This window comes from Nocardia sp. NPDC004860 (assembly GCF_040609015.1).
GTDB lineage: Bacteria > Actinomycetota > Actinomycetes > Mycobacteriales > Mycobacteriaceae > Nocardia.
Map to the genome: position 1 here is coordinate 284,588 of NZ_JBEXJI010000006.1, position 57,671 is coordinate 342,258.

At 70.4% G+C, this 57,671-nt stretch carries 22 protein-coding genes (2 of these 22 running past the window's edge); 5 read left to right on the forward strand and 17 right to left on the reverse strand.

Translation table 11 applies throughout. The features are described from left to right. The 3 genes from ABZV44_RS15700 to ABZV44_RS15710 all read right to left on the reverse strand — a co-directional run. Positions 1-1,547, reverse strand: the 5' portion of a protein-coding gene (locus ABZV44_RS15700) for an acyl-CoA dehydrogenase (RefSeq protein WP_354836446.1). Its footprint begins 223 nt before the window's first position; 1,547 of the gene's 1,770 nt are visible here — the first part of the coding sequence; its start codon is at positions 1,545-1,547; the stop codon falls past the left edge of the window. A gap of 445 nt (positions 1,548-1,992) precedes the next feature. After that, positions 1,993-3,246 carry a cytochrome P450 gene (locus ABZV44_RS15705; protein ID WP_354836448.1) on the reverse strand — a complete coding sequence of 418 codons (1,254 nt, stop codon included), beginning with the start codon at positions 3,244-3,246 and terminating at the stop codon, positions 1,993-1,995. Positions 3,247-3,569: 323 nt separating this feature from the next. Next, the gene (locus ABZV44_RS15710; RefSeq protein ID WP_354836450.1) at positions 3,570-4,238 is read right to left on the reverse strand and encodes a TetR/AcrR family transcriptional regulator C-terminal domain-containing protein; all 669 of its coding nucleotides are present in this window, start codon (positions 4,236-4,238) and stop codon (positions 3,570-3,572) included. A 102-nt stretch (positions 4,239-4,340) separates the two neighbouring features. Between ABZV44_RS15710 and ABZV44_RS15715 the strand changes: the two genes are divergently transcribed. After that, on the forward strand, positions 4,341-4,796 hold the full coding sequence (locus ABZV44_RS15715; protein ID WP_354836452.1) for an ester cyclase: 456 nt from the start codon (positions 4,341-4,343) through the stop codon (positions 4,794-4,796). 190 nt (positions 4,797-4,986) lie between these two features. On the opposite strand, the gene ABZV44_RS15720 is transcribed toward ABZV44_RS15715, so the two are convergent. The 7 genes from ABZV44_RS15720 to mftF form a co-directional block, all read right to left on the reverse strand. Then, positions 4,987-5,112 (reverse strand): hypothetical protein, encoded by a 126-nt coding sequence (locus ABZV44_RS15720; RefSeq protein ID WP_354836454.1) that lies wholly within the window; start codon positions 5,110-5,112, stop codon positions 4,987-4,989. A 63-nt stretch (positions 5,113-5,175) separates the two neighbouring features. Then, positions 5,176-5,322, reverse strand: a complete 147-nt coding sequence (locus ABZV44_RS15725) for a hypothetical protein (RefSeq protein WP_157184737.1) — start codon at positions 5,320-5,322, stop codon at positions 5,176-5,178. A 120-nt stretch (positions 5,323-5,442) separates the two neighbouring features. Then, complete coding sequence (locus tag ABZV44_RS15730; protein ID WP_354836456.1) at positions 5,443-5,661, reverse strand: MbtH family protein; 219 nt, start codon at positions 5,659-5,661, stop codon at positions 5,443-5,445. A gap of 13 nt (positions 5,662-5,674) precedes the next feature. Beyond that, complete coding sequence (locus ABZV44_RS15735) at positions 5,675-24,553, reverse strand: non-ribosomal peptide synthase/polyketide synthase (RefSeq protein WP_354836458.1); 18,879 nt, start codon at positions 24,551-24,553, stop codon at positions 5,675-5,677. Continuing rightward, positions 24,553-42,777 (reverse strand): non-ribosomal peptide synthase/polyketide synthase, encoded by an 18,225-nt coding sequence (locus ABZV44_RS15740; RefSeq protein WP_354836460.1) that lies wholly within the window; start codon positions 42,775-42,777, stop codon positions 24,553-24,555. Before ABZV44_RS15740 ends, ABZV44_RS15735 begins: the two co-directional genes overlap by 1 nt. A gap of 438 nt (positions 42,778-43,215) precedes the next feature. Then, positions 43,216-44,568, reverse strand: a complete 1,353-nt coding sequence (locus ABZV44_RS15745) for a GAF domain-containing protein (RefSeq protein WP_354836462.1) — start codon at positions 44,566-44,568, stop codon at positions 43,216-43,218. Between the two features lie 388 nt (positions 44,569-44,956). Beyond that, positions 44,957-46,354, reverse strand: a complete 1,398-nt coding sequence (mftF, locus tag ABZV44_RS15750) for a mycofactocin biosynthesis glycosyltransferase MftF (protein ID WP_354836464.1) — start codon at positions 46,352-46,354, stop codon at positions 44,957-44,959. Between the two features lie 389 nt (positions 46,355-46,743). On the opposite strand from mftF, the gene mftR2 reads away from it, so the two are divergent. Together mftR2 and ABZV44_RS15760 are read left to right on the forward strand one after the other, a co-directional pair. Continuing rightward, positions 46,744-47,364 (forward strand): mycofactocin system transcriptional regulator MftR2, encoded by a 621-nt coding sequence (mftR2, locus tag ABZV44_RS15755; RefSeq protein ID WP_354836466.1) that lies wholly within the window; start codon positions 46,744-46,746, stop codon positions 47,362-47,364. Between the two features lie 72 nt (positions 47,365-47,436). Then, complete coding sequence (locus ABZV44_RS15760) at positions 47,437-48,492, forward strand: ferredoxin--NADP reductase (RefSeq protein ID WP_354836468.1); 1,056 nt, start codon at positions 47,437-47,439, stop codon at positions 48,490-48,492. A gap of 111 nt (positions 48,493-48,603) precedes the next feature. On the opposite strand, the gene ABZV44_RS15765 is transcribed toward ABZV44_RS15760, so the two are convergent. The 5 genes from ABZV44_RS15765 to ABZV44_RS15785 form a co-directional block, all read right to left on the reverse strand. Next, positions 48,604-49,191, reverse strand: a complete 588-nt coding sequence (locus ABZV44_RS15765) for a transglycosylase SLT domain-containing protein (RefSeq protein ID WP_354836470.1) — start codon at positions 49,189-49,191, stop codon at positions 48,604-48,606. A gap of 328 nt (positions 49,192-49,519) precedes the next feature. After that, the gene (locus tag ABZV44_RS15770) at positions 49,520-50,299 is read right to left on the reverse strand and encodes a DNA alkylation repair protein (protein WP_354836472.1); all 780 of its coding nucleotides are present in this window, start codon (positions 50,297-50,299) and stop codon (positions 49,520-49,522) included. A gap of 56 nt (positions 50,300-50,355) precedes the next feature. Next, entirely contained in the window at positions 50,356-51,462 is a 1,107-nt protein-coding gene (locus ABZV44_RS15775; RefSeq protein ID WP_354836474.1) for a hypothetical protein, read from the reverse strand. A 174-nt stretch (positions 51,463-51,636) separates the two neighbouring features. Next, a complete protein-coding gene (locus ABZV44_RS15780; RefSeq protein WP_354836476.1) occupies positions 51,637-52,254 on the reverse strand; it encodes a helix-turn-helix domain-containing protein in 618 nt (205 codons plus the stop codon). A gap of 241 nt (positions 52,255-52,495) precedes the next feature. Continuing rightward, entirely contained in the window at positions 52,496-52,849 is a 354-nt protein-coding gene (locus ABZV44_RS15785) for an SPW repeat protein (RefSeq protein WP_354836478.1), read from the reverse strand. Positions 52,850-53,006: 157 nt separating this feature from the next. On the opposite strand from ABZV44_RS15785, the gene ABZV44_RS15790 reads away from it, so the two are divergent. Both ABZV44_RS15790 and ABZV44_RS15795 read left to right on the forward strand, forming a co-directional pair. Beyond that, positions 53,007-54,227 (forward strand): FAD/NAD(P)-binding oxidoreductase, encoded by a 1,221-nt coding sequence (locus ABZV44_RS15790; RefSeq protein ID WP_354836480.1) that lies wholly within the window; start codon positions 53,007-53,009, stop codon positions 54,225-54,227. Between the two features lie 185 nt (positions 54,228-54,412). Next, positions 54,413-55,192, forward strand: coding sequence for an aspartate/glutamate racemase family protein (locus ABZV44_RS15795; RefSeq protein ID WP_354836482.1), 780 nt, complete (start codon positions 54,413-54,415; stop codon positions 55,190-55,192). A 274-nt stretch (positions 55,193-55,466) separates the two neighbouring features. Here the strand turns inward: ABZV44_RS15795 and tuf are convergent, their stop codons facing one another. Together tuf and fusA are read right to left on the reverse strand one after the other, a co-directional pair. Then, positions 55,467-56,657: an elongation factor Tu gene (tuf, locus tag ABZV44_RS15800; protein WP_354836484.1), complete on the reverse strand. Its 1,191-nt coding sequence runs from the start codon at positions 56,655-56,657 to the stop codon at positions 55,467-55,469. A gap of 117 nt (positions 56,658-56,774) precedes the next feature. After that, on the reverse strand, positions 56,775-57,671 hold the final stretch of the coding sequence (gene fusA, locus ABZV44_RS15805) for an elongation factor G (protein WP_354836486.1). 1,206 nt of this gene lie beyond the right edge of the window; only the last 897 of its 2,103 coding nucleotides appear in the window; its start codon lies beyond the right edge, outside the window; the stop codon is at positions 56,775-56,777.

The window sequence follows — 57,671 nt, forward strand, 5'->3', positions numbered from 1 at the left end:
AGGTAGCTCAGTGCGAAAACGTCACGCACGGCGATGATCTCGGGATGATCGGAATACTGGTGGAGCAGCTGCAGCGCCTCTTCGGCGCTGTACGCCTCGGCCAGCTCCAGCGCCTCCGGAATGATCGCCAGCCGGGCGTCGAGCCCCGGCGTCGTCAGGTAGTGCTGCGCCTCCTCCACGATCGTCAGAGTGCGTGCGCTGAACAGGCTCATGCGGTCGCCGGGATCCGCGCCATCGTGCACGCGGACTTCGGGGACCGGCTTCCCGGCCAGGTGCTTGGCGAGGACGCGGCCGGCCACGGAGCCGAGCACGTGGCAGTCGCCCTCGCCGGTGATGGCCGCGTGGCAGACACCGAGATAGTCGGCGACCCGGTTGGCGCTGAACATGCCCTGGGCGGCCATCTTGAGGCGGCTGTTGGTCACGGACTGCAGGGCGTGCGGCTGGATGTAGTGCTTGGCCAGCATCACCGAGACGACGGTGTCGCGACTGGTGAGATCGCTGCCCGCGAGCGATGTCTTGATCGCGTTCCCGTAGATCGTGCGGGCGACGGTGCCGGCCAGATCGGTGAGCAGGGTGTCGCGCACGTGCGGGATATCGGCCATGAGCGGACTGTCGAACGGTGTCAGCGGCACCACCCGCTTGGAGGCGTAGCGCAGCGCGATGTAGAGCGCGGCGCGGGCGGAGGCGTTCAGGCAGGACGAGAGCGCCAAGCGTCCCACGGTGAGCTGACTGATCGCCGAGGCGAATGCCCGCTTCCGGCTGGTCTCGTCGTGCCAGGTCAGCACGCCGTCGTCGTCGATGGTGGCCAGGTCGTTGCTCAGCCAGGCACTCCGCTCGACCCGGAGGTTGTCGAAGCTGATCACCGAGTTGTCCATGATGACCAGCGGCTGGTGGTCGAGCTGGGTGATCGTCACGCCGGGCGCCGGTTCGCCGTCGGCGCCGCGCAGGCGCGCCGTGAACAGATGCACGCCCTGATCGACGCCCGCCGCGTCGATGTAGCGGGCGCCGACGACGCAGACCCGGGACACCGGGATACCGACGCTCGGCATGAATTTGCGCGCCCGCGGGTTCGGGGTGTTGATCACGAACCCGTCGCCGTCCCAGGTCGCGCGGGTCTGCATGAACTGGATGTTGGAGCCGCACCCGTACTCGGTCAGCAGCATGACGCCGATGGCGGAGGCGTCGTCCAGATCCTCCAGATACGGTGCGGCCGAATCGGAATCGGTCAGGGTGGCGAGGCTGCCCGAGGCCAGGTTGTAGTGGCCCGAGATCAGCGGAATCAGGTCCGTCGCCAGCACTGCCGCCCAGTCGAACACCGCGAACAGCTGCGGGAGGCGGGTAGCGACATCGCTGGTGCTACCGATCTCCTGGACCAGATATCGCAGCTGGTCGTAGGCGTTCTGCCGGCGCTCCGCCTGGCTCTGCTGCTCCGTGACGAAGTAGTCCGGGTTGCTGAGCACCTTCTGCAGCTGCTGGTCGAATGCCAGGTCACCGTGCCGAAGCAGCTCGGCCAGCGATTTCCCTTCCTTGCGCCCGTGCGTATCCATAACCGCCTCCTACTCATTCACGATCCCAGCGGCGATTCGTCCACCACCGGGCATGCGAGGCGATCGCTGCCGAACTTCGATGCACCGGGGGCCACCGTTGGCGCACGCTCACACGGACACCGCGGGGACCGGAAAAAGGGAGCCGGGCGATCACCTGTCAAAAGTTCGACGCACCACACACCTTCACGTGAAGTCCCCGCGGCGACGGTTGCCCGATCTGGTCCTGTCGCCGGGGTGGCAGGTGTGTTCGTACCGGTTGGGCAGCAGTGCATACCCGCTGATGAGCCGACATCGCGGCCGCGTCGAACTGCGGCAACACCGTTGCCGCAGAACTACCTTCGACCGACCGTGTCATGGATTGTATTGTTACACAAATCGTGTCGCGGCTCACGGTGAACAATCACAGCGCGAGGCCACGATGGGTCCGACGGGCCGGAAACTACACCTACACAGCGGGAAACGGCCTAGTAGGCGGGAACACCACGGGCAACTCGGTCAGCGCCCGGTGGAACGGGCCGGGCCGCCACACCAGATCGTCTGCGGCGACCGCCAATCGGATTTCCGGGAGGAAGTCCAGGAGCTGATCGATGACCTCCTGCGCGAGCAGACGCCCGTACGACTGGGCGTGCACAGGGCAGGCGTGATCGCCGGAGCTGAACGCCAGGTTCCATGCGTTGCCGAGGGATTCGCCCGGGTTCAACTCCGGATCGGTGTTGCAGGCGGCCATGCTGATGATGACCGGCTGATCGGCCGGCAGCCACACGTTCTCGATCAGGGTGGGCTGCCGCGGGTAGGTGATGCAGTAGTTCGCCATCGGCGGGTCGGTGGCGAGCCGCTCGCCGATCGCGGTGCTCGTCGGCAGCGGAATCCCTTGTACGGCACTGGTGAAGCGACTGTCGGTCATCATCAGCAGCAGGGTGTTGGCGATGAGATTCAGGGGCGGTTCGACACCTGCCGCGAACAGCAGGACCAGCTGATGCACCATCTCCTCGTCGGACAGCCCGGCGGGATGCTGGACCAGTCTGGTGGTGACGTCGTCGCCGGGCTGAGCCCGCTTCAGCGCCGTGAGGTCGAGCAATGCCTCGCCCATGCTCGCGTTCACGGTCTCTGTATCCACGCCGTCGAACATCGCGGCACTGGCGGCCGCGACGCGCTGACCGATGTCCGGTGGACAGCCGAGTGACTGACAGAAGACCGAGAAGACCAGCGGGAGGGCGTACTGGCTCAGCACGTCGGCCCGTCCGTCCGCGCAGAAGGTGTTGACCACGGGGATCGCGGTGCGCTCCACCATGGATCGCACCGAGTTCAGGTCGATCCCGGCCAGGGCGTCACTCAGCGCCTTGCGGTAGCGAGTGTGCACCGGGCCGCTGGTGCGAATCGCGTTGGGCCGGTATTCGATCATCGGCATGATCGGGATATCGGCGGGCACGGACCGCTGCCAGGCACTCGGATCGGCCGGAAAATGAGTGGAGTCGTTGAGAATACGCACGGCGGTCGCGTATTTGACGACCAGGGTCGCGGGTATGCCCGGCCAGATCTCGACCGGCACCAGCGCGCCATAGTCGCTGCGCATCCGACGGTAGTACCCGTGGGGATCGGCGGCGAATTCCTGGCTGTAGATCGGGATTCGCGGACCCATGTCCTCGACCGGCGACTTCGAGCTGGCGGTAGCACCCTGTTGCGTGTGCTGCGGATACACGTAGTCTCCTTGGAATCGGTTGCGGCAGAATAGTACCCAAGGCAGCGTCGGCCCCCAAGGGCCCGCAGGTTCGAAACTGCCGGTTAACGAGGTTTCGGGCGGGTTACACGAATCGGGCCGGAAGGCGTTGTGTCCATGAGAATTATGGCGAAAATCGCCGCTGTCGTCGCGGGGGCGGCAGTGCTGTCGATGGGAACGGCGCAGGCTGCACGCCCGGCTGGGTGACCGCGGTGTCGAACAGCGCGCGGTACGTCGGTGAGTCCGGCATCATCTGGTCCTGCAGCAACTGCAACGCTGACCGGCTGCGATTGCGGGTATCGCTCTCACACCCGGTGATTCGCCGGTAGTCCCGCGGCGGCGAAGCCGTGGACGAGGGCCGCTACGGCGAACTCGAAACGGGTGCGGTCGTCGGTGCCCGCGCCGGTGCGTGCCGCCTGCAGGATCAGCGGGAATTCCTCGGGCTCGAGGGTTTTCAGGTAGTCGACCGACCCGGGATCGCCCGCCTCGTTGACGGGAGCCGTACGGGCTTCGGAATTGGCGTGGGCCACCACGAACAGCGTGAGCGCGTTCAGGGCGTCGAGGGCGGGGCCGAGGTCGAAACCTGCCTCCACCAATAGTTTCAGGCCGCGTTCGGCGGTGTGCAGGGTCTTCGGGGTCACCGCGGGCCGGGTCGCGACCAGCGGCAGCGCGCCGGGATGCGCGAGCAGCGCGGTCCGCAGGGCGCGGGCGTAGTCGACGAGGACCGATTGCCAAGGGCCGTCGGTGAATCCGGCGTCGGCCTCGGACATGACGCGCTCGACCATGCCGTCGAGCAGGGCGTCCTTGTTCGGGACGTAGTGGTACAGGGTCATGGCTTCCACGCCGAGTTCGGCGCCGAGCTTGCGCATGGACAGCGCGGCCAGGCCGTCCCGATCGGCGAAGGCGAGCGCCGCGTCGAGCACCTGCTCGCGGGAAATGCCTGCTCGTTCGGCTCGGGTGCGCTTGGCGGCCATCGGTTTTCCTTCCGGTGTTGACAACTCTTACGTCGTAAGTGAATCATAGTCCACAGCAACGAACTCTTACGACGTAAGAGTTATCGGAAAGGGAGAAACCGCATGACCACCACCGTCGCCGACAACAAGACCGTCATCACCGCGTTCATCGACGCGCTCAACCACGGCCTCGAGGGTGGGTCCGAGTGGGTCCGTTACCTGTCCCCGCAGGTGATCGACCACAACAAGGTGATCTTCGGGGAGGAGGACGCACCGGGCGCCGCCATCGAGGGCTTCCGTCAGCAGCTCGCGGCCTTCAGTGCCGTCGACGAGCAACAGAGCGGAATCCTGGTGCAGGAGTTGATCGGTGAGGACGATCGGATCGTGGCGCGGCTGCGGGTGATCGGCCGCCACACCGGCGCGCATGCCCGGATGCCGGAGCCGACCGGACGCACCTGCGACGTCGAGCAGATCTGGATCTTCACCCTGACCGACTCGCGCATCAGCGAGATCCGCGCGGTCAGCGACCGGCTGGGCATGTTTCTTCAGCTGGGCTGGGACTGGCCGGCCGTCGACTGAGCGCCGACGGCCGCGAGTCATGGGCCCGGGGCCGCCAGGACCGGAATGTCCTGGCGGCCTTCACACCTGGCCGACCGCTACGCGGTAGTCGTGGTCTGCGGCGGGAAGGTGTACGAGGAGCCGGTGCCCAACGCCTTCGCCATCATCGCGAAGAGGTCGTTGATTGCACTGCCGCTGAACATCGCGCCTCCTAGACGACCGGCGGCGTGGTGGTGCCCGCGCCCGGCTGGGTGATCGACGTCGACGATCCAGAAGTCACGAGGTGAGCGAAGGCCAGCAGGAGGTCGGTGAAGCCACTGCCCGTGTAGATAGGCATGGGGTGAATCCTTTCGAGATTGTTTTCTTCAGTGCGAATCTCTTCGCGTAGCGGCGGTGCGAACTACTTCGCGTTGCGGCGCTTGGCCTTCGGGCCCTTGGGGTTGTAGCTCGCGGTGGAACCAGCGCCGAGGAACTGCAGCACCTGGGTCATCAGGGCGCCGATGTCGACGGTGGTTCCGCCACCGGTGGGGGGAGGAGTGGTGGTCATGGTGTTTCCCTTTCTTTCACGACGCGGACAGACCCCCTCGATGTGTGGTTTCTTCTCGGGACCGCCGCACGGGGCCGATGTGACCCCGGGTATTGGCTGCGGAACTGGTGTGCCGCAGGGCTATTCGGGATCGGCCGCCATCGCCTGGACCAGCGACGCCGGCCGCATATCGGTCCAGTGCGCTTCGACATAGTCCAGGCAGCTCTGCCGGCGGGCCGGACCGTGCGCGACGGTCCAGCCACCGGGGACGGCGGCGAACACCGGCCACAGCGAATGCTGGGCCTCCTCGTTGACAAGTACGTAGAACTGCGCGTTTTCGTCATCGAAGGGATTGCTCATTGGGGTTGCCTTCCTAAGTCCGGGGAGTGCGGGCGTTCAGCACGCGGGCGATGTGGGTGAGCGCGTCGGGCGAGGTCATCCGCCAGTGAGTTGCCGGAACGGCGTGGTTCTCCAGCACACCGTCGATGGCGTCGGTCCAGCTGGAGATGCCCCAGCTGCCGCTCGGATCGTCCAGGGCCGCGTGGAAATACACCAGGTCACCCTTGTAGCGGCGGGGCCGGTAGGCGCCGATGAGCGGGAAGGCCGCGAGCGCACTGTCCACGATCCTGGCGACCCGGTCCGCGCCGACCTCCGCTTCGGCATCGACCAGTCCCGGCACCTCACCGAGCAGTTCCGCCACCGGGACGGCGGACTCGGGATCGATGTCGCTCTCGAGCGAGCTGTCCAGCATGGCCAGGACCGCGACCTCCTGACCGTCGTCCTGGAGCTGCACCGCCATGGCGTGGGCGAGCACACCGCCGAGCGACCAGCCGAGCAGGTGGTACGGCCCTTCGGGCTGCACGGCGCGGATCTCGCGCACGTAGCGCGCCGCCCACTCCTCGATCGAATCCGGCAGCGGCACATCGGCGGCCAGGGTCGGCGACTGCAGACCATAGATCGGGCGATCCTCCGCCAGGTAGGGCGCCAGACCGGCGAACGACCAGGAGATGCCGCCGACCGGGTGGACGCAGAACAGCGGTGCACCCGTACCGGACGGTCGTAGCGGCAGCAGGACGGCGAACGCGGCCTCGGTGTCGACGCCGCCCGGAGCGCTCAGCGGCCCCGCGATCTCGGCGGGCGTCGGCGCGGCGAAGACCAGCACGACGGGAACCCGCTGGTCCAGCGCCTCACCGAGCCGCGTGGCCAGCCGGACCGCGAGCAGGGAATTGCCGCCCAGCTCGAAGAAGTTGTCGTCCAGGCCGACCCGGTCCACGCCCACGACCTCCGCGAACACCGCACACACAGCGGCCTCGACTTCGGTTGCGGGAGCGCGGTATTCACGCGGGACGAAGTCCGGCGCCGGCAGGGCGGCGCGATCGACCTTGCCATTGGCGTTGCGCGGCACGGCGTCCAGGCACACGAGCGCCTCGGGCACCATGTAGCTGGGCAGCAGTCCGGCCAGCCGTGACCGCAGCTGCGTGGGGTCGGCGTCGGCGTCGAGGCCGAAGTATCCGACCAGCCGCGCGGAATCGCCCGTGCCGTCGACCACGACGACCGCGTCGGTCACGCCGGGTTGCGCGCGCAGGGCGTGCTCGATCTCGGCCAGCTCGATGCGGTAGCCGCGCACCTTCACCTGGAAGTCGCGGCGCTCCACGAATTCCAGGACGCCGACATCGGCGGACCGCACCCAGCGCACCAGGTCGCCGGTGCGGTAGAGGCGCGAACCTGCCGGGCCGAACGGATCGGCCACGAACCGCTCCGCCGTCAGATCCGGACGGTCGTGGTAGCCGCGGGCCAGCTGCGCGCCGCCCAGGTACAGCTCGCCGGGGACGCCGACCGGCACCGGTCGCAGCCGGTCGTCGAGCACGTACACCCGGTTGCCCGCCTCCGGGGTGCCGATCGGCACCACGGCCTGGCGCAGGTCGGCGTCGGTGCGGAATCGGGTGACCGACACCGCCGCCTCGGTCGGGCCGTACAGGTTGTCGATCCGCGCGGCGGTCGCGGACCTGGCGCGCCGGAGCGTCTCGGCGGGCAGCGCCTCGCCGATGACCAGCACGCGGCGCAGCGACACCGGCAGACCGTCCGCGCCGGCTACATCGGCCAGCATGGCCAGCAGCGAGGGCACCAGGGTCAGGGTGGTGACGGACTCCCGGCGGATCCGATCGAGCAATCCTTCCGGGTCGTGCTGTGCGCCTTCGGGAGCCAGGACGATCCGTGATCCGGTGCGCAACGCCCACCAGAGTTCCCACACCGAGAGGTCGAAGGCCGCGGAGGTCATCCACAGCACCGAATCTCCCTCGGCGAGGCCGTATTCCGACTGCATCCAGTCCAGCTGGTGCGCGACCGCCGCGTGCGGCACGGCCACGCCCTTGGGCTTGCCGGTCGAACCCGACGTGAAGATCACGTAGGCGGGATCGGCGGGCGAGGACGGCGCGCGGCGCTCCTCGTCACGAATCGCGGTGCCCGGCAGGGTCGGATCGTCGGCGAGCGCGACGTCCAGCACAGTCGTGGAATCCGGCAGGTCGTCCGGCAGCGTCATGGTCCGGGTGGAGCTGGTGAGCACCACGGCCGGCGCGGCCGTCTCGAGGACCATCGCGGTGCGCTCGATCGGGTGCGCAGGATCCAGCGGGACATAGGCTCCGCCCGCCCGCACCACGGCGTACATGGCGATCAGCAGTTCGATACTGCGCGGAAGCGCCAGTGCCACCAGCGTTTCCGGGCCGACGCCCGCGCCGATGAGCACCCGGGCCAGCCGGTCGACCCGCTCGGCGAAGTCGCGGTAGCTCAGTGCCCGCCCGTCCTCGACGACCGCGAGGGCGAACGGGGTACGTCGCACCTGAGCGTCGAACTCGTCGAGCAGCCCGCGCGCGGGGAAGCCGCTGTCGGCCGCGTTCCAGGACCGCAGCAGGCGTTCGCTCTCCCTCTCGCCGAGGATGTCCATGTCGCCGATGGGACCGTGCGGATCGGCGATCACGCCCGCCAGCAGCCGCTCCAGGCGTTCCGCGAATCCGGCGACGGTGACCTCGTCGAACAGTGCGGTCGCGTAGGTCATGGTCGCGGTCATCCCGGCCGGGGCGCCGTCGGCGTCGTAGCGGTCCATGACCACCAGGTGCAGGTCGAACTGCGAGACGTCGGTATCGAATTCGATGGCGCCGCCCCGCAGCCCGTCCAGATCGAAGGCCGCCCGATCCTGGTTGTGGAAGGAGAAGCCGACCTGCACCAGCGGGTGACGCGCGGTCGAACGCTCCGGGTTGAGCACCTCCACCAGCCGCTCGAAGGGCACGTCCACGTGGTCGAAGGCCGCGACGTCGCGGGCCCGGACCCGCCGCAGCAGGTCGGTGAAGCCTTCGGCCGGGGCGACCTCGGTGCGCAGCACCAGGGTATTGACGAACATGCCGACCAGATCGTCCAGCGCCTCGTCTCCGCGCCCGGCGACCGGGGTGCCGACCGCGATATCGGTCGAGCCGGTCAGCCGGGACAGCAGGGCCGCGAAGGCCGCGTGCACGGTCATGAACAGGGTCGCACCGCTGGATCGGCCCAATTCGGCCAGGGCCGTGTGGGTTTCGGCGTCGATGGTGAAATCGACGCGGCGGCCGTCGGTGTCCAGCACCACCGGCCGGAGGCGGTCGGCGGGCAGGGTGAGCAGCGGGGGCAGTCCGGCCAGGGTCTCGGTCCAGAAGCCCAGCTGCCGGGAGACCAGCGAAGCGGGATCGTCCTCGGAGCCGAGCAGCTCGCGTTGCCAGACCGCGTAATCCGCGTACTGGACCGGCAGCGGCGTCCATGCCGGGGCAACGCCCGACTTGCGCGCCGCGTAGGCCGTCATGACATCGCGGGCCAGCGGCACCAGCGAGCTGCCGTCACCCGCGATGTGGTGCATGACGACCACGAAGACGTGGTCCTCGGGGGCCAGCCGGAACAGCGCCGCCCGCAGCGGCACGACCGCGGTGACGTCGAAGCCCTGGCCGATCACCTCGAGGACGGCCGCCACGACCGTCTCCTCGGTCACCGGAATCGGCTCCAGCGCAGGCAGATCCGTGGCAGCGGCGGCGGGCAGCACCACCTGCACCGGACCCGACTCGGTTTCCGGGTAGACGGTGCGCAGCACCTCGTGCCGGACCACCACGTCGGCGATCGCCGCGGTCAGCGCCGCCACGTCCAGCGGTCCGCTCAGGCGGATGGGGAGCGGGATGTTGTAGGCGGTGGAGTCCGGATCCAGGCGGTTCAGGAACCACATGCGCTGCTGTGCAAGGGAAACCGGGACCGGGCCGGTCACCGTCCGGGGCAGCAGCGGCGGGCGGGCCGGGGCGTCCGAGTCGATCGCGAGCACCGCGGCGGCCAGCGCCTCCACGGTCGAGTGCTCGAACACCGCCCGCACCGGCACCGGCACGCCGAACGCGGCGCTCAGGCGCGCGGCCAGCTGGGTCGCGGTGAGCGAGTTGCCGCCGAGCGCGAAGAAGTCGTCGGCGAGGCCGACCCGCTCCGCGTCCGCGGTGCCGAGCACGGCGGCGACCACCCCGGCGACCGTGCGCTCGGCATCGGTGCGCGGGGCCCGGAATTCGACGGTGCGGAAGACCGGCTCCGGCAGGGCTTTACGATCCAGCTTGCCGACCGGGGTGAGCGGGACGGCGTCGAGCACCATGATCGATGCGGGCACCATGTACGCGGCCAGCGAGCGGCCCGCGTGGGCCACCAGTTCGTCCACGTCGACGGTGTGACCCGGCGCGGCCACCACGTACGACACCAGCGCGACCGCGCCGGCGGCGTCGGTGTGGCCCAGGGTGACGGCGAATTCGACCGACTCGTGCGTGGCCAGCACCGCGTCGATCTCGCCGAGCTCGATGCGCAGACCGCGCACCTTCACCTGATGGTCGGCGCGGCCGACGTATTCGAGCCCGCGGCGGCCGTCCGCCCGGGCCGTCCAGCGCACCAGGTCGCCGGTGCGGTAGAGCCGCTCACCGGGCGCGCCGTACGGGTCGGCCACGAAGCGCTCGGCCGAGAGTCCCGGCCGCGCATGGTAACCGCGGGCCACGCCCGGACCGTTCAGGTACAGCTCACCGGTCACGCCGGCCGGGACCGGCCGCAGCCGGGCGTCCAGCACGACCGCCGTCATGCCCGCGGTCAGGGCGCCCAGGACCACCGGCTCGCCCGGCAGCATCGGGGCGCCGATATTGGAGGTGATGGTGGTCTCGGTCGGACCGTAGGCGTTGTGCACGGCGCGGGCGCCGGTGGACCAGCGGGCCACCAGTTCCGGGCCGAAGGACTCACCGCCGAGCGCCAATTCACGGAACTCCGGCAGCCGCTCGGGATCGAGCGTCTGCAGGACGGCCGGGGTGATGAAGGCGTGGGTGGCGCCCTCGGCGGCCATCAGGTCGGTGAGCTCCGCGCCGCCGAACACCTCGGCCGGGGTGATCACCAGGCGCGCGCCGACCGGCGTGGCCATCAGGATCTCCAGCTGGTAGGCGTCGAAACTCGGCGAGGACACCTGCAGGACGCGGGCGTCGGCGCCGAGGCGGTACCGCTCCCGCTGCGAGATCGCGACGCCCGCCACGCCGGCGTGGGTCGCGACGACGCCCTTGGGCAGACCCGTGGAGCCGGAGGTGTAGACCATCCAAGCCGGGTTGGACACCCGGACCGGACGGCGCAGCTCGCCGGGCGCGATCGGGGTCGCGTCGAATTCCCGCAGGGTGTCCAGGAATTCGGGCGCGTCGATGACCAGCCACTCGGCCGCACCGGGCAGCCGGTCCCGGCTCGCGGCGACGGTCAGGCCGAAGGTCGCGCCCGAGTCGGTCAGCATGTGCTCGATGCGGTCGGCCGGATAGTTCGGGTCGACCGGGACGAAGGCGGCGCCGGTCTTGGCGACCGCCCACACCGCGAGCAGGGTGGTGTCGGATCGCGGAATCGCCAGGGCGACATAGTCTTCCGCTCCGAGACCGCGCTCGATGAGCACGCGGGCCAGGCGCGAGGACTCGGCATCCAGCTCGCGGTAGGTGAGCTCCCGGTCCCGGTACCGCGCGGCGATATTGTCCGGGAAGCTCGCGGCGGCCTCGGCGAGGATCTCCCCGAGGGTGCGCAGCGTGACCGGCTCGGTGCCGGACCGATCCAGCAGTCCCGCGCGTTCCGACGGCGACATCAGGTCGATCTCGCCGATCGGGACGGTGGCGTCGACCGCGATCGCGCCGAGCACGCGGCCCAGGCGGCGCAGCAGACCGGCCGCGGTGGCCGCGTCGAAAAGGTCGGTGGCGTAGTTCAATTCGATGGCCAGGTGGCCGTCGACATCGGGTTCGTCGGAGACGGTGAACTGCAGATCGAAGCGGGCCACCCGGTGTTCGAAGTCGACCGGCTCCAGCACCAGGCCGGGCACCGCGTAGGTCTGCGCGCCCAGGTTCATGTAGCTCAGGACCACGGTGAACAGCGGGTTGCGGGCCTGCGTGCGGGGCACGCCGAGGGCCTCGACCACCTGGTCGAACGGCACCGTCGCGTGGTCGAAGGCGGCCAGATCGACCTCGCGGGTCTGCGCCAGCAGCGCGTCGAAGCCCAGGCCCGGTTCCGGGCGGGTGCGCAGCGCCAGGGTGTTGACGAACATGCCGACCAGGTCGTCGAGGGCGGCATTGCCGCGGCCCTCGAGCGGGGTGCCGATGGTGATGTCGGCCGATCCCGACATCCGGGACAGCAGTACCGCGAGCGCGGCGTGCCACACCATGAACGGGGTGACGTTGTGCGCCTCCGCGATTCGCTTGATCGCGGTGGCCAGACCACCGTCCAGCCGCGCCTGCACCCGGGCACCGCGCCCGGAGGCCACGGCCGGCCGGGGCCGGTCGGTCGGCAGCGGCAGCTCCTCGGGCAGATCGGCCAGCGCCTCCGTCCAGTACGCCAGCTCGCGCGGGCCGGACTGTTCCAGGACGGCCCGCTGCCAGAGCGCGTAATCGGCGTACTGCACCGGCAGTTCCGTCCACACCGGGGACTGGCCCGCGGCGCGGGACAGGTAGGCGGTGATGGTGTCGCGCAGCAGCGGATCCTCCGACTGGCCGTCGCCTGCGATGTGGTGCAGCACCACCACCAGCACGTGGCTGTGCTCGGATTCACGAATGAGCGCGGCGCGCACCGGCACCGTGGTGGTGACATCGAAGCCGCGCGCCACGAAGCTCTCGATCCAGGTGAGGTCGGCCGCGTCGGCGCCGGTCCGCATCTCCAGGGTCGGGAGCGCGCTGTCGGCGGGCAGGACCAGCTGGTAGCCGACCCCGTCCGCGTCGGCCGGGTAGATGGTGCGCAGCGTCTCGTGGCGGCCGATCACGTCGGCGAAGGCCGCGCTCAGCACGCCGGTGTCGATCTCGCCGGTGACGCGGACGGCCGCGGGCACGTTGTAGGCCGCGGATTCCGGGTCCAGGCGGTTGAGCAGCCACATCCGGGTCTGGGCCAGCGACAGCGGGATTCGCTCCGGTCGCGGCATGCGCCGCAGCGGCAGGCGCTGCCCGCCGCCGCGAATGCGGGCCGCCAGCTCGGCGACGGTCGGCGCCTCGAACAGCTGACGCACGCTCAGCTCCGCGCCCAGGGCGGCATTGGCGCGCGCCACCAGGCGCATGGCCAGCAGGGAGTTGCCGCCGCGCGCGAAGAAGTCGTCGTCGGCGCCGATGGTGACGCCGCCGAGCAAGTCCCCGATCAGGGCGGCCAGCGTGGCCTCGGTGCCCGGCGCGGGCGCGCGGTAGGCGACGGTGGCGGCGGTGAATTCGACCGGGGGCAGGGCATTCCGGTCCAGCTTGCCGACGCTGGTGAGCGGCATCTCCGCCAGCACCGCCAGGTGGGCGGGCAGCATGTAGGCGGGCAGCTGGGTGCGGGCGTGCTCGAGCACGGTCTCGGCGTCGAGCCCGGCGCCGGAGACGTAGCCGACCAGGCAGTCGGTCCCGGCGGTGTCGCGGGCCAGCAGCACCACCGCGTGCGCGACGCCGGGCGCGGACAGCAGGGCCGCCTCGATCTCGCCCAGTTCGATGCGCTGGCCGCGCAGCTTCACCTGGAAGTCGTTGCGGCCCACGTACACCAGATCACCCGTGCGGTTCCAGCGCACCAGATCGCCGGTGCGGTACATGCGCGCGCCGGGCACTCCGAACGGGTCGGCCACGAACCGGTCGGCGGTGAGCCCGCCCCGGCCCTGGTAGCCGCGGGCCAGCTGGGCACCGGCCAGGTAGAGCTCACCGATGACGCCGGTGGGCACCGGGCGCAGCCGGGCGTCGAGTACGTAGGCGCGGGTGTTCCAGTTCGGGCGGCCGATGGCGACTTCGAAATCCGGGTCGGCGTCGGAGAATTCGTGGTAGACGGTCGAGATCGCGGCCTCGGTCGGGCCGTAGGCATTGTGCACCGAGCCGCTCACCAGCTCGCGCAGCCGGCCGAGCAGTTCGACGGGCAGCGCCTCGCCGCCGGTGTGCAGGTGCCGGAACGAGCGCAGCGCGTCACCGTGGCCCTCGGCGACCAGGGCCGCCAGCACCGACGGCACGTGTTCGGCGATGGTGACGCCGAATTCGCGCATGAGCCCGGCCAGGTAGTCGAGGTCCTGGTGGCCGCCGGGACGCGGAATCACCAGGGGCGCACCGACCATCGCGGGCAGGAAGCACTCCCACACCGAGACGTCGAAGGCCAGCGGGGCGCGCTGCATGATGCGGTCGGCACGGGTGACGCCGTAACGGTCCTCGAGCCAGCGCAGCTGGTTCATGATGGCGCGGTGGCTGGTCGCGACGCCCTTGGGCAGGCCGGTGGAGCCGGAGGTGTAGAGGACGTAGGCGAGGTTGTCCGGGCGCAGCGCGCGGTGCCGGTCGGCATCGGTGATCGGCTGGTCCGAAAGACCGTCCAGGGCACCGGATTCCGTCAGCCCGGCGACGTCGAGCACGCGCACGCCGTCGAGTGCGGGCAGTTCCGCGCCGCCGACGGTGAGCACCAGGGTGGCGGCGGAGGTGCCGAGGACATGCGCGATGCGGTCGGCCGGATGCGACGGATCGACCGGCACGTAGGCGGCGCCGGCGGCCACGACGGCGTACAGCGCCACCACCATGTCGATCGAGCGCTGCGCGGTGACGCCGACGATGGCGTCCGGGCCGACCCCCGCCGAGATCAGCAGGCGGCCCAGGCGATTCACGCGCCGCGCCAGGTCGGCGTAGGCGACCCGGTCGCCCTCGAAGACGAGCGCGTCCGCATCGGGGTCCTGCGCGGCGCGGGCGTCGAGCAGCTCGGCCAGGGTCTCGGCGGGCAGCACCCGGGTGGTGGCATTGCGATCCACCAGCAGCACCCCGCGCTCGGCGCGCGCCATGATCTCCACGTCCCCGGCGGTGGTGCGCGGGTCGGCGAGCAGGGCGCGCAGCACGCGCTCGTAGGTGTCCTGGAACGCGCCGATGGTCGCCGCGTCGAACAGGTCGGTGGCGTAGGTGATGTAGACCTCGATGCCTGCGGGCCCGCCCTCGGCGTCGGTGGTCTCGGCCATGGTCCAGTCCAGGTCGAACTGGGCGGCGGTGGCGTCGACGGTGAGCGCCTCGATGGCCAGGCGGTTGAGGCGGATGCTGGGCCGGGTGTGGTTCTGCAGGGTCAGCGTGACCTGGCACAGCGGCGAATGTGCCTGGGACCGCACCGGATTCACCGCGTCGACCAGCATTTCGAAGGGCACCACGGCGTGTTCGAAGGCGGTCAGGTCGGTATCGCGGACCTGGGTGAGCAGCTCGGACAGCGACGCGTCCGGGCGCACCTCGGTGCGCAGCACCAGGGTGTTGACGAACATGCCGACCAGGTCGTCGAGGGCCTCGTCGCCGCGTCCCGCCACCGGGGTGCCGATGACGATGTCCCCGGTGCCGGAGAGCCGGGCCAGCGTGACCGCCAGCGCGGTGTGCAGCACCATGAACGGCGTCACCCGGCGGGTGGCCGCGAAATCCAGGACGGCCTTGTGCAATTCGGCGTCGAAGCGGCCGGCGAAGCCCGCGCCGCGGCCGCTGGCGACCGCCGGGCGGGGGCGGTCGGTGGGCAGGGCCAGCACGTCGGGCACGCCGTGCAGGCGCCGGGTCCAGTGCGCCAGCTGGCGCGCCAGCACCGAGCCGGCGTCGTCGGGGCTGCCCAGGGCGGCGCGCTGCCACAGCGCGAAATCGGCGTACTGCACCGGCAGCGGGGCGAGATTGGGGGTCTCCCCCGCACAGCGGGCCACGTAGGCGCTGGCGATGTCGCGGGTGAGCGGGCCGAAGGACCAGCCGTCGGCGGCGATGTGGTGTACCACCATGACCAGCAGGTAGGCGCCCGGCTCGTCGGTGAGCTCGAGCAGGCGGATGCGGAAGGGCACCTCGGCGGTCACGTCGAAGGCGGTGCGCGCCACCGCTTCCACCAGCCCGGGCAGCTCGGCGGCCGAGACCGGCTCGGGCATCAGATCGATCAGGCGGGTGCCGGCGGGCAGGACGAGCTGACTGGCCTCGCCGTCGTGCTCGGGGTAGATGGTGCGCAGCGTCTCGTGCCGGTCCACCACATCGGCCACCGCGGCCTGCAGGGCTTCGAGGTTCAGCGAGCCGGTGAGCCGCAGCGCGAACGGAATGGTGTAGCCGTCGCGGATGTCGAAGCGGTTGAGGAACCACATGCGCTGCTGTGCGATGGACAGCGGGATGCGGTCGCCGCGCTGCTGCACCGAGACCGGCGGCAGCTCGATTACGGTTTCGGCGTCGGCCGCCGAGATCCGGGCCGCCAGCCCGGCGACCGTGGCGTCCTCGAAGACCGCGCGCAGCGGAATCCGCACGCCCGCGGCCTTGCCCAGGCGCGCCACCAGCTGGGTGGCGATGAGCGAGTTGCCGCCCAGGGCGAAGAAGTCGTCGTCGGCGCCGGCCCGCTCGACCCCGAGCAGGGCGGCGAAGACTTCCGCGACGATCCGCTCCTCGGGGCCGGTGGGGGCGCGGAAGGCGGAGGCGGAGGCGGAGGCCGCCGGCACGGGCAGGGCGGCGCGGTCGAGCTTGCCGGAGGCATTGAGCGGGAGGGCGTCCAGCGGCACAAAAACAGCGGGCACCATGTAGGACGGAAGGCGCTGCGCGAGCGCTGATTTCAACTCGAAGGGCGAGATCTCCGCGCCGGGGGCGGGCACCAGGTAGGCGACCAGCTGCGGCTCCGCGCCGGCGCGGCCGGAACCGCGCACCACGACCGCCGCCTGGGCGATCGACGCCGATTCGGTCAGGGCGGACTCGATCTCGCCGAGTTCGATGCGCAGGCCGCGCAGCTTCACCTGGAAGTCGGTGCGGCCCAGGTATTCCAGTTCGCCGTTGCCGAGCCACTTCACCAGGTCACCGGTGCGGTACATGCGCTCGGAGACACCGAAGGGGTTGGCCACGAAACGATCCGAGGTGAGGTCCGGGCGTGCCACGTAACCGGTGGCGAGCTGATCGCCCGCGAGGTAGAGCTCACCGGCGATACCCGCCGGCACCGGCCGCAGTCGCGAATCCAGCACGTACACCTGGGTGTTGAACACCGGGCGGCCGATCGGCACGGTATCGACGTCCGCGTCCACGACCTGGTGATAGGTGACGTCGACGGCGGCCTCGGTCGGACCGTAGAGATTGTGCAGCTCGGCGCCGGTCAGCTCACGTAGTCGATGTGCGGACTTCGGCGGGAGAGCCTCGCCCGACGCGAACACCTGGCGCAGGCCGGTGCAGCGCGCGGCCGCCTCCTCCGCGACGAAAACCGCGAGCATGGACGGCACGAAGTGGGTGACCGTGACGCCTTCGCGGGCAATGAGTTCCGCGAGCTGGGCCGGGTCGCGGTGCGCCTCCGGCCGGGCCACCACCAGCGTGGCGCCGATCAGCAACGGCCAGAAGAACTCCCACACCGACACGTCGAAGGTGGCCGGAGTCTTCTGCAGCACCACGTCGTCGGCGGTCAGGCCGTACTCGGCCTGCATCCAGACCAGGCGGTTGACGATGGCCGAGTGCGGCACCGCCACACCCTTCGGGCGGCCGGTCGAACCGGAGGTGAAGATGACGTAGGCATTGTTCGAAGCCCGCAGCGGCGCAGCGCGATCCGCGTCGGTGATCGGCTCGTCGGAGAACCCGGTGAGGTCCAGCAGGTCGATCCGCACCTGGGCGACATCCATCGCCAGGTCCTCGCCCGAGGTCAGCACGGTGACCGGATCGGCGGTGTCGAGGATGTATTCGATGCGCTCGGCCGGGTGGTCCGGGTCCAGCGGCACATACGCGGCGCCGGCGGCGGCCACCGCGTACATGCCGACCAGCAGGTCGAGGGAGCGCCGCATGCCCAGCGCCACGCAGGAATCCGGGCCGACGCCCTCGCCGATCAGCCAGCGCGCCAGCTGCCGTACGCGCACGGCGAACTCGCTGTACGTCAGGCTCAACCCCTCGAAGGTGAGAGCGGACGCGTCGGGAGTCCGCGCCACCTGGGTCTCGAACAGCGACACCAGCGTCGCGGCGTCGCCCGCGGGCAGGTCGAGCGCGGCGGCGGTGTCGTTCCACTCGTGCAGGATCCGGGTCCGCTCGGCGGCGTCGAGCAGGTCGATGTCCCCGACCCGCACGGTCGCGTCGGCGGCCACGGCCGCCAGCACCCGGCCCAGGCGCTCGGCGAGCGCGGCAGCGGTGCCGGCCTCGAAGAGCTCGGTCGCGTAGCGCAGATTGCCGCTCAGGCCGGCCTGGTCGCCCAGCTCGCCGACCACCAGGTGCAGGTCGAATTTGACGGTCGGGTCGTCGATCTCGACCGGGGCCACGGTCAGCCCGGGCAGGGCGAAGGCCTGCGCGCCGTCCATGCGGGCCGCGTCGGTGAAGGTCAGCATCACCTGGGCCAGCGGCGGCGCCCCGGTGGTGCGGTCCACGGCCAGGGCGTCGACGATGCGCTCGAAGGGCAGTTCGGCGTGGGCGAAGGCGGCCAGGTCGGCGGTGCGCACCCGGCCCAGCAGGTCGGTGAAGGACAGGTCGGGCTCGACCTGGGTGCGCAGCACCAGGGTGTTGACGAACATGCCGATGAGGGCGTCGAGTTCGCGTTCGCCGCGGCCGCCGATCGGCGAGGCCACGGCCACGTCGGCGGTGCCGCTGCTGCGCGCCAGCAGGGCCGCGAAGGCGGCGTGCACGACCATGAACATGGTCACGCCGTGGGCCCGGGCCAGCTCGCGCAGGCCGGCGGCGACGGTCTCGTCCACCGAGAACGGCACGGACGCACCGCTATTGGCGGGCGTCGCGGGCCGGGGACGGTCGGTCGGCAGCGCCAGCTGCGGGGGCAGGCCCGCCAGGGTCGCGCGCCAGAACTCGAGCTGCTGGTGTGCCACCGAGCCCGGTTCCCGGTCGTCGCCGAGCAATTCGTGCTGCCAGAGGCTGTAGTCCGCGTACTGCACCGCCAGCGGTTCCCAGCCGGGCTCGGCGCCGGCGAGGCGGGCGGTGTAGGCACGCATGAGATCGGTGATCAGCGGCGCCAGCGAGAGGGCGTCGGCGGCGATGTGGTGCACGACGACGGCCAGCACGTATTCCGGGGACCGGTCCTCGGTCTCCTCGTCGAGTACGAAAAGCCCTATGCGCGAAGGCAGTTCGCCGGTCACATCGAATCCGGCCGAGGCGAAGGCGGCGAGCGCGCCGGTGATCTCCGCGGCGGCGACCGGCACCGGGCTCAGGCTCAGCCCGATGTCCTCCATATCCAGAATGTGCTGGTAGGGGCCGGATTCCGAGTCCGAATAGGTGGTGCGGAGGGACTCGTGGCGGGCCAGCACGTCCAGCGTGGCCTGTTCCAGCGCCGCGATGTTCAGCGCACCGCGCAGGCGCAGGACGATCGGCAGGTTGTAGACGCTGTGCTCGCCGTCCTCGGTCTCGATCCGGTTGAGGAACCACAGGCGCTGCTGGGCGGGCGAGAGCGGAATGCGGTCGGGGCGCGGCCGCGCGGCCAGCACCGGCCGGGCGGCGTCGGGGTTGGCGGCGACCAGCGCGGCCGCCAGGCCCTCGACGGTGGAGGCCTCGAAGAGCAGGCGCACCGGGACCCGGGCGCCGAGCTCGGCGCCGATGCGGGAGGTCACCCGGGCGGCGTCGAGCGAGCTGCCGCCGAGGGCGAAGAAGTCGTCGTCCAGGCCGACCCGCTCGGCGGTCAGCACCTCGGCGAACACGGTCGCGACCAGACGCTGGGCGGCGTCGACGGGGGCGCGGAAGCTCTTGGCGCGCAGCTCCGGAACGGGCAGCGCCTTGCGGTCCAGCTTGCCGCTGGAGTTGAGCGGCAGCTCGGGCAGCGCCATCAGGGCGGTCGGCACCATGTACGGCGGCAGCACCCGGGTCAGCCCGTCCCGCAGCGTCTCCGGGTCCAGGTCGACGCCGGGGGCCGCGACCACGTAGCCCGCCAGGTAGTCGCCGGAGTCGGCGGTGACGAGCCGCACCGCGGCCTGTGCCACCGCGGGCGCCAGCAGCAGGGCGCTCTCGATCTCGGCCAGTTCGATGCGCTGGCCGCGGAACTTGATCTGGAAGTCGAGACGCTCGAGGTAGACCAGCTCGCCGTCCTCGGTCCACTTCACCAGATCGCCGGTGCGGTACATGCGCTCGCCCGGCCGGCCGAAGGGGTTGGCCACGAAGCGATCCGAGGTCAGGTCGACCCGGTCGTGGTAGCCGCGGGCCAGCTGCACACCGGCCAGATAGAGTTCGCCCGGCACCCCGATGGCCACCGGGTGCAGGCGCGAATCCAGCACGAACACCTGGGAATTCCACTCCGGCTCACCGATCGGCACGGTGAGGGTGTCGGAGCTGTGCGCCTCGCGGAAGGTGATGGACACCGCGGCCTCGGTGGGGCCGTAGAGGTTGTGCATCCCGGCGTCGCTGACGGCCCAGAACGCGGTGACGGTCTCCGGCGGCAGCGCCTCGCCGATGACGAAGACCTCACGCAGCGAATCGAGTTCGCCCGCCTCGGCGTGCGCGGCGAACACCGCGAGCATGGAGGGCACGAAGTCGGTGAGCGTGACCCCGTGGCGGGCGATGGTTTCGGCGATGTATCGGGGATCGCGGTGGCCGTCTGGGGTGGCGACCACCAGGGTCGCGCCCGCGCGCAGCGGCAGGAAGTAACCCCACAGCGAGACGTCGAAGGTGGTGGCGGTCTTCTGCAGGTACACGTCCTGGCCGCGGACGCCGTACTCGGCCTGCATCCAGGCCAGCTGGTTGGCGATGGCGCGGTGGGTGACCGCGACGCCCTTGGGCTTGCCGGTGGAGCCGGAGGTGAACAGGACGTAGGCCGGGTGGTCCGGGTGCAGGACGGCGCGCCGCTCGCGGTCGCCGATCTTGGCCGCGGAGTACTCCGCCAGCTCCAGCTCGTCGAGGTGATGCAGTGGCACGTCGACGGTTTCGGGCAGGGTGAAGCCGTCGCGGCGGGTGGTGAGCACGGCGTGCGGGCCGGCGGTGGTGAGGATGTGGCCGATGCGCTCGGCCGGGTGGGACGGGTCCACCGGCACGTACGCGCCGCCGGCGCGCAGCACGGCGTACATGGCGACCACCAGCTCCACCGAGCGGGCCATGGCCAGCACCACCAGCGATTCCGGGCCGACCCCGGCGGCGATGAGATAGCGCGCCAGCCGGTTCGCGCGCTCGGAGAACTCCGCGTAGGTGAGTTCGGTGTCGCCGAAGACCAGGGCGCGCGCGTGCGGGGTGCGGGCCGCCTGCGCGTCGAAACCCTGGTGCAGGAACTGATCCGGGACGCGGGAGCCGGTGGCGTTCCAACTGGAGGTGACGTAGTCGCGCTCGCCGGCGTCGAGCAGTTCGATATCGCCCACCGGCACCGCGGCGTCGGCGGTGGCGGCGCTCAGCAGGCGGGTGAACTTGGCGCCGAACTCGCGCACCGTGTGATCGTCGAAAAGGTCGGTGGCGTAGGTGTACTGGACCCGGTAGCGGTCGCCGTCGGAGACGACGGTCAGCTGCAGGTCGAACTTGGCGATGCCCGGATCGAAGTCCAATTCCTCGGCGGTCAGTCCCGGCAGCGCGGCGGTGAGCTCGCCGAGGTTCTGCATGAACAGCGCGACCTGGAACAGCGGGTGGCGGTTGCGGGCGCGCGCCGGATTGAGCACCTCCACCAGGCGCTCGAAGGGCACGTCGCGATGGGCGAAAGCGCGCAGATCCCGGTCGCGCACATGGGCGATCAGGTCGGCGAAGGAGTCCCCGCCGCGCACCTCGGCGCGCAGCACCAGGGTGTTGACGAACATGCCGACCAGGTCGTCGAGGGCCTGGTCGCCGCGCCCGGCGACCGGGGTGCCGATGGCGATGTCGCCGGTGCCCGAGAGCCGGGCCAGCACCGCGGCCAGCGCGGCGTGCAGCACCATGAACGGGGTGGCGCGGTGGGCGGCGGCCACCCGGTCGACCGCGGCGCGCAGGTCGGCGTCCAGCACGGTCTCGAACGAGGTGCCGCGGAAGCTGGACACGGCCGGACGCGGGCGGTCCGCGGGCAGGTCGAGCTGGGCGGGCAGATCCGCGAGTTCGCTTGCCCAGAAAGCGATCTGGCGGGACGCGACCGAGTCCGGATCGGATTCGTCGCCCATCCAGGCCCGCTGCCACAGCGCGTAGTCGGCGTACTGCACGGCCAGCGGCTCGTAGGACGGCCGCTGACCCGCCTGCCGCGCCACGTACGCCAGCACCAGGTCGCGCACCAGCGGTCCGATGGAGGCGCCGTCGGCGGCGATGTGGTGGGCCACCACCACCAGCGTGTGGTCGCCGGGACCCGAGCGCAGCAGCCGGGCGCGCAGCGGCACCTCGGCGGTGACGTCGAATCCCTGTGCGGCCAGCGCCAATACCGTCGCGGCCAGCTGGTCCTCGGGCACCTCGCGCGGGGTCAGGTCCACCGCGGCGGCGGGCAGCACCACCTGGGCGGGGCCCTGGTCGGCGGCCGGGTAGTAGGTGCGCAACGACTCGTGGCGCTCGATGACGTCGGCGAAGGCGGCCGCCAGCGCCGCGGTGTCGAGCTCGCCGCGCAAGCGCAGCGCGAACGGCATGTTGTCCACCGCCGACGGATCGAAATCATCGGCGGCCGGGTCGTATTCGCTGCGCGCGAAGTGGTTCAGGAACCACATGCGCTGCTGGGCGGGCGAGAGCGGAATGTGGTCCGGGCGCGGCCCGGCGGTCAGCGGCGGCCGGGCCCCCGGGCCCGCGCCGTCGCCGAGCGCCGCCAGCGCGGACACGGTCGGGCGCTCGAAGAAGTCGCGCACGTCCACGGTGACGCCGAGCGACTCCCGGATCCGGGCGATGGCGCGGGTGGCGATGAGAGAGTTGCCGCCCAGGGTGAAGAAGTCGTCGTCCGCACCCACCACCGTGAGGTCGAGCAGGTCGGCGAAGATGGCCGCGACCGCCTCCTCGGCGGGAGTGGCCGGGGCGCGATAGGCGGTGGCGGTGTCGGCGAAGACCGGGTCGGGCAGAGCACGCCGGTCCAGCTTGCCGTTCACGTTCATCGGCATCTCGGGCAGGACGACCAGCAGCGACGGCACCATGTACTCGGGTACGTGCGCCCGCGCGGTGGAAAGCACCGCGGCACTGTCGATTTCGATACCGTCGGCCGCGACGACATAACCGACCAGTGCCTGCTCGCCGTTCGGGCGGGTGTGCATGAGCACGGCCGCCTGCGCGACCGCGGCGGTGCGGCGCAGCGCGGACTCCACCTCGCCGAGCTCGATGCGCAGGCCGCGCATCTTCACCTGGAAGTCGCTGCGGCCCATGTATTCCAGCTCGTCCGGGCCACCGTCCACACCGGAGACCCAGCGCACCAGATCACCGGTGCGGTACATGCGATCGCCGGACGGGCCCTCGGGGTTGGGCACGAACCGTTCGGCGGTCAGACCCGAGCGGCCCACATAGCCGCGGGCCAGCTGCGTGCCGGCGATGTACAGCTCGCCGACCACGCCGACCGGCACCGGGCGCAGATCCGCGTCGAGGACCAGCAGTTCGACATCGTCGCCGGGGCTGCCGATCGGAATGGTGTCGACATCGGCCGCGGTGACCTCGTGGGCGGTGGCCAGCACGGTGGACTCGGTGGGACCGTACACGTCGAACAGGGTCGCGCCGCTGACGCTGCGGAAGTCAGCGGCGGTTCCGACGGGGACGGTCTCGCCACCGGTGAGCAGATAGCGCAGGGAATCGGGCATGTCCTCGCCGCTGCGCATGACCTCACCCACCAGCGCGGCCAGCATCGACGGCACGAAAAAGGCCGTGGTGACCCGCGATTCGCGAATGACGCGCACCAGGTAGGCGGGGTCCAGGTGACCGTCCGGGGTGGTGATGACCAGTCGCGCCCCGGTCTGCAGGGGCCAGAAGATCTCCCACACCGACGCGTCGAAGGTGGTGCTGGTCTTGAACAGCACCGCGTCGTCCGCGGTGATCCGGAACTGCCGCTGCTGCCACCGCAGGAAGGCGACGACCGCACGGTGCGGGATGGCCACGCCCTTGGGGCGGCCGGTGGAGCCCGAGGTGAAGATGACGTAGGCCAGGTTGTCCGGGCCCGGCTGCGGCAGCTCGGGATCGTCGGCCGGGGACAGCAGCCGATCGCCGTCGACGCCGTATTCCCGTGCGTTGCGCTCGAATTCGTCGATGCGCAGCACCGGGGCCTCGACGGCGAAGGCGGGCTGGTCGGCGGTGGTGGTGAGCACCACCGCGGGCCGCGCCACCTCGAGCACGTAGGAGATGCGCTCGGCCGGGTGATCCGGATCGAGGGGCACGTACGCGCCCCCGGCTTCGAGGATGGCGAACATGCCGACCATCAGCTCGAAGGAGCGGCGCACCGACAGGCCCACCAGGACATCGGGGCCGACGCCCAGACCGCGCAAATGCCGCGCGAGAACCGTGACGCGGGTGGCGAATTCGGCGTAGGTGAGCGTCGCGCCCTCGAATTCCAACGCCACCGCGTCGGGGGTGCGCTGCACCTGGCCGCGGAACTGCGTGCTCAGGGTCTCGACCGGGGCCAGCTTGGGGTCGAGGACGTCGGAGGCGGCCAGCACGGCGTCGTCGACCAGCGCCTCCAACGCCGCGGTGAGGCCGCCGGCCTCGCCGTTCATCAGTCCGGGAAGCTGCCCGGACACCACCACCTGCATGAGCGCCTCGGGCTCCAGCGCGCCGCCCATGGCCTCGCCGAGCATGGCGATCTCGGTGGCCAGGGCGCCGTAGGCGACGGTGTCGCCGGCGTCCCGCAGGGCTATGCGGTCGGCGTCCAGCTCGGCCACGACAGCGATCAGACATGGTAGGTCGCCCACGCCGTAGGCTCGGCGCAAGGCCGTGACCCGTCCGTTCCGGCTGGTGGCGATCGACTCTGCGTAGTGCATCAGAGGCTTCCTTCCGACGTGCTCTCCGAGCGAAGAACCAGGGCCTGCGCGTCCGCGGTGAGCGTGCTCAGGGCCTGATGGAGTCCGGCCGCGCCGAGAGCGGCCAGAATGCCGGGTACCAGTCCGGCGAGTGCCACGTTCACCAGCGCCTCCGGCTTCGCGGCGGCGCCCATGGCGCGGGCGGTGACGGCGATCTTCCCGGCAAGATCCCGATAGGTGACGGTGTGCTCGCCGTGGGTGAGGGCGACCGCCTCGGGGGCGGCCGCCGCCGCGGCGGCGAGCAGGGCCGGCAGGTCGGCCGGCGGCTGCGACACCGCCGCTGTGTCCTTGTGCGACACCGCCGCTGCGGTCTTCACGGCGCCGCCGCCGGGGCGGCGGGTGCGTTCCGCCTCGGTGCGGATGTCGATGTCGCGCACCGGCGCTTCGGGATCGGACACCACGGTGTGCAGCACCAGCAGCAGCCGCTGCGCCAGCAGGCGCACGCTGTCCGCACCGAAAATGTCGGTGGCGTACCCGAATCGCATGTCCAGGCCCACCACCCGGCCGGCCTCGTCGTGCCGCTCGATGCCGGTGAGCTGGAGGTCGAACTTGGCCTCGGTGAGCTCGGGATCGAGCGCCTCGACGGTGAGTCCGGGCAGCGCCGCCGACACCGGCGACATGTTCTGGAAGGCGAAGGCCACCTGGAACAGCGGGCTCACCGACGCCGAACGGGCCCGGCCGGTGGCGGCCAGCACGGCCTCCACCACGCGCTCGAACGGCACGTCGGCCTGGGCGAACGCCGCCAGGTCGCGGTCGCGCACCTGCCGCAGCAGATCGGTGAAGGCGAGCTTGCCGTCCACCTCGGCGCGCAGCACCACGGTATTGACGAACATGCCGATCAGGTCGTCCAGCGCCCGCTCACCGCGCCCGGCGAGCGGGACGCCGATCGAGATGTCGCGCTGGCCGGACAGTTTGGCCAGCAGCACCGCGAAGGCGGCGTGCACGACCCCGAACAGGGTGGCGCCGTGCGCGTGGGCCAGGGCCGAGAGCCGCTCGACGGTCTCCGCGTCGACCGCGAAATCGACCGTCTCGCCGAGCATCTCGCGCCGCGCCGGCCGGGGGCGGTCGGTGGGCAGCGCCAGCTGCTCGGGCGCGGAGGACAGCTCGTCCACCCAGAAGCGCAGCTGCCGCGACAACAGGCTGTCCGGATCGGCGTCCGAACCGAGCACGCGGCGCTGCCAGGCGGCGAAGTCGCCGTACTGGATCTCCAGCGGCGCCCAGGCGGGCGCGTCCCCGGCCAGGCGGGAGGTGTAGGCCAGCACCAGATCCCGGGTCATGGGCAGCACCGAGTAGCCGTCGGCGCTGATGTGATGCAGCACCACCAGCAGGACGTGGTCGGCCGGGCCGAGTTCGAACAGCGTCACCCGCACCGGCGGCGCGACGGTGACATCGAAACCGGCCGTGGCCGTCTCGACCAGACGGGCCTGAATCTCGGTCTCGGACACCGGGACCGGGGTGAGCTCGCCCTGGAGTTCGCCCAGCTCCAGCACCACCTGCACGGGCTCGCCGTCCACCTCGGGATAGCGGGTGCGCAGAATCTCGTGGCGCTCCAGCACATCCCGCAGGGCCGCGGTGAGCGCGGCCTTGTCGAGCGCGCCGGTGAGCCGGACGGCGGCGGGCACGTTGTAGGCGCCCGAGTCCGGGTGCAGGCGGTTGAGCACCCACATGCGCTGCTGGGCCAGCGACAGCGGGGCCGGGCCAGCGTCGGTACGGCGGGTCAGGGCGGGCAGCAGCTCGGCCGGATCGGCGTTGGCGATCCAGCCCGCCAGCCCGCCCACGGTCGGGGCCTCGAACAGGGCCGAGACCGGCACCCGCACACCGAGATCCGAGCCGAGCCGGGCGGCCAGGCGGGTCGCCATGAGCGAATTGCCGCCCAGTGCGAAGAAGTCCGCGTCCAGGCCGATCGGGGTGGCCCCGGCCGCGCCGATGACCTCCGCGAAGCCCGCGGCGACGGCCTGCTCGAGCGCGGTCACCGGCTCGCGGTAGGCCGCCACGGCGAAGACCGGTTCGGGCAGCCGCGCCCGGTCCACCTTGCCGTTGGCGTTCAGCGGCAGGGCGTCCAGCACGACCAGCGCGGCCGGGACCATGTAGGTCGGCAGCTCCGCGGCGAGCGCGGCGCGCAGGGCGGCCGACACTTCGTCGCGGCGTTCCTCGGAGGTGCCGGGGACCGCGGCGTAGGCGACCAGCCGGGCGCCCGCGTCGGCGGTGGTGCGGGCCACGGCAACCGCGGCGCTCACACCGGGCTGCCGGTACAGCGCGGTCTCCACCTCACCGAGCTCGATGCGGAAACCACCGATCTTGACCTGGAAGTCGGCGCGATCGATGTACTCGAGCGCGCCGTCCGCGCGCCAGCGGACGATATCGCCGGTGCGGTACATGCGGCCGCCGGCGAAGGGGTCCGCCACGAAGCGGTCGGCGGTCAGGGCCGGGCGGCCGTGGTAGCCGCGCGCCAACTGCGCGCCGGACAGGTACAACTCGCCCGGCACACCGATCGGGACCGGGGACAGGCGGGCGTCGAGCACGTAGACCCGGCTGTTCCAGGCGGGCGAGCCGATCGGCACCGCCTGCCGGTGCCGCTCGCTCACCTCGTAGGAGGTGATCGAGACCGCCGCCTCGGTCGGGCCGTAGAGGTTGAACAGCCGTGCGCCCTCGGCATTCTCGCTGTCGGGGTGCTGGTCGAGGAACTCCGCGGCCGTCGCGGCCGGCAGCGCCTCGCCGATGGCCAGCACCGCGCGCACCGAGGCGGGCAGCGGGCCGCCCGCCAGCAGCATGCCCAGCAGCGAGGGCACCGGGTGCAGGATCGTGACGGCGTGCGTCTCGATCAGGGCGCGCAGGCGGTCGGGATCGCGTTCGTCGCCCGCGGCGGACACCACCAGGCTGCCCCCGGTGGTCAGCGCGGACCAGAACTCCCACACCGACAGGTCGAAGGTGGCGGGGGTCTTCAGCAGCGCGCGGTCGCCCGCGTCCAGCTCGAAGGTGGCGCGCAGCCAGCGCAACTGGTTGACGATGGCCGCGTGCGGCACCGTCACGCCCTTGGGCAGGCCGGTCGAACCCGAGGTGAAGATGACGTAGGCCGGGTGCTGCGGGCGCAGCGGGCGCACCCGCTCACCGTCGGTGATCGGCGCCGCGGACAGGCCGGACAGCTCCAGCCGGTCCACCTCGAGCACCGGGACCGCGGCCTCGAAGGGCACGCCCTCGGAGGACGTGGTGAGAACCACTGCCGGAGCGGCTGTTTCGACAATGTAGGCGATGCGATCGGCCGGGTGGTCCGGGTCGATCGGCACGTAGGCGCCGCCGGCCTTGACCACCGCGTACATGGCGACCACCAGGTCGATGCCACGGCGCATGGCGAGCACCACGCCGGTCTCCGGGCCGACGCCCGCGGCGATGAGCCGCCGGGCCAGGCGGTTGACCCGGGCGTCGAATTCCGCATAGGTGAGCGAGGTTCCGGCGCCCAGCAGGGCGACCGCGGCGGGGTTCGTCGCCACCTGGGCGTCGACCAGATCGGCCAGGGTGGCCGGCGCGAGCTGGTGCGCCGTGGCGTTCCAGTCGTGCAGGATGCGCTGGCGCATCCCCGCACCCAGCAGGTCGATATCGCCGATGACGGTGTCCGGCTGTGCCGCAACGGTTTCCAGCAGCCGCGCCAGCGCGGCGGTGAACCGCTGCGCGGTGCCCTCGGTGAACAGGTCGTGGGCGTAGCCGAGGGTCAGCTCCAGCCCGGCGGGCGCGCCGGTCTCGGTGTAGTGGTCCACCGCGAACAGGTGCAGATCGAATTGCGCCACGTGGGTGTCGAATTCGACCTCCGACACGGTCAGGCCGGACAGCTGCAGCTCGGCGCGCTCGTGGTTCTGGAAGGACAGGCCCACCTGGACCAGCGGGTGCCGGGCGGTGGAGCGGGCCGGGTTGAGCACCTCCACCAGGCGTTCGAAGGGCACGTCGGCATTGCCGAAGGCGGCGATGTCGCCGGAGCGCACGCGGGCCAGTAGGTCGGTGAACGGTTCGCCGCCGTCGGTGCGGGTGCGCAGCACCAGCGTGTTGACGAACATACCGATCACGTCGTCGAGGGCGGCGTCGCCGCGGCCCGCGATCGGGGTGCCGACCGCGATGTCGGTGGTGCCCGAGAGCCGCGACAGCAGGGCCGCGAAAGCGGCGTGCACCACCATGAACAGGGTCGCGCCGCGGCGGCGGCCCAGCTCCGTCAGACCCGCGTGCAGGTCGGCGTCGAGCGGGAGCCGGATATAGCTGCCGCGCAGGCTCTGCCGTGCGGGCCGCGGGTGGTCGGCGGGCAGGTCCAGCTGATCGGGCAGACCCGCCAGGGTCTCCCGCCAGAAGGCGAGCTGGCCCGCGGCCACCGAGGCGGGATCGTCCTCGGCGCCGAGCAGGGCGCGCTGCCACAGCGCGTAGTCGGCGTACTGCACGGCCAGCGGGGTCCACGACGGCCGGGAGCCGGCCAGGTGGGCGTCGTAGGCGACCATCAGGTCGCGCACGAACGGGACCACCGAGGAGCCGTCGGCCGAGATGTGGTGCAGCACACCGGCGAGCACGTGATCGCCGGTGGGCGCGCCGTCGGCGTCGACCACCCGCAGCAGCAGCACCCGCACCGGCACGTCGACGGTCACGTCGAAGGTGGTGGTCGCGAATTCGGTGACCCGGGCCACCAGCTCGGCCTCGGTCACGTCGACCGGCTTCAGCTCCGAAACCACCTGCGCGGCAGGCAGGATCACCTGCGCGGGCCCGTCCGCGGTCTCCGGGTAGACGGTGCGCAGGGTCTCGTGGCGTTCCACCACGGCGGCGAAGGCGGCCTCGAGCGCGGGGGCGTCCAGCTCGCCGGTAAGGCGCAGGGCGAGCGGGATGTTGTAGGCCGTGGACGCGCGATCGAAGCGGTTGAGGAACCACATGCGCTGCTGGGCGGGCGAGAGCGGCAGGTGCTCGGGCCGGGCGCCGGCGACCAGCACCGGACGCTTCGGCCCGTCGGCCTCGGCCTGCACGCGGGCGGCCAGGGCGGTCACGGTGGGCGCCTCGAACAGGGCGCGCACGCCGACCGTGGTGTCGAACAGGGCGCCGATGCGGGCGACCGCCTTGGCCGCGAGCAGCGAGGAGCCGCCCAGGGCGAAGAAGTCGTCGTCCGCGCCCACCCGCTCGATGCCCAGCAGGTCGGCGTAGACGTTGGCGATGAGCTCCTCGGCGACGGTGGCCGGCTGCCGGTACTCGGTGCCCTCGAAGACCGGAGCGGGCAGCGCCGCGCGATCGAGCTTCCCGTTGACGGTCAACGGGATCCGCTCCACGATCACCACCGCCGCGGGCACCATGTGCTCGGGCAGCTCCCGGGCGACGAAGGCCCGCAGGTCGGTGGTGGACGGCGCGGTGTCCGCGGCCGGGACCACGTAGCCGACGATGCGGGAGGCGTCCACGGCGGCGTCGTGGCGCACGATGACCGCGGCCTCGCGCACCTGCGGATCCCGCAGCAGCGCGGCCTCGATCTCGCCCAGCTCGACCCGGAAGCCGTGCAAGTTCACCTGCTGGTCGATACGGCCCAGGTACTCGAGGTCGCCGGTGGCGGTCCAGCGCGCCAGATCGCCGGTGCGGTAGGCGGATTCGCCGGAACCGCCGTAGGGGTCGGCCACGAAGCGACCGGCGGTGAGCGCCGGGCGGTTCAGGTAGCCGCGCGCCAATTGCCCACCGGAGACATAGATTTCGCCGGGGACGCCGACCGGCACCGGACGCAGTCGCGAATCCAGCACGCGCACGGTCAGACCCGGCAGCGCGCCGCCGATCACGCTGGCGGAGCCGGTGTCCGGGGTGATCGGGCGGTAGGACACGTGCACCGTGGTCTCGGTGATGCCGTACATGTTGATCAGCGCCGGGCCCTGCGGGTGCCGCACGAACCAGCCCGCGAGCCGCTGCGGTTCCAGCGCCTCGCCACCGAAGATCACATACCGCAGCGCGAGCTCGGTATCGGACTCGGTGTCGGCGGCGATCAGCTGGTAGAACGCCGACGGCGTCTGATTGAGCACGGTCACGCCCGCGATGGCGAGCAGTTCGCGGAACTGCTGCGGCGACCGCGAGGTGAAGTAGTCGACCACCACCACGCTGCCGCCGTACAGCAGCGCGCCCCACAGCTCCCAGACCGAGAAGTCGAAGGCGTAGGAGTGGAACATGGTCCACACGTCGGCGGGCCCGAAACCGTAGTGTCCCTGCGCATTGTCGAACAGGCGGATCACATTGCGGTGCGGGATCACCACGCCCTTGGGGCGGCCGGTGGAACCCGAGGTGTAGATGACGTAGGCGGTGTCGGCCGGGCGCAGCGGCGCGCGCCGGTCGCGGTCGGTGACCGGGTCGGCGGCGAAGCCGTCGAGGTCGATGGTGTCCAGGCAGACGACCGGTCCGCCGAACCAGCCGGCCGGCAGCTGCGCGTCGCCGCTGCTGATCGCGCACACCGGCCGGGCGTCGTCGATCACGTACTCGATGCGGTCGGCCGGGTAGTTCGGGTCGATCGGCAGGTAGCCGCCGCCGGCCTTCACCACCGCCAGCAGCGCCACGGCCAGCTCCGCGGTGCGCGGCAGCGCCACGGCCACCAGCGATTCCGGTCCGACACCGGCCGCGATGAGGCAGCGGGCCAGGCGGTTGGAGCGGGCGTCGAGCTCGGCGTAGGTGAGGGTCACGTCCCCGGCGCGGACGGCCGGGGCCGCCGGGTCGAGGGCAGCGGCGGTCGCGAATCGGTCGGCGAGAGTGGTGAACTCGGCGACATCGGGCCCGGTGGCGGACCACTCGTGCAGTACGCGGGCGCTCTCCTCGCTGCTCAGCAGCTGGATATCGCCGACCACCACGGTGTGGTCGGCGGCCACCGCCGCCAGCACCCGGCCGAAACGGCCCGCCAGCGCCGCGATGGTGTCGGCGTCGAAAAGCTCACTGGCGTAGGTGATCTCGATATCCATGCCACCGGCGCGGCCGTCCGCGGCGTGGGTCTCGAGCACGGTGAACTGGAGATCGAACTTGGACACTCCGGCGTCCAGGGTCTCCGGGTGCACCCGCAGCTCGGGCAGCTCCACCGTGGGCAGCGCGTAGTTGTGGAAGGTCAGGGCCACCTGGAACAGCGGGTGCCGGGCCTGCGACCGGGCCGGGGACAGCACCTCGACCAGGCGCTCGAAAGGCACCTCCGCGTGCGAGAGCGCGGCGATGTCGTCCGCGCGCACCGCGTCCAGCACGGAGTCGAAGCGGGCGCGCGGGTCGATCTCGCTGCGCAGCACCAGGGTGTTGACGAACATGCCGACCAGGCCGTCGAGCTCCTGCTCGCCGCGGCCCGCGACCGGGGTGCCGATCGCGATGTCGGTGCTGTTCGACACCCGCGCCAGCAGCACCGCCAGCGCCGCGTGCACGGTGCTGAACAGGGTGGTGTCGTGCTTGCGCGCCAATTCGCCCAGCTGACCGTGCAGATCGGAGTCGATGCTCAGGCGGTGGGTGCCGCCACGCAGCGAGGCAACCGCCGGACGCGGCCGGTCCGTGGGCAGTTCCAGCTGCTCGGGCAGCCCGGCCAGGCGCTGCCGCCAGAACTCCAGCTGCCGGTGCGCCAGCGACCGCGCGTCGGATTCGTCGCCGCGACGCTCGGCCTGCCACAGCGTGTAGTCGGCGTACTGCACGGGCAGCGGGGCCCACGCGGGGGCCACGCCGGAGCGGCGGGCCTGGTAGGCCGTCATGAAGTCGGTGGCCAGCGGGCCCAGCGAGAATCCGTCCGCGCTGATGTGGTGGACCACCAGCACCAGCACATGATCGGTCTCCGAGACGCTGAACAGTGCTGCGCGCAACGGGGTTTCGCGGGTCAGGTCGAAGGCGTGGCCGATGATCCCGGCCACCCGGCCGGGAATCTCGTCCGCGGTGACGCGGGCGGTGAGCAGCTCGGCGTCGGTCGCCGCCAGCACCTGCTGCTCGGGGCCGTCCGAGCCGTCGGGGTAGACGGTGCGCAGGGTCTCGTGGCGCGAAACCACGTCCCGCAGTGCGGCATCGAGCACCTCGGCGTCCAGCACGCCGGACACCCGCAGCACGAGCGGGATATTGTCCGAGGCCGCGCCGGGGCCCGTGCCGATCACATCGGCGTGGTAGCGGTTGAGGAACCACATGCGGCGCTGGGCATCCGACAGCGGCACCCGCTCCGGGCGGGGCCGCGCGGTCAGCGGCAGCCGGGTTCCGGTGCCCGCCTTGGCCTCCGCGATGGCCGCCAGGCCGGCGACGGTCGGGGCGTCGAACAGGTCGCGCACCGACAGCTCGGCGTCCAGGGCCGCGCCCACCCGGGCCACGGCGCGGGCCGCGAGCAGCGAGCTGCCGCCGCGGGCGAAGAAGTCGTCGTACGCGCCGACCCGCTCGACCCCGAGCAGGTCCGCGAAGACACCGGCCACGACCTCCTCGGCCACCGTCTCCGGCGCCCGGTAGACCGCGGTCTCGAAGACCGGGGCCGGCAGGGCGGTGCGGTCCAGCTTGCCGGAGGCATTGAGCGGGAAGGCATCCAGCACCACGAGCGCGGCCGGGACCATGTAGCCCGGGAGCGTGGTGGCCAGGGCGGCCTTGATCGCGTCCAGGTCGACCACGGCCTCGGGTTCGCGGACCAGGTATCCGGCCAGCTGGTCACCGGCGTGCGCATCGGTGCGCACCACCACGACCGACTGGGCGACGCCCGGCTGCGCCAGCAGCGCGGCCTCGATCTCACCCAGCTCGATGCGCAGACCGCGCAACTTCACCTGGAAGTCGGTGCGGCCCAGGTAGTTCAGCTCGCCCTCGGGGGTCCAGGAGACCAGGTCACCGGTGCGGTACATGCGCTCGCCGGTGCCGAAGGGGTTGGCCACGAAGCGATCCGCCGACAGATCCGCCCGGCCCAGGTAGCCCCGGGCCAGCTGGTCGCCCGCCAGATAGAGCTCACCCGCGACACCCGGCGCGACCGGGTTCATGCGCGCGTCCAGCACGTAGGTGCGGGTGTTCCACACCGGGCGGCCGATCGGCACGAAGGCCGTATCCGCGTCGGCCACCTCGTGATAGGTGACATCGATCGCGGCCTCGGTCGGGCCGTACAGATTGTGCAGGCGCGCACCGGTGAGCTCGCGCAGCTTCTGCGCGGTCGGCGCGGGCAGCGCCTCACCCGACGCGAACACCTGCCGCAGGCTGTGTAGAACTTGCCTCCACTCCGCTCCGGCGGGTTCGCGGCCCTGAAGGTCTCGTTCTTCCCTCCTCCGCTCCTCCGCTTCGCTCCCCCGCTCCAAGGCGGAGGTCGATTCCAGCCGCAGTCCAGAACGAGACGGGCCGCGAACCAGGAGAGTTTCGCCGCTGCGAAGGGCAGTCTCGAGTTCGGCCACGAAGACGGCCAGCATGGAGGGCACGAAGTGGGCAACGGTAACGCCGCGGCGGGCGATCATGCCGGCCAGGTAGGCGGGATCGCGGTGGCCGTCGGGCGCGGCGACCACCAGCTTGGCGCCGATCTGCAAGGGCCAGAAGAACTCCCACACCGACACGTCGAAGGTGTAGGGCGTCTTCTGCAGGACGACATCCGCGGCGGTCAGGCCGTACTCGGCCTGCATCCACACCAGGCGGTTGACAATGGCCGAGTGCGGGACGGCCACACCCTTCGGGCGGCCGGTCGACCCCGAGGTGAAGATCACGTAGGCGGTGTTCGAATCACGCAGCGGCGCAGTGCGATCCGCATCCGTGAGCGGGGCGCTCGAGTAGCCGGCGAGGTCGAGGGCGTCCACGGCCAGCACCGGCAGGTCGCGATCGGTGGTGAAACCGTCGCGCACGGTGGTGAGCACGGCCACCGGAGCGGCGGCGTCGAGCACGTAGTCGATGCGCAGACGCGGCTGGTCCGGGTCCACCGGCACGTACGCGCCGCCCGCGGCGAGCACGGCGTACATGGCCACGACCATGTCGTCCGACCGCCGCATGGCCAGGGCCACCCGGGATTCCGCGGTCACCCCGGAGTCGGCGAGCTTGCGGGCCAGGCGGTGTACCCGGGCGGCGAACTCGCCGTAGGACAGAGTCGCCCCCTCGAATTCCACAGCCGGGGCATCGGGGCAGGTCAGCGCCCTGGCCTCGAACAGGTCGACCAGGGTGGCGGTGCCGGAATCGGTGGCGGGCAACAGCTCTCGCGTATCGCGGGCGGTGTCGTTCCAGGACATCAGCACCCGGGAGCGCTCGTCGCCGATGAGCAGGTCGATCTCGCCGACCAGCCGGTCCGGCTCGTCGGTCACGGCCTCGAGCACCACGTCCAGCCGCCGCGCGAAGGCCGCCACGGTGGCCTCGTCGAAAATGTCGGTGGCATAGGTGAACTGGGCGCTCAGCTCGCCGGTCGCGGCGTCCTCGCCCACCGACAGCTGCAGGTCGAACTTGGCGGCGCCGGGATCCAGGTCGATGCGCGAGACCGTCAGCCCGTCCAGCTCCAGCGTGGGCTGGGTGACATTGGCCAGGTCCAGGGCCACCTGGAACAGCGGGTGGCGGGCCTGCGAGCGCATCGGGGCGATCACCTCGACCAGCCGCTCGAAGGGCACGTCCGCGTGCGCGAAGGCGCGCAGATCGGCCTCGCGCACCCGGGCCAGCAGCTCCCGGAACGAGCGGTGCGGGGTGACCTCGGTGCGCAGCACCAGGGTGTTGACGAACATGCCGACCAGGTCGTCGAGCGCCTGCTCGCCGCGGCCCGCGACCGGCGAACCGATCGAAATGTCCGCGGTGCCGGAGAGTTTCGCGAGCAGCGTGGCGAACGCCGCGTGCAGCACCATGAACACCGTGGCGTGATCGCGCTCGGCCAGCTCGCGCAGGCGGCGGTGCCGCTCGGCGGAGATGACGAAGCGGTACTGCGCGCCGCGGCGGGTGGCGACCGCCGGGCGGGGCCGGTCGCTGGGCAGCTCCAGGGTGTCGGGCTGACCGGACAGTTCGGCGCGCCAGAAGCGAATCTGCTCCGCCAGCAGCGATTCCGGATCGTCCTCGTCGCCCAGCACCGCGCGCTGCCACAGCGTGTAGTCGGCGTACTGCACCGGCAGCGGCGTCCACTGCGGCGCGGCGCCGGCGCGGCGGGCGGTGTAGGCCACCATGAGATCCCGGGTCAGCGGGGCGATGGACCAGCCGTCGGCGCTGATGTGGTGCACGGCGACCACCAGCACGTGGGTCTGCGGCGCCAGGCGCAGCAGGGTCAGCCGCGCCGGCGGCTGCTCGTCCACCGCGAAGGGCAGCACGGCCAGCTCGATGATGCGCGATTCCAGCGCGTCCGGGCTCACCTGCTCGGGCGCCAGGGCGATGCCGGCCGCCTCGGCGGACAGCACCAGCTGGCGGCCGACACCGTCCACGGCCGGGTACACGGTGCGCAGCGTCTCGTGCCGGGACACCACATCGGTGACCGCCGCGGCCAGCGCGTCCGCGTCCAGCGGACCGTCCAGCCGGATGGCCGCGACCAGGTTGTCCGCGATCGAGCTGTTGTCGAAGCGGTTGAGGAACCACATGCGCTGCTGGGCGTAGGACAGCGGCACCACCTCGGGCCGCTCCCCCGCCACCAGCGGTGCGCGGGAACCGGATCCGGCCAGCTCGGCCACCCGCGCGGCCAGCTCGGCCACGCTGGAGGCCTCGAAGACCAGCCGCACCGGGATCTGGGTGTCGAGGGCGGCACCCAGGCGGGCGGTCACCTGGGTGGCGATCAGCGAATTGCCGCCCAGCTCGAAGAAGTCGTCGTCCGCGCCGACCGCCTGTGCGGCCTCGCCGGCGTCTGCGGCATCGGCCGAGGCCGGCCGGGGACGCGGCGGCACGGTCTCGACGGCGGTCTCCGCGACGGCCGGGACCAGGCCCAGCACCTCGGCGAAGACATCGGCGACCAGCTGCTCGACCGGCGTGGCGGGCGCGCGGAATTCGCGCTTGGGGAAGATCGGCGCGGGCAGCGCGCGGTAGTCCAGCTTGCCGTTGATGGTCATCGGCAGGGCGTCGAGCACCATGAAGGCGGCCGGAATCATGTACGCGGACAGGCGATTCGCCAGTCCGGCCTTCAGCTCGGCCAGGTCGAGGCCCGCGGACTCGGGCACGAGGTAGGCGACGATCTGATCCCCGCGCACGGCGTCGCGGTGCACGATCACCGCGGCGCTGCGCACCAGCGGATGCGCCGCCACCGCCGACTCGATCTCGCCCAGCTCGATCCGGAAGCCGCGCACCTTGACCTGGGAGTCGTTGCGGCCCAGGTAGTCCACGGTGCCGTCGGCGGTCCAGCGCACCAGGTCGCCGGTGCGGTACATGCGTTCACCGGGCGCCCACGGGCAGGCCACGAAACGGTCGGCGGTGAGGGCGGCGCGGCCGCGGTAGCCGCGGGCCAGCTGCGGACCGGCCACGTACAGTTCGCCGATCATGCCCACCGGCACCGGCCGCAGCCGGGCATCGAGCACCCATTCCCGCACCCCGGCCAGCGGACGGCCGATGGTCACCGGACCGTTGGCCGGCAGTGGCGCACTGGCATTCACGACGATGGTGGTCTCGGTGGGCCCGTAGGCGTCGACCAGGGTGCGCCCGGCCTCGGCCCAGCGCCGCACCAGCTCCGCCGGGACGGCCTCGCCGCCGACCGCGATGTGGCGCAGGCCGGGCACGTCGGCGGGATCGATGGTGCCGATCGCCGAGGGCGTCATCAGCACGTGCGTCACCTGTTGCGCGCGAATCACTTCCGCCAGCTCCGGACCCACGGTGGCCCCGGGCGGCGCGATCACCAGCGTGCCGGCCGACTCGACGGCCATCAGCAGTTCGGCGACCGAGATGTCGAAGTTCGGGGTGGAGCCCTGCAGCACCCGCGCCGACGGCGAACCGACGTAGCGCTCGTACTGCGAGGCGGCCAGGCCGGGCACGCCCGCGTGCGTGACCAGCACGCCCTTGGGCACACCGGTCGATCCGGAGGTGTAGATGGCGTAGACGACATTCCCCGCGCGCAGCGGGCGCACCCGGTCCGCGTCGCCGACCGGATCGGCGGCGAATCCCGCCCAGTCGGCACGGAATCCGGGCTCGTCGAGCACCAGCCAGGGCAGCACCTCCGGCAGCCCGCCGACCACGGCGGAACCGGTCACGCCGAGGACCGCGCCCGAATCGCGGACCATGTGCGCGATGCGCTCGGCCGGGAACGCGGGATCCACCGGCAGCCAGGCGGCGCCGGTCTTCACGATCGCCCATACCGCGACAACGGCTTCCAGCGACCGCGGCAGGCCGACGGCCACCAGATCGTCCGGGCCGATGCCGCGATCGATCAGCAGGCGGGCCAGGCGGCTGGTGGTCGCGTCGAGTTCGCCGTAGCTGAGCGTGGTTTCGCCGGAGATCAGCGCCGGGCGGTCCGGGCCGACGGCCACGGCGCGCGCCATCATGTCCGGCAGCAGCCGGGTGGCCTGCACCGCACCACCCGAACGGGTTGTCAGATCGGTGTATTCGGCGGGGGCCAGCAGCGGCAGCGCGTCCACGATCACGGCAGGATCGGTGGTGACGGCCTCGAGCAGGCGCACGAAACGATGTGCGAAGACCTCGATGGTGGAGGGGTCGAACAGATCCACCGCGAACTCGAACTCCGCGTGGATCCCCGCCGGTGCCGGACCTTCCCCGGGACCGGCACCGGCGAAGCTTTCGGTGACCGCTACCGAGAGGTCGAACTTGGTCACCTCGATGTCCAGGGTACCCGTCGTGGCAAGCAATCCGGGCAGTTCGAGGCTGATGTCTCCGGTCGCGGTGAAGGACAGCGCCACCTGGAACAGCGGATGGCGCGACTGCGAGCGGGCCGGATTCAGTGCCTCGACAAGCTGTTCGAAGGGCACGTCCGCGTGCGCGAAGGCCGCGAGATCGGTGTCGCGGACCCGGTGCGCGAGTTCCCGGAAGCTCAGCGTGCCGTCGACGTCGGTGCGCAGCGGCAGCGTATTGACGAACATGCCGATCAGATCGTCGAGTTCGCGCGCGCCGCGGCCGCCCACCGGGGTGCCGATGACGATGTCCGACTCGCCGGACAGCCGGGACAGCAGCACCGCCAGCGCGGCGTGCATGAACATGAAGGTCGAAACACCCTCGGCCCGAGCGGTTTCCGAAATTCGCGCGTGCAACTCGGCGGGCAGTTCGACGGCCAGCTTGGCGCCGCGGCCGGTGGCGGCCACCGGACGCGGGCGATCGGCCGGGAGCTCGAGCAGGTCCGGGGCGCCCGCCAGGGTCTGCCGCCAGAAGTCCAGCTGCCGCGACAGCAGCGAGTCCGGATCGTCGGCCGCGCCGAGGCGATCGCGCTGCCACAGCGTGTAATCCGCGTACTGCACGGCCAGCGGCTGCCAGGCCGGGGCCTGTCCCTGGGACCGCGCCAGGTAGGCGGTGATCAGGTCGCGGGCCAGGACCGGGAGCGACAGGCCGTCGGCGGCGATGTGGTGCAGCACGATGGCGATGGCGTACTCGGGCACGTCCAGATCGGCGGCGTCCACCAGGACCGGACCGCCCAGTCCGCAGTCCGAGGCGACCGCGCCGGTGACGGTGAACAGTCGTGCCCGGAACGGGATCTCGCGTTCCAGGTCGAAGCCCCGCGCCGCGAACTCGCGCAATCGCGCGTCCAGTTCGTCAGCGTCACAGCTCTCGTGCGCCACCGGCTCCGCCGCCGCGGCGACCGTCAGCACCTGCTGAACCGCGAAACCCGAAGCCGTCGAGGGGAATACGGTGCGCAGCACCTCGTGCCGGTCCAGCACGTCCATCAGCGCGTCCCGCATGGCCGCCTCGTCGGCCTCGCCGCGCAGGCGCACCACGAACGGCATGTTGTAGCCGGCGCTGCCGGTGTCGAAACGGTTCAGGAACCAGATGCGCTGCTGCGCCGGGGACAGCGGCAGCGCCTCGGGGCGCTCGCGCCGCACCAGGGCGACCGCGTTGCCCGCCTCCGCGTCGGCGTCCAGGAACTGGTCGTCGATCACCGCCGCCAGCTCGGATACGCCGGTGGCGGAGAACATCTCGCGCACGGTGAGCCGGCAACCCAGCTCGGCGTTCAGCCGCGCCGCCACCTGGGTGGCGATCAGGCTGTTGCCGCCCAGGGCGAAGAAATCGTCGGTGCGGCCGACCTCGGTCGCACCCAGTACCTCGCCGAAGACCCGCGCCACGGCCTGTTCGGTCACGGTGACCGGCGCCTCGTGCCGCACCGTCACCCGGACCGGCTCGGGCAGGGCGGCCCGATCCAGCTTGCCGGAGGCGTTGACCGGCAGGGCATCCAGCACCACGTAGGCGTGCGGCACCATGTAGCCCGGCAGCGCCCGCGCCGCCGCGGCCTTCAAACGGGTGGCGTCCACCTCGGCCGGCGCGACGACGTAGGCCACCAGCTGATCGTCACGCACGATCACCACCGCGCGCGACACGCCGTCCACGGCCACCAGCACCGACTCGATCTCGCCGAGCTCGATGCGCAGGCCGCGCACCTTCACCTGGAAATCGGTGCGGCCCAGGTACTCCAGCTCACCATTGTCGGTCCAGCTGACCAGGTCGCCGGTCCGGTACATGAGCTCTCCGGACTCCCCGGCGAACGGGTCGGCGACGAAGCGCTCGGCCGTCAGGCCCGGACGCGCCACGTAGCCCCGGGCGAGCTGAACCCCCGACAGATACAGCTCACCCGGGGTCCCTACGGGGACCGGCCGCAGACGTGCGTCGAGCACGTACAGCCGGGTATTGAACACCGGTGCGCCGATCGGCACGGAAACGGTGTCCGCGGCGGTCACCTCGTGGAAGGTGACATCGACCGCAGCTTCGGTAGGACCGTAGAGATTGTGCAGTTCGGCGCCGGTCAGCGCGCGCAGCCGCTGGGCGGTCCGGCCCGGCAGCGCCTCACCGGAGGCGAAGACTGTGCTCAATTTGCCTCCGCTGCGCTCCGGCGGGTTCGCGGCGCTGGAGGTCTCGATTCTTCCCCCCTCCGCTCCTCCGCTTCGCTCCCCCGCACCGTCGGTCCAGAATCGAGACGCGCCGCGAACCAGAGCGGACTGCTCCAACTCGGATACATACGCGTCCAGCATGGACGGCACGAAATGTGCGGTGGTGACGCCGTATTCGGCGATCACGGCACGCAGATAGGCGGGGTCACGGTGGCCGTCGGGCTGCGCCAGCACCAGGGTCGCGCCGATCTGCAACGGCCAGAAGAACTCCCACACCGACACGTCGAAGGTGGCGGGCGTCTTCTGCAGCACCACATCGGCCTCGGAGAGCCGGTAGGTCTGCTGCATCCACACCAGGCGGTTCACGATCGCCGCGTGGGTCACCGCCACGCCCTTGGGGCGGCCGGTGGAACCCGAGGTGAAGATGACGTAGGCGGTGTTCGCCGGCCGCAGCGGCGTGCGGCGCTCGGCATCGGTCACCGGCGCGGCCGAGTAGCCGGCCAGGGCGTCACCGCCCAGCTGATCCAGATCCAGTGCGGTGACATCGGTTTCGGGGCGATCGGCCGAGGTGGTCAGCACCAGCGCGGGCGCGGCCGTCCTCAGGATGTGCGCGGTGCGCTCGGCCGGGTGGTCCGGGTCCAGCGGCACATAGGCCGCACCGGCGGCCTGCACGGCGTACATGGCCACCACCAGCTCCGGCGACCGGCGCAGGTGCAGCGCGACCAGCGATTCCGGGCCGACGCCGAGCGAGATCAGGTGGCGGGCAAGGCGATTCACGCGCTCCGCGAGTGCGCCGTAGCCGAGATCGCGGGCGGGCTCACCGGCGAAACGCACCGCTGGGGCCGACGGCGTGCGGGCCGCCTGCGCGTCGAACATCGACACCAGCGTCGCCGCGCCGTCCACCGGATACGCGGTGTCGTTCCACAGCCGCAGCACCACATCGCGTTCCAGCTCGGTGCAGACGTCCACGCCCGCGAGCCGCTCATCCGACTCCAGGCCCACCAGCCGCTCCAGGAAGGTCAGGAAGCGGCGGTGGTGGCGGACGTTCTCCGCGCTGGTGTACAGGTTCGGGTTCACCTCGAGGTCGAGGTGGATCCGGTCGTTCTCCCCGTAGAAGAGATTGAGGCTCATGTCCTCGATCGGGCTGGAGGACAACAGGTGCAGGCGCGCCTGGATATCCCCGAACTCCAGCTGGGGATGGAACAGCATGACATTGACCATCGGGCCGAACAGCGCGCGCGAGGCCGGGCTGCCCTGCTGTTCGGCGTCGCGGTGGATGTCCTCGTGACGGTAGCGCTGGTGGCGCAGCGCGCCCGAGATCTCCACCCGCGCCGAGGTGAGCAGCTCACCCCAGGTGGTCTCGTCCCGGACCGGAATGCGCAGCGGCACGATATTGGACAGCATGCCCGTCGAGCGCCGCATGACCGCGGTGGTGCGGGCCGTCACCGGCAGGCTCAGCACCGCCTCGTCCTTGCCGGTGAGCCGGGCCATGTACGCCGCGAAGGCCGCGATGATCACCCCGGGCAGACCGGAATCGTGCTGCTCGCCGCACTTTTCGAGGCGCCGCTGCAGCTCCTCGGGCAGGATCTGGCCGTAGCGCATATTGCCCGCGCGCGGCGGCGCGGAACGGCCCTTGAGGGTGGTGCCGCCCTCCAGGCCGGCGGTGCGTGCGGCCCAGTGCGCGCGGTCGGTGCGGAACCGGGTGCTCTCGCGGTAGGCCAGCTCGGACTCCACCAGCTCCTGCTGCGTGCCGACCTGCACCGTCTCCGGTTCCAGGCCGCGCTTCAGGGCGGTGTAGCGCCGAGCCGTCCACTGCATGGTGTTCATGGCGGCGTAGCCGTCGCCCACGATGTGATGGCCGACCACGAACCAGAACCAGCGCTGATCGGCGACCCGGATCAGCGCGGGCGCGAAGAGCCGCTCGGCATCGATGAGGACGTTCACCGGCTGGACGATCTGGGCGCGCATCCATTCATGCGCCGCCGCAATGGGATCGGCCTCCGACCGCAGGTCCATGATGCGGGTGTTGTGGCCGGCGGACTCGTCGATGTACTGGAAGGGCTGTCCGTCGATCTCGGTGAAGCGCAGCTGGGAGGAGCGCCAGATCGGCACGCCGTCCTGGGACACCCGCAGGAGCAGGTCGACATCGAAATCGCCTTGGATATCGACGTACTGGGCCATGCTGCACGGCACGTCGGGGTTCAGCAGCTGGGCGTACCAGACGCCGATCTGTGCGGGTCCGAGGGGAAAAGGCGCTGAGACATCCGACGTCGGAACTTCACTCGGTCCGAGACCACTCGAGTCCGTACCCTGCACCAGAGCCTCCCTTGTCATGGCGAATTGCTATGTCGACCAACGGTTTCGGGCATCACGAAATAGACCTGGGTGCGCTCGGCTGACGAGGGCGCACCAGGCCGCGAAAGATCGCACCGCCCTGGGTGATTCGACGAATGCGCGGCGAATCCGCGCGTGATCCAACTAGTGCTCGAAGCGGCCGGGCCTACTGGCTCTCCGGCCGGGATGCGAGTGCCTCCGGGTCATCGCATCCGGGGTGTCCTGCTGCCGATCTCCTCCAACTGTCACCTGCATCACAGGGATGCCGTTCATGCATGTGGACACTAGGCGTTTACACAATAAAAAGGAACTTTTTCCCGAAAAAAAGTTGGACGAGCGTCTAGTTGGCCGACCGCCGCGCGTTGAGAACGCGATGAATGTGGGTATGACCACATGACAAGGCGGCGGTGTGACCGACCGCACTTTCGGATGTGGAGACTATGAGTCGAAACGTTGCAACTGCGTTGCATCGGCGCCCATGCGCCGATCCAGCACGCGAATCTTGGCCTCGATCTGCGCATACAGCGGAGACTCACGATCGACGGTGGCGCGATAGGCCGCCCACGCGGCGGCATCGTCACGGCCCTCGGCACCGGATGTCCACCGACTCATGACCGAAGCGTCGCCGGAACGTAATACAGCGGTGCGCAGACGCACTCGCAATTCATCGCGAATGTCTATAACTCCAGGCGCCGTGGAACGTGGCAGCACCGGACCCGCGTACAGCCGCACCGCCGAATCCACATCCCCGGAATCCAGCGCGGCGCGCAGCGCCTCCACATCCGTGGCGATCGGCACGCGCAGTCGATAGGGACGCGAGCCGAACACATTCGACCCGACCACCGAACGCAAACGCGACATGGCCGCGCGAATGGTGGCGTTGTCCAGATCGGCATCGTCCAGCAGCAACGCCAGGTGATCGGCCGACAGGCCCTCGGTGTGCTCGGCCAGCAGCAGCAGGATCTCGGCATGCCGCTGCGACAGGGGGACTCGCTCCCCCGCCACCGTCAGCTGCGGCTGCCCCAGCCCGAGCACCTCCAGGCCCAGCCGCTCCGGCGCCGGCGCATCGGCGTTCGAACGGCGATCCTGACCCGAACGGACCGCGGCCAGCAGCAGATCCATCTCCGCCGCCGTCGCGGCCGCCTTCACCAGCGCCAGGATCTCCGGGCGCGCCACCCGCACCCCGCCGGCAATCATCAGCACGCCCACCAGGCGGCCGTCCGGATCGTGCACCGGCGCCGCGGCTCCGGTGATCTGGTGCATGCGATGCAGGAAATGCTCCGGCCCGTGGATCCAGGCCGCGCGGCCGGTGCGCACCACCAGGCCCACCGCATTGGTGCCCACCCGGCGCTCGCTCAGGTCATTGCCCTCGCGCAGGCCCGCCTCCGCGGCCGCCTGCACCCGATCGGCATTGCCGTGCACCGAGAGCACGCGGCCGAACTGGTCGGCCACCACCACGATCAACCCGGTACTGGTCGCGTCGCGCAGCAATAGCTTGTCCACCAACGGCATGACCGAGGCGATCGGATGCGCGTCACGGTAACGCTCGAGGTCGGCGCCGCGCAGGCCACGACCGTCTCCGTCGTCCATCGGATCGACGCCGCCGCGCAGACTGCGCAGCCATGACTCGAGCACCATCGGCCGCAGCAGGCCGGGCAACTGCCCCAGTTGATCCCCGCCCACACTGAGATATCCGTGTGCCTGGGCGGCATATGTTTCGAGCGCCCCGAGCTGACTGCCCGGTTCGACGCCGTGGTTGGGTTGCCCACCACCTGCGAGATTGCTGACCATTTGCCTTTCTTTCCGCCCCAAAGAGTACCGGCGCACCGAAGACCTCAAGGCGGAAGCCGGACGTTTGTCCGGCAGGTCACACGCCAACGGGCGCCTCACAAAATGTGAGCTACACAGCATTTTGTTAAACACGGCGTGTTCAGTGATGGCGCGGCACCCGCGCGTGGCTCCCCGTCCGGGAGGGTTGCGGCGGCGCTGCGGACCGGTCACGGCCGCCCGCCGAGACTCGAATCCCCTTGCGGTGAGCAGGGTTTCACGGCCGTGCGGTGCATCGAATGTACCGCCCCGCTCCGTGCGCTGTGTCAGGGTGGGTCCGTGGAGGACATCGACCCGACCGACCTCGACCACTTCACGCACAGCTTCCCGCAGCCCGGGAGCAGCGTCGAATTCAGCTCGTCGGCAGGGTCGGCTCGAGCGCCGCCGCGCTGCGAATGCGGGCCGCACCCCACCACAGACCCGTCCCGTAGGCGACATCGTCCAACCGCCGGCACAGCACGTACCGGACCGGGTCCAGGCTGCCCGGCTCCCGGTGGGTGAACCAGTCCGCCAGGCCCTCGGCCATGGCCAGGGTGAACGCGATATGACGGACCCGCCGCGAGCACAGCATGCCCAGCAGCGTGATCGGCCAGTAGTGCCGGCACATGGCCGTGGCCAGCCGCCACACGCCGCCGGTGAAACCCCGCGTCAGATAGATGGCAGCCACCCGGGTCGGATTGTCCAGTCCGGCGAAGACCCGGCGTAGCCGGACCAAGGTGGCGCTCAGCATCAGCAGACCGCCGAACACGCCCCAGCGCGACATCGTGCCCAATAGCACCGCGGACACCGCGGTCCAGATCGGCAGCGACAGCGGCGCGGCCAGGCCGGGATGCCGCTGGGCCAGCGGCGCGACACCGGTCCCGTGGGTGACCTTGTGGACGAACCACTTTCGCAGTGACACCGGATTGCTGTGCGCCACCCGCGCGGCCGGTTCGTAGCGCAGCCGCCAGCCCGCGCGGTCCAGCCGCCAGCACAGGTCGACATCGCCGCCCGCCGCCATGGTCTCGTCGAACCCGCCCTCGCCGAGTAGCGCCAGCCGGCGCACCAGCACCGCCGAACTCGGCACGTACGGCACCGGGCCGTGCGCGTGCACCGCCGACTCGCGGCGGCCGCGATGCACCGAGCCGCGGGTGTGCTCGTAGCGGGCCAGCAGGGTGGAGTCCGGATCCATGGCCAGGATGCGCGGGGCCACCAGCGCCACCTTGGGATCGCTGAAGTGCCCGAGCATGACCTCCAGCCAGCCGGTGCGGGGCACCACCTCCGGGTCCAGGAAGGCCACGAATTCGGTTGCCGCGGCCTGTAATCCGAAATTGCGGGCGGCGGCCGCCCCGTACCGGCGATCCCGGCGCAGCACCGTGATCCGGCAGCGGCTTCTGGCATCCGGGATCTGCACCGGCTGATCCGAGCCGTCGTCCACCACGATCACCGTGTGGCCGCGCAGCGCCGACAGCAGCCGGGACAGCTCGGGGGCATTGTTGTGCACCGGGACGATCACGGTGACGTCCTCCAGCGACGGCAGCAGCCGCGGGCGCGGATTCGCGACGCCGGAATCGAGAAGACGTCTGGCAACCCGAGCCGACGCGGGGTCGGTCACCTCGAGGTACCCGTCACCGATCAAGGCCGCAGCTTCCGGAGCGAGCCGCAGCAACCTCGTCGGCGTACCGCCGACCAGGAGCCGTCCACCGGAATAAGTGCGCACCCTGGGATCGATTCGCACCCCGAAACCATCGGGAAGGCGATCATGGCGCATTCCCGAATGCTAAGTCAGCCAACCACTGGCAATGATGATTGGCGCGCTGTGTCTAATTGCCCTTCGCTTCGCTCCGGGGCGGGTTCGCGGCCCGGAGGTCTCGATTCTTCCCTCCTCCGCTCCTCCGCTTCGCTCCCCCGCTCCAAGGCGGAGGTCTATCAAGCCGCAGTCCAGAATCGAGACGGCCGCGAACCTCCGGGTGAGCTTCCGACAGGTTCTCGAGAAATGGGGAATCTCGGGCCGGGATTCGGCCTTGCCCGCGCATCGGACCGTAGCTCGACGGCTGATGCGGGGAGCGCTCTACACTGCGTGAGGAAAATCGGCAGTTGAACAGGTAGGGGACGGAAATCCGTGCCCGTGGTGGTCGAGGCGGTATGGGAGTCGGGCGCATGCAGACAGGCGGGGGCGGTAACACCCTCTCGGAATCCGAGATCGTCGAGGCCGCCCTGCGGGTGGTCCGGCAGGACGGTGTGGAGAAGCTGTCCATGCGACGGCTCTCCCGCGAACTCGGAGTTTCGCCGATGGCCCCCTATTACTACGTCGCCGACAAGCGCGAGCTACTCGATCTGGTCGCCACCGCCGCCCTCACCGGCGTGCGCAAGCCGCCACCCGAATTCGGCACGTGGCAAATGCGATTGCGGGATCTGATCGACCAGATCGATGAGAAATTGCGCAAGCACCCGGGTCTCGGCGACGTCTTGATCGAGCAGATGCTCGGGAAACAGCTGGACCTGATCGCCGCCGTCATGGAAATCCTCTTCGACGCCGGTTTCGACGAGCGCAATGTGCTCTCCGCCTATGCCACCATCCACACCTATCTGTTCGGGCGCTCGAAGGTGAACCCGCGCGATCGGGCGGGCCTGCTGGACCGGGTGCTTCCGGAGGCGGTGGAACGCGCCACCAAACACCTGGCGGATCTCCGCGGCAAGTACTCCTACGACTTCTCGATGGACGTGCTGATCGCGGGCCTGGAAGCTCAGCTTGTCCGGCAGCGGGACGGCCACGTATAGTCAAACTAGAACACGTTCTAGTTTAGGTAGACTGCACCGGCTGCCCAGCACCGCCGGGTTCGAGAGGACACTATGACCACCGTCGACGTACCGCACAGCTCGCGATCGGCCGTGCTGCGGGTCTCCGCGGTCATCAACGAGACGGCCGACTCCTGCTCGCTGGTATTCGACGTGCCCGAGGACCTGCGTGAGCGCTTCACCTACCAGCCGGGCCAGTTCCTGACCCTGCGCATCCCCAGCGACCTCACCGGGTCCGTCGCCCGCTGCTACTCGCTGGCCAGCTCGCCGCACACCGACGACAAGCCCAAGGTGACCGTCAAGCGCACCGTCGACGGGTACGCGTCGAACTGGGTGTGCGACAACGTGAAAGCCGGCGACTCGCTCGAGGTGCTGCCGCCCTCGGGCGTCTTCACCCCCAAGAACCTCGACGAGGACCTGCTGCTGTTCGCGGCCGGCAGCGGCATCACCCCGGTGATGTCCATCCTCAAGTCGGCGCTGGCCCGCGGCAACGGCCGCATCGTGGTCGTCTACGCCAACCGCGACCACGACTCGGTCATCTTCGCCCGGGAACTGCGCGAGCTGGCCGACAAGCACCCGCAGCGGCTGGTCGTGATCCACTGGCTCGAGCACCTGCAGGGCCTGCCCACCGCCGACGCCCTCGCCACCCTGGTCGCGCCCTACGTCGCGCACGAGGCGTTCATGTGCGGCCCCAAGCCGTTCATGGACCGCGTCCACGACGCCCTCGGCCAGCTCGGCATGCCCCGCAACCGCACCCACGCCGAGGTCTTCAACTCGCTCTCCGGCGATCCCTTCGCGGAGGTCGCCCCGAGCGAGATCACCGCCGAGGAGGCCGCCGACGCCGCCAGCGTCGAGGTCGAACTCGACGGCGAAACCCATGAGATGACCTGGCCCCGCAGCCAGACCCTGGTCGACATCATGCTCTCCAAGGGCCTCGACGTCCCCTACTCCTGCCTCGAAGGCGAATGCGGCTCCTGCGCCTGCACCGTCCTCGAAGGCGAAGTGGAAATGGAGAACGCCGAAATCCTCGACCCCGAGGACATCGCCAACGGCTACATCCTCGGCTGCCAGGCCCGCCCGGTGACGGATCACCTGAGGATCCAGTTCTGACGAGCCCGCGAAAAGCGAAATGTGGCCGCCGCGTCGAAAACGCGGCGGCCACATTCTTATTCGAGGGGTGCGGCGCTGAACCCCGCAGAGCAACCGAAAAGTCGGTGCTGCCTAGTACGCCGAGAAGACGTTGTCGATGGAGCCGTAGCGGTGCGCCGCGTAGTTGCAGGCGGCGGTGATGTTGGCGACCGGGTCGTAGATGTCCCAGGACGTTCCGTCGACGTGGTACGCCTGGAAGGTGGGATCGATCACCTGCATCAGGCCCTTGGACGGGATGCCCGCGGCGGCGTTGGAGTCGTACAGGTTGATGGCCTGCGGGTTGCCACCCGACTCACGCTGGATGTTGCGGAAGATGCCGTCGTAGCTGCCGGGGATGCCGTGCTGGCCCATGACGAAGAGGGCATTCTGGATCCAGCCGTTCAGGTCATTGGCGAAGGCCGGGGGGAGGACCTGGTTGAACGGGGCCGGGAGGCCCTGGACGACCTGACGGACCTGGTCCTGCTGCGCAGCGGGGAGGCCGTTGTCGAGCTGGATGGCCTGCTGCTGGACCTGCTGAGCGGTGGCCTGGAACTGGGGCGGGACGCCATTGACGTCGGCGGCGGCCGGGCCGGCGGCGATCACGGCCGAGACGGCCAGGGCCGCGGCGGCTGCGCCGGTGATGGTCTTGACGGGCTGGGCGAACAGGTTTCGTTTGATCATGGTGATTACAGGCGCAGAGCTCACCACGGCGGACACCCGGAGGGACTCGCCGATGCGCTGCATGGGTTGTGATGTGCAAGTGGCGGAACGAGATCTGGGATATTTCCCAGCTATCACCGTTCAGTCACGCTCCCGCCGGAGGCGGCGGTCTCTGCGTGGTAGTCACCGGCTCATTTCGAGCTGGTATCGGCCTTCACCGACTGATCACAGACTGATCTCGCTAAGTAAACGTAAACTGAACACAGGATGAACACTCGGTGCGAACTCGCCGAGTGGTTCGTCACAGCAATCCGGCAGCGTCATCTGCTGGACCCGTTTCACTCGCGGATCATCGCTGCGCGCGGTACTTCGCCCGCTGTTCGGGAGCGAGATGCTCGGTCGCGTAACTCAGTGCGGTACGGCCCATATCCGCCGCGTGTGCGTCCAGAAATCCGGTGAGAATCGCGGAATCCACCCGCTTGCCGATCTCCCGCAGCATCCAGCCCACCGCCTTCTGGATCAGATCGCGGCGATCGGAGAGCAGGCGCTCGCAGAGCTCGAGCGCGGTCGCGGTATCGCCCTGCTTGATGAACGCGAATGTGGTCAGCAAGGCCACCCGCCGCTCCCAGAGCGAAGCCCCCGATGCGAATTCGTCGAGCAGGTCCCGGGGACGTTCGAACAGCCACGGGCCGAGAATGAACTCGGCCGAGGAATCCACCAGATCCCAGTTGTTCACCCGGCCGCGGCGCACGGCGGCCACATACAGATCGACGATCTCCCGTTGGCGCGCCGCATCACCGCCGCGATTGTGTGTCCCGCCCCCGCGTTTGCGTGTCGCCCCGGCCATTTCGCCGTTCAGAATCACCAATCCGGCCAGCCGGTGCTCGTGCACCGGACTGTCGAGCAACCGATCGATCTCCGAAAGCGGCAGGCCGGCAAATTGTTTCACCGCCTTCCGGGTCTGCGGAACCCGGACGCCGATGAATACATCCCCTTCCCCGTACTCACCCGGCCCGGTTTTGAAGAACCGCTGCAGATGCGCCGCGTCGGCCGGATCGGCGAGGGCCGCCAATTCCGCCTGCACCGCCGCCGCCGTCAGAGTTTTCGACGGCACGCCGGTTCCGCTCATCGCGCCTCCTGCGTCCGTGGGCCGGAGAAGTCTGTCGAACGAATCCTAGATCTCTCTCAAGCGGTTTCAGCCGCGGCCTGTAACAGCACCTCGCCGAATTTCCGCATGTGATCCGCTCCGCCGTACCAGGCCGCCACCAATTCCACGGCCGCCGTGCGGGTGCGCCGCGCGACGTCGGCCAGTTCGGCGACGGTGATCTCGCCGGATTCGACCGCCGCCGCGGCCACGTCCAGATCGTGGCTGGCCACCAGCAGCCGCATGATGTGGTGCAGATCGATGGAGGCGTCACCGGTCCGGAACTCGGCGTCGGCCTTGGTCTGGGCCGTGGTCGAATCCGCCTGTGCCACAGCTGGTTCCGGGGCGGCGCGGCGCCGGGACTTGACACTCGCCGGACGCTCGGGCTCGACCGGCGACGCGGGCGCGCTCTCCCGCAGCGAGGCCGCGACGGCCTCCAGGTCTTCCATGCGGGCGGGGGTCTCCGTGCGGGCCGGGCTCTCCAAGCGGGCGGGGCTCTCCAGCCGGGCCGGCGGCTCGGGGTCCGGCGCGTGCCGGCGACCGGTGGGAGCCTCGAGGTCCGCGGGCCGGCTCGCCGCGAATACATCCTCGTGCACACCGGAATGGGCCGCGAACGGCGAGCCATTGACCGCGGGGCGCACGGCGATCGTCTCGTTCTCCGCCACGGGCGCCGCCGCGTAGGGCTCGCTGTCGAGGGCGGCGCTGGTGAACGATCCGCTATCGGACATGGATCGGGCGTAGGGCGACCCGTTGGTGGCGGGTCGTACGGCGAAGGGCTCGCCATTGGTGGCGGGCATCGCGAGCGGTTCGCTGTCGGTGGTGATCCGAGCCGAGAACGGCTCGCCGTCGGCGGCGAGCCGGGCGGCCACCGCCTCCGGGTCCGCGGTGCGCTGCGGCAGATCGGGGGCGATCCGGCGCGGCAGCGCCTCGGGTTCCGGTGTGGCACGCAGGGTTACGGGCGCGGTCGACCACTGCACGGCCTGCTCCTGGCCGTTTCGGCCCGGGCCGGCGTAGCTGCCGGTGTCGATTCCGGTCAGCACCGGGTTCGGCGACGTGCCCGGTGACGGGGTATCGGGATGGGTGAGTCGGTAGCCCGGCTGGCGCGCGGGGCGCGAATCCCCCGGGCCGGTGGTGAAATCGGCATCCATGGCCGACATTCTTACCGGCCCGCGGGAAGGGGTGCGACTCGGGCTCGGACCGGGGCATGAGCGCAGGCACCGCGAAACCGGCTCACGATCAACAGTATTGGGGTGTTGACGCCGCATGGCATTGCGCGGGCGCGGCCACGGGCGGCGTGCCGAGAGCAGCGGGTTCCCGCCGGCTCAACCCAGGTGGGTCATGCCCGCCGCCACCACCTGCGCCACATTCAGAATCTCGTCGGCCGTCGGCAGCGGCACCCCGTCCAGGGCGTGCAACCGATCCGTACTCGCGATGGCCAGCATCGCCGACACCCACGCCGCCGCACACGCCCGCAATGTCCCCGGCTGCACCGGGGCCGGCGCGCTCGCCGCCAGCACCCGTGCCGTCGCGTCCAGCAACTGATCCCGCATGCGGCGCAATTGTTTCCGCACATCCGGGTGGGTATCGGCCTCGCGCCACAAGATCACCCGCAGCACCGAGGAATTGTTCTCGCGCAGATTCAGCGCGGCATCCATATTGACCAGGCTCTTGGCCGGATCACCCGGCACCACCACCGACTCGATATCGTCCAGCGGCTGCGAGGGGACCCGCTCGGCCATGAGCGCCGACAGAATGGCGCCCTTGGTCGGGAAGTAGTAGAAGATCAGGCCCTTGGGCACCCCGGCGTCCTCGGCGATGGACGCCGTGGGAGTCGCGTCGAATCCATGGGCCGCGAAAAGCCTTTCGGCGGCATCCAGGATGAGCTGGCGAGCATCACCGTCGACCTTCTTGCTGCGACGACGCCCCACCCGGCGGGGCACGGGTCCCACCTTGCGCGGCAGTTCAGACTCTGCTGTGCGCGGCGAATCCGATTCCGCCCTGCGTGATGTGGGCACTGCTCGACTTCCTCCTCACGCTTCGACGCGGAGGCGGCCGCCACCGGTCGGCGGACGTAGACGACAAGCATAACGCGCGGACGCGCCGGCCTCGCTGCGTCTCCGCGCTCACGAGGGCTGTGCACCCGTGATCACGGAGAGCCGAGGCCGGCACGCCGCGAATCGGTCAGTGATGCGCCGCTGCGCCGAAGCGGCCCGACACCTCGGGCATCTCCGCCAGCGCGACCACGACCGTCAACGCACCCACGATCCACGCGACCCAGGATGCGCCGCTGTAGGAGTGGAAGTTCATCACCCACGGGGAGATGAACATCAGGACGCCCAGCACGCCGAGCGCGTAGCCGACCATGCCGGTCGCCATTTCCGCGATCTGCGCCAGGCCCGCGAGTGCGACCAGCACGCCGAGCACCACGAGGGTCCACAGTGCGCGGTTGCTGTGCGCCACCCAGATCGGGGACAGCGCGGCGATTGCGCCGAGCACGACCGTCATGGCCTGCTCCGCGCGACTCACGGTGAACATGGAATGCCTCCTTTGAAAGGCCAGGGAATATGTTCTGATCCCGTTGTATTCCTGATTGACCGACCGATCAATAAATGCCCGGATACGATTGGGCCGCATCTCGGGTGTGACGGTCGACACGTCGGCGCGCGACCTTGGGAACCGCTATGGTTGGCGCATGTCGCACTCGGTAGAACACGTTCTAATTGTCGGCGCGGGCCTCGCCGGACTGCGCACGGCCGAAGAGCTGCGACGTGGGGGTTATACCGGCGAACTCACCCTGCTGGGCGACGAGAACCGCGCACCCTACGACCGGCCGCCGCTGTCCAAACAGTACGTGCGCGGCGAAATCGACGACACCGCCCTGCGGCCCGCGGAATTCTTCACCGAGCAGCACATCCGGCTGCGGCTGGGAGTCGCCGCCACCGGCGTCGACACCGCCGCCCGGCGGGTCCGGCTCTCCGACGGCAGCGAAGCCGGATACGACGCCCTCGTGATCGCCACGGGTTTGCGGCCGCGTCGAATCCCGGGCCTGCCCGAGGTCTCCGGCGTCCACGTGCTCCGCTCGCACTCCGACGCCCACGCCCTGCGCGAGCACCTCGGCAGCGCACGCCAGGCCGTCATCGTCGGCGCGGGCTTCATCGGTTGCGAACTGGCCGCCAGCTTCCGGTCCCGCGGCCTCGCGGTGACCATCGTCGAACCCCAGCCCACTCCCCTGTTCGCCGCACTCGGCGAACAGGTCGGCGCGCTGGTGGCACGGCTCCACGAAACCGAGGGCGTCGAACTGCGGTGCGGGATCGGCGTGGAATCGCTTGTCACCGAGGACGACTCCGTACTTGCCACCGAGGGCGACAGGGTCCGCGGCGTGCGGCTGACCGACGGCAGCGTGATCGACGCCGATCTGGTGGTCATCGGCATCGGATCGGTGCCCGTCACCGGCTGGCTCGACGACTCCGGCATCCCGCTGGCCGCGCCCGCCGAGGGTGGCGGCGTCCTCACCGACGACACCGGACGCACCAGCGTCCCGGGCGTCTGGGCGGTCGGCGATGTGGCCGCCTGGCCGCACGCGAGCGGTCGCAACAAGCGCGTCGAACACTGGACCAATGCCGGTGAGCAGGCCCAGCTGCTGGCCGCCGCGCTGCTGGGCGCCGACCGGTCCGCCGAGGTGCAGGTGCCCTACGTGTGGAGCGACCAATACGACATGAAGATCCAGGTGCTCGGCATCCCGGCGCTCGCCGACGAGGTACAGATCGTCGAGGACAAGGGGCGCAAGTTCCTCGCCCACTACCTGCGCGGCGGCGAACTCGTCGCGGTCGTCGGCGCGAGCATGGCCGGCAAGGTCATGAAGGCCCGCGCCCAGCTCGCCGCGACCCTGCGCCCCTCGGCGACGGTCGGCTGAGGCTCTCTCTTCCGCGGTCGGCTGAGCCTCTCCGCCGCGGTCGGCTGAGCCTCTCTACCGCGGTCGGCTGAGCCTCTCTACCGCGGTCGGCTGAGCCTCTCTACCGCGGTCGGCTGCGCCACGCCCGCGCGGTTTTTCGACCCGCGGTTCGCGGCGGAGGCGGTTCCTTCACTACCGTGCAGGGTGTGATCGTCGCGCTCATCGACTCCGGACTGGGGCTGCTCCCCACGGCCGCCTGGTTGCGGAAGCTGCGGCCCGATCTCGACCTGCTGCTGCTCAACGACCCCGACGGCGCGCCGTGGGGGCCCAAACCCGAGCAGTGGGTCATCGACCGGGTACTGGACACCGCACGCCTCGCCCTGGGCGAGGGCGCGGAAGTCATTGTGCTGCCCTGCAATACCGCCAGCGTGCAGGCCCTCGAACACGTCCGCACCATGGTCGGCCCCGGCGTCCCGGTCATCGGCACCGTGCCCGCCATCAAACCCGCCGCGGCGGCCTGCCGGAAGGTGGCGGTCTGGGCGACCGCGGCCACCACCGCCAGCGCCTACCAGGCCGACCTCATCGCCCGCTTCGGCGGCGACGCCGACATCACCGGCGTCGCCTGCCACGGCCTGGCCGACGCCATCGACCGCGGCGACCTCGCCGTCATCGCCGAGGCCATCGCCGACGCCGCCGCCCGCACCCCCGCCGACACCGAGGGCATCGTCCTCGGCTGCACCCACTACCCCCTCGTCCTGGACGACATCCTCACGGCTCTCCCCCCGGGCGTCCGCGTCTTCGACAGCGCCGAAGCCGTCGCCGGCCAAACCCTCCGCCGCATGGACGCCCTCGACCGCCCTACCGCAGGCGCCGGCACCGTCCGCGTCCTGGCCTCCGGCCGTACCGCCCAACTCCCCATGGCCGCAGCCGCTTTCGAATCCGGCCGCCTGCTCGGCGCGACAGCCTCGCAGGCGCAGGTCTGCTGACGGAAGTCGGAAACTGTTGGCCACCAGTGCATATCGCACGGCGGCGCGTCGCCTGGCTTCGGCCTGAAGTGGCCATGGCCGCCGACATCCGCATGCCCTCGACCAGGCCGCCATAGGTACCCGCGGGTCGGTCGCAGGTCACCCGATTCAGCGGGTACGTCCGGATCGCGTGGTGCACCGGGCGAACCGGAGCGCGGAAACGCGAACGGCGCCGCTCCTTTCGGAGCGACGCCGTTCGTCAGCGATTCAGAGAATCACCAGTGATTTCGGAAAATCACTTGATGATCTTGGTGACGCGACCGGCACCGACGGTGCGGCCACCCTCACGGATCGCGAAACGCAGGCCCTCGTCCATGGCGACCGGCTGGATGAGCTTGACGCTCATCTCGGTGTTGTCGCCCGGCATGACCATCTCGGTGCCCTCGGGGAGGGTCACGACGCCGGTCACGTCGGTGGTACGGAAGTAGAACTGCGGGCGGTAGTTGTTGAAGAACGGGGTGTGGCGGCCACCCTCGTCCTTCGACAGGATGTACGCCTGGCCCTCGAACTCGGTGTGCGGGGTGGTGGTGCCCGGCTTCACGACGACCTGACCACGCTCGACGTCGTCACGCTTCAGACCACGAACCAGCAGACCGACGTTGTCGCCCGCCTGGCCCTGGTCCAGCAGCTTGCGGAACATCTCGACACCGGTGATGGTGGTCTTCTGCGACTTCTCGCGGATGCCGACGATCTCGACTTCCTCGTTCACGTTGATCACACCGCGCTCGATACGACCGGTGACGACGGTGCCACGACCGGTGATCGTGAAGACGTCCTCGATCGGCATCAGGAACGGCTTGTCGGTCTCACGGACCGGGTCCGGGATCGACTCGTCGACGGCGTTCATGAGCTCCAGCACGGACTGGGTCCACTTCGGGTCGCCCTCGAGCGCCTTCAGGCCGGAGACGCGCACGACGGGGGCATCCTCGTCGAACTCCTGCGAAGCCAGCAGCTCGCGGACCTCCATCTCGACGAGCTCGAGGATTTCCTCGTCGTCGACCATGTCGGACTTGTTCAGCGCGACCAGGATGTAGGGCACGCCGACCTGGCGGGCGAGCAGCACGTGCTCACGGGTCTGCGGCATCGGGCCGTCGGTGGCGGCCACGACCAGGATCGCGCCGTCCATCTGGGCGGCACCGGTGATCATGTTCTTGATGTAGTCCGCGTGACCGGGGGCGTCGACGTGCGCGTAGTGGCGCTTCTCGGTCTGGTACTCGACGTGGGAGATGTTGATCGTGATACCACGAGCCTTCTCCTCCGGCGCCTTGTCGATCTGGTCGAACGCGAACGCAGCGTTCACGTCCGGGTAGGTGTCAGCCAGCACCTTGGTGATCGCGGCAGTCAGCGTGGTCTTGCCGTGGTCGACGTGACCAATGGTGCCGATGTTGACGTGGGGCTTCGTCCGCTCGAACTTCGCCTTCGCCACTGTTGTCCTCCTGGACTAGTTAGTGCGTTGCTTTTGCAGCAGTGCGGTTTTTTCTTACAGGGGGTCGTTCAGACGACCGATTCGGGACGGATTCTCGCAAACCCGTCCCGCAGCGATTTACTCGCCGGTCGCCTTGGCGATGATCTCCTTCGACACGTTGGCCGGAACCTCCGCGTACGAATCGAACACCATCGAGAAGTTCGCTCGGCCCTGGGTCTTCGACCGCAGGTCACCGATGTAGCCGAACATCTCCGAGAGCGGAACCAGCGCCTTGACGACACGGGCACCACTGCGTTCCTCCATGGCCTGGATCTGGCCACGGCGGGAGTTCAGGTCGCCGATCACTTCGCCCATGTAATCCTCGGGCGTGGTGACCTCGACAGCCATGAGCGGCTCGAGGATCACCGGACCGGCCTTGCGGGCCGCTTCCTTGAGGGCCATCGCGCCGGCGATCTTGAACGCCATTTCCGAGGAGTCGACCTCGTGGTAGGCGCCGTCGAGCAGCGAGACCTTCATGTTGACCAGCGGGAATCCGGCGAGGACACCGTACTGCATGGCGTCCTGAGCACCGGCGTCGACCGACGGGATGTACTCACGCGGAACGCGGCCACCGGTGACCTTGTTCTCGAACTCGTACGTCGCGCCGTCCTCGCCCACGAAGGGCTCCAGGCCGATGATCACGCGGGCGAACTGACCCGAGCCACCGGTCTGCTTCTTGTGGGTGTACTCGAGCTTCTCGACCTTCTTGGTGATGGTCTCGCGGTACGCCACCTGCGGCTTGCCGATGTTGGCCTCGACCTTGAACTCGCGCTTCATGCGGTCCACGTAGATGTCGAGCTGCAGCTCGCCCATACCGCCGATGACGGTCTGGCCGGTCTCCTGGTCCAGCTTCACGTTGAAGGTGGGGTCCTCCTCCGCGAACTTCTGGATCGCGACGCCCAGCTTCTCCTGGTCGGCCTTGGTCTTCGGCTCGATGGCCACCTCGATGACCGGGTCCGGGAAGGTCATGGACTC

Bases quoted from the DNA above. Each gene is read 5' to 3' on its own strand.
- ABZV44_RS15765 (WP_354836470.1), bottom strand. From the start codon at position 49,191: ATGATCAAACGAAACCTGTTCGCCCAGCCCGTCAAGACCATCACCGGC.
- ABZV44_RS15770 (WP_354836472.1), bottom strand. From the start codon at position 50,299: ATGAGCGGAACCGGCGTGCCGTCGAAAACTCTGACGGCGGCGGCGGTG.
- ABZV44_RS15760 (WP_354836468.1), top strand. From the start codon at position 47,437: ATGACCACCGTCGACGTACCGCACAGCTCGCGATCGGCCGTGCTGCGG.
- ABZV44_RS15735 (WP_354836458.1), bottom strand. From the start codon at position 24,553: ATGCACTACGCAGAGTCGATCGCCACCAGCCGGAACGGACGGGTCACG.
- ABZV44_RS15740 (WP_354836460.1), bottom strand. From the start codon at position 42,777: ATGACAAGGGAGGCTCTGGTGCAGGGTACGGACTCGAGTGGTCTCGGA.
- ABZV44_RS15745 (WP_354836462.1), bottom strand. From the start codon at position 44,568: ATGGTCAGCAATCTCGCAGGTGGTGGGCAACCCAACCACGGCGTCGAA.
- ABZV44_RS15725 (WP_157184737.1), bottom strand. From the start codon at position 5,322: ATGACCACCACTCCTCCCCCCACCGGTGGCGGAACCACCGTCGACATC.
- ABZV44_RS15720 (WP_354836454.1), bottom strand. From the start codon at position 5,112: ATGCCTATCTACACGGGCAGTGGCTTCACCGACCTCCTGCTGGCCTTC.
- ABZV44_RS15730 (WP_354836456.1), bottom strand. From the start codon at position 5,661: ATGAGCAATCCCTTCGATGACGAAAACGCGCAGTTCTACGTACTTGTC.
- ABZV44_RS15790 (WP_354836480.1), top strand. From the start codon at position 53,007: ATGTCGCACTCGGTAGAACACGTTCTAATTGTCGGCGCGGGCCTCGCC.
- mftR2 (WP_354836466.1), top strand. From the start codon at position 46,744: ATGCAGACAGGCGGGGGCGGTAACACCCTCTCGGAATCCGAGATCGTC.
- ABZV44_RS15715 (WP_354836452.1), top strand. From the start codon at position 4,341: ATGACCACCACCGTCGCCGACAACAAGACCGTCATCACCGCGTTCATC.
- ABZV44_RS15775 (WP_354836474.1), bottom strand. From the start codon at position 51,462: ATGGATGCCGATTTCACCACCGGCCCGGGGGATTCGCGCCCCGCGCGC.
- mftF (WP_354836464.1), bottom strand. From the start codon at position 46,354: ATGCGCCATGATCGCCTTCCCGATGGTTTCGGGGTGCGAATCGATCCC.
- ABZV44_RS15710 (WP_354836450.1), bottom strand. From the start codon at position 4,238: ATGGCCGCCAAGCGCACCCGAGCCGAACGAGCAGGCATTTCCCGCGAG.
- ABZV44_RS15785 (WP_354836478.1), bottom strand. From the start codon at position 52,849: ATGTTCACCGTGAGTCGCGCGGAGCAGGCCATGACGGTCGTGCTCGGC.